This window comes from Streptomyces sp. NBC_01089 (assembly GCF_045162975.1).
GTDB lineage: Bacteria > Actinomycetota > Actinomycetes > Streptomycetales > Streptomycetaceae > Streptomyces.
This window is the reverse complement of record NZ_CP108660.1, coordinates 457,643-515,313: the sequence shown is the minus strand read 5'-3', so window position 1 is coordinate 515,313 and position 57,671 is coordinate 457,643. Positions and strand designations below refer to the sequence as shown.

Sequence of the window (57,671 nt, the reverse complement as noted above, 5' to 3'; positions counted from 1 at the left end):
GGGGTGATGTGCCCCAGCTATCTCGCCACCCGCGAGGAGAAGGACTCCACCCGCGGCCGGGCCCGAGTGCTGCAGGACGTCGTCTCCGGCCGGCTCGGCCCGGACGGCTGGCGCTCCCCGGCGCTGCACGACGCGCTCGACCTCTGTCTGTCCTGCAAGGGCTGCTCGTCGGACTGCCCGACCGGCGTGGACATGGCCGCGTACAAGGCGGAGGCGCTGCACCAGAAATACCGGCGCAGGCCGCGCCCGCGCAGCCACTACGCGCTCGGCTGGCTGCCCCGCTGGGCCCGCCTGGTGCGCGCGCTGCCCGGCCTCACCCGGCTGGCGAACCTGCTGATGCGCTCGCGGGCCCTGCACCCGCTCCTCGTCCGCGCAGCCGGGGTCGACGCGCGCCGCCAACTGCCCGTGTTCGCGCCCGAGACCTTCCGCCACTGGTTCGCCCGCCGCTCCGCGCGGTCCACCGGCGGTACCCCTGCCCCGCGCCACGGTGATGTGGTCCTCTTCGTCGACACGTTCACCGATGCCTTCTCGCCCGGGACCGGCGCCGCGGCCGTCGCCGTCCTGGAGGACGCCGGATACCGCGTGACCGTCACCGAACGCCCCGTCTGCTGCGGGCTGACCTGGATCTCCACCGGTCAACTCGACGGTGCACGGCGGCAGATACGGGCCACCGTGCGGGCGCTCGCGCCACACGTCAGGGCCGGCGCACTGGTCGTCGGCATCGAGCCCTCCTGTACGGCTGTGCTCCGCTCGGACGCGGCGGAACTCCTCGGCGGCGGTACGGGAGACGAGGACGACGCGGACGGCAGGGCCGCCGCCGAGGTCGCCGCTGCCACCCGTACGCTGGCCGAACTGCTCGGCCGGACCCCGGACTGGACCCCGCCCGACCTGACCGGCACCACCGTCGTCGCCCAGCCGCACTGCCACCACCACGCCGTCATGGGCTGGGAGGCGGACGCCGAACTGCTGCGTCAGGCCGGCGCCACGGTCCAACGGCTGGGCGGCTGCTGCGGGCTCGCGGGCAACTTCGGTGTCGAGGAGGGCCACCACGACGTGTCCGTCGCGGTGGCCGGGCAGCAGCTGCTGCCCGCGGTCCGGAAGGCGGCCCCGGAGGACACGGTCCTCGCCGACGGTTTCAGCTGCCGTACCCAGCTCGACAGCCTCACCGACCGCTCAGGCGACCACCTGGCCCAGCTCCTGGAGCGACACCTTCCGTAGGTTCCGTAAGGGCGGGACGCACCGCGCCGCCGCTGCCGTATCCGGGCAGCGGCGGCGCGCGGGTGTCAGGGCTTCCGGCGGTCAGCGGCGATCGCCGCTTGACCCCTTCGTGGTCACTTACGGGAATCCAGCACGGGGGCGGGCTCGGGGCCTGGTTCGGGGCCGGACTCAGGACCGGACCGAGGACCGGACTCAGGGCCGGACTCAGTGCCGGACTCAGGGCCGGACTCAGTGCCGGACTCAGGGCCGCCCGGGGCGGGGGCGCCGGCCGTCCGCGTCCGTACGCGGTCCCGGTAGGCGCGAATCCCGTACGCGCCCAGGACCACCGCGACGGTCAGCAGACTGGCGGCGAAGTCGGAGCGGGTGGACGGCAGGACCGCCATCGCGATGATGACCGCGGCCATCGCGGCGATCGTCAGCCAGCTCAGATACGGGAAGCACCACATCTTCAGCGTGAGCGACCCCGGGTCCTCGCGCTCCAGCCGCCGCCGCAGCCGCACCTGGGAGAGGGCGACCAGGAGATAGACGAAGAGGGCGACCGCGCCGTAGGAGTGGACGATGAAGGAGAACACGGCGTCCGGTGAGACATACGCGATGATCACCGACACATAGCCGAGCACCGTCGCGAGCAGGATCGCGCGCCGGGGCACGCCCCGCTTGCTGAGCTTGGTCAGACCGTGCGGGGCGTCGTTGTTCCTGGTCAGCGCGAACACGATCCGGGAGGCGCTGTAGAGACCGGCGTTGAGGGAGGAGAGCACCGCCACCAGGATCAGTACCCGCATGAGGGTGCCGGCGCCGGAGATCCCGATGTGCTGGAGCGCCGAGACGTACGGGCCCTGCGCCACCGAAGGGTCGTTCCACGGGACGATCGCGATGACCAGGAAGATCGAGCCCACGTAGAACAGCAGGACACGCAGCACGACCGAGCGGGTCGCCTTGGCCACGCTGCGCTGCGGGTTCTTGGACTCGGCCGCGGCCAGCGCGGCGATCTCGGCGCCGGTGAAGAAGCCGACCGCCGGAATGACGGCGGTGAGTACCGCGCCGATGCCGTGCGGGGCGAACCCGTGGTGCTGGGTCAGATTGCTGACGTCGGCGTGGGCGCCGGGCCACAGCCCGAGCACGAAGATCAGGCCGACGACGAGGAATACGGTGATGGCGGCGACCTTGATCGAGGAGAACCAGTACTCGAACTCGCCGAACGAGCGCACCGAGAACATATTGACCCCGGTGAGCAGCACCATCAGACAGAGGCTGACCACCCACAGCGGGACACCGGGCAGCCAGGCATGGATCTGGCTGGCCCCTGCCACCGCTTCGAGAGCGACCACGTTGACCCAGAAGTACCAGTAGAGCCAGCCGATGGTGAAGCCGCCCCAGTTGCCGAGTGCGAGCCTTGCGTACGCGTAGAAGGAGCCGACCGCCGGGCGGGCCACGGCCATTTCGCCCAGCATCCGCATGACGAGGATGACAAGTCCGCCGGCGAGCAGAAACGAGATGATCGCGGCCGGCCCGGTCTCGTCGATCACCACTCCGCTGCCGACGAAGAGTCCTGCTCCGATCACCCCGCCCAGGGCGATCAGGGTCATATGCCGCTGTTTGAGTTCGCTCCGGAGCCCGGCCCCTCCGGACTCTTCGCGTCCGATCTCGCCGGACCCGTTGTTCTCTGCCACGGGGACCCCTTATTTCGGAAAGTGCGTGGAGCTGCCGTCGGGAAATCAGCAGTGCCCGGCATGCTGGCCGAAAAGTGAAGGTGAGAGGAAGATCCAGAACGGGCCCCCGGCCGGGTACCAGAGCCCTGAATTCCGATTCCGTGCCCGTTCCACGGGAATTCCGTCCCCTATCCACACGCTATCCGCACGGCTATGGGAGGGGGAATTCCGGCCACGGAATGGGGAAAGCCTATACGGAGGCACACCGATGCAGCCGGCGCGGGGAGGGAAGCGCTGGAAAGCGCTGTCCCTCCCCGCACCGGCGTACGGCCGCCCCCGGTCAGCCGATGACGCTCTTCTCGACGTCGTCGACCATCGTGTCGACCGCGCTGAGCAGCTCGTCCAGCACCGTCCGGTCGGCCACCAGCGGTGGCGAGATCATCAGCATCGTCGCGCCGCGGTCGTCCGGGCGCAGGATGACCCCGGTCTTCCTGAACGCCTGCGGGAGCACCTCGCGCAGCACCTTCTGCGACTGCTCCGGGCTGAGTTCGCGCCCGGAGTCACGGTCGGCGGTGAACTCGACCGCGTAGAAGAAGCCCATGCCCCGCACGTCCTTGACGACACGGTGGCGCCGCTTGATCTCGTCGAGGCCCGCGCGGAGTTCGGGGCCGAGGCTGCCGACGTTCTCCAGGACCTTCTCGTCCCGCATCGCGGTGATGTTGGCGACCGCCACGGCGGTGGAGACGGGGTGGCCGCCCCAGGTGGCGCCGTGGGTGAACGTACCGCCGGAGGGGGAGTCGTAGAGCCCGCGGACCAGCGGCTCGCGGGCGATCATGCCGCCGAGCGGGGCGTAGCCGGAGGTGGAGCCCTTGGCGAAGGTGATCATGTCGGGGACCACGCCGAAGTAGTCACTGCCGAACCAGTGGCCCAGCCGTCCGAAGGAGCAGATGACCTCGTCGGCGACGAGCAGCACGCCGTAGCGGTCACAGATCCGCCGCAGTTCGCGCCAGTACCCGTCCGGCGGGACCAGTGCGCCGCGCCCGTTCTGCACGGGCTCGGCGAAGACGGCCGCGACGGTCTCGGGGCCCTCCTCCAGGATGGCCGCCTCGATCGCCCGCACACACTCCAGCTCGTCGGCAGGACCGCAGTCGCCGGTGTGGCCAAGGGTGTTGGGCACATGCCGGATGCCGGGCAGCAGCGGCAGGAACGGGTCCCGGATCTTCGGGAGGCCCGTGACGGACAGGGCGCCCAGGGTGACGCCGTGGTACGACATGTTGCGGCTGATGATCTTCGTACGCTCGGTGTGACCCTGGCTGCGGTGGTACTGCCGGGCGAACTTGATGGCCGTCTCGACAGCCTCAGAACCGGAGTTCACGAACCAGGTGACGTCCAGATCGCCCGGGGCCAGCTCCGCTATCAGGCTCGCCGCCTCCACGGCCGGCGGGTGCGCGGCGCCCCAGTTGGTGGAGTAGGCCAGCGTCTCCATCTGCTGGGTGGCGGCCGCGACGATGTCCCCGCGGCTGTGCCCCATGTTCACGCAGAACAGGCCCGCGAGACCGTCGAGGAAACGCCGGCCCTGCTCGTCGTACAGATAGCATCCCTCGCCGCGGACGAAGACAGGCAGTTCGTCGCTCCGCCAGACGTCCTGGCGGGTGAAGTGCTGGCCGAGATGGCGCTGCGCCCTGGCACGGAACGCGGACTCGTTGGTCACGATGGATCTCCCCTCCTGGCCCGGCGGCCGCCGGGCGGGTGGTGTGCGGTGGTGGGCCGGGTGGCCGGTGTACTAGACGAGGGCCTGGGCGGCGTCGACGTACTTCAGGCCGTGCGCCTCGGCCACCGGGCGGTAAGTGACCTGGCCGCCCACGATGTTGATGCCGCGTCCGATGGCCGCGTCCGACTCGGCGGCGGCGGCGATCCCGTTCGCGGCGATGTTCAGGATGTACGGAAGCGTGACATTGGTCAGCGCGTAGGTCGAGGTGTTCGGCACCGCGCCCGGCATGTTGGCGACGCAGTAGAAGACCGAGTCGTGCACCCGGTACACCGGGTCCGCGTGGGTGGTCGCCCGGGAGTCCTCGAAGCAGCCGCCCTGGTCGATGGCGATGTCGACGAGGACCGAACCGGGCTTCATGCGCGAGACCAGCTCGTTGGAGATCAGCCGGGGCGCCCTGGCGCCGGGGACCAGCACCGCGCCGATGACGAGATCGGCGTCCAGCACCGCCGCCTCGACCTCGTACGCGTTGGAGGCGACGGTGGTGATCCGGCCCCCGTACATCCGGTCGGCGGCGCGGAGTTTGTCGATGTTCTTGTCGAGCAGCACCACATCGGCCCACATACCGGTGGCCACCGCCACCGCGTTCATCCCCGACACCCCGGCGCCGATGACGACGACCTTGGCGGGCCGGGTCCCCGATACGCCTCCCATGAGCACACCGCGGCCGCCCGCGGCCCGGGTGAGGTGGTGGGCGCCGGCCTGCGGTGCCAGCCGGCCCGCCACCTCGGACATCGGGAAGAGCAGCGGCAGCGAGCCGTCGACGGCCTGCACCGTCTCGTACGCGACCCCGGTGATCCCGGACTCCAGCATCGCGTCGGTGCACTCCCTGGAGGCCGCCAGATGCAGATAGGTGAAGAGCGTCTGGCCGTCGCGCATGCGGTGGTACTCCTCAGCCACCGGCTCCTTCACCTTCAGTACCAGCCCCGACCCCGCCCAGACCTCGTCGGCGGTCGGCACGATGGTGGCGCCGGCCCGGACATAGTCGTCGTCCGCGATCGACGAGCCGGCGCCCGCGTCCTTCTCGATCTGGACGGTGTGGCCCGCCCGGACCAGCTCATGGACGCCGGGGGGAGTGATGGCCACCCGGTACTCGTGGTTCTTGACCTCGCGCGGAATCCCGATCTTCACGATGATCTCCCCTCGGTGGTGCGGGGCGCTTCCGGCCCGTGCCGGAGCGACGGAGCCGTGCCGGGACAGGCCCGGAAACGGCTGACCCGCAGTACGGACGGGTGCCCCGGCGGGGCACACCGTGCTGAGTGCACCACCAGAGTGACGACCGGCTGGTCCGGACAGAAGCGCCAGATCCGCGCCATCCGACGGGTCCAGTCCCGAAACGCGATCCGGGCAGCCGACCCGGTCCGACCTCTGGAGTAAAGGCTGTTGTACGGCTACGCTCCCCGTCAGCTGGTACCCCCGAGCAGAGCGGAAGCAGCCCGCCGGATGGGGACAGCGGAGTACCGCGCCCGGGGCCCGGCCCCAGGGGCCGCGCGCGGCCCACGTGATCCGCAGGAGGCGCGTATGCCACGTACATTGATCGAGATCGACCGGACGTCGGGGGAGCCGCTCTACCGGCAGATCCGCAAAGCGCTCGAACACGGCATCGCCGTCGGCACCATCGATGCCGAGCGGCGACTGCCGTCGTCACGGGAGCTGGCCCGCGAGCTGAGCCTCTCCCGCAACACGGTCAACGCCGCCTACCAGGAGCTGGTCGCCGAAGGGTTCGTGGAGAGCCGCGAGCGGCAGGGGATCTTCGTCAACCGGGAGATGCGCCCCTACTGCGCCGTGGAGGAGCGCCCGCCCGCCGAGCGGTTCGACTGGGGGGCGCGGCTGCGCGGCCACCCCGAGGACCGGCTCCCGCACATCGAGAAACTGCCCGACTGGGCCGACTACCCGTACCCCTTCCTCGCCGGACAGGTGGACCTGCGGGCCTTCCCCGCCCGGGACTGGTCCAGGGCGCTCAACGAGGCGCTGTACCAGCCGCACGCCCAGTACAGCCTCCAGGACAGCATCGCAGCCGACGACCCGCTGCTCGTCGAGATGCTCTGCCGCCAACTGCTGCCCGCGCGCGGGGTGGAGGCCGCGCCGGACGAGATCCTGGTGACCGTGGGCTCCCAGCAGGGCCTCGACCTGCTGAGCCGGGCCCTGCTGGGAACCGGCTCGACCGTGGCCGTGGAGGACCCCGGCTATCTGGACGCCCGGCACATCTTCGTACGCGCGGGTGCCCGGCTGCTCCCGCTGCCCGTCACCGCCGCCGGGGTGGTCCCGCCGGCCGGTCTGGCCGGGGTCGACCTGCTGCACGTCACGCCGTCCCACCACCACCCGACCAATGTCACGCTGAGCATCGGCCGGCGCAGGGAACTGCTCTCGCTGGTACGGGAGAGCGGCACGGTCATCGTCGAGGACGACTACGACAGCGAATTCCGCTACCAGGGCAGTCCGACGCCCGCGCTGAAGGGGCTGGACACCACCGGCCAGGTCGTCTACCTGGGCACCTTCTCGAAGTTCCTGGCACCAGGGCTGCGCATGGGGTACGTGGTGGCGTCCCGCGAACTCATCAGGGAGCTGCGCGACTTGCGCCGCTACTCCGTACGGCACCCGTCGGGCCACATCCAGCGCGCCCTCGCGCTGCTCATCCAGTCCGGCGAGTACCACCGTGCCGTACGCCGCTACCGCGGCCAGCTGATGCGCAAGTGGGAAGCCGCCACCGCCGCCGTCAACACCCATCTGCCCTGGCACACCACGCCGTCGCCGGGCGGAGTGAGCCTGTGGATGACCGGGCCCCGTGAACTCGACTGCCGCAGACTGGTGGAGCTGGCGCAGCGCCGCGGCGTGCTCATCGAGCGCGGCGACATCTACTTCCTGTCGGGGCAGCCTCCGCTGAACCACTTCCGGATTGGCTTCGCCGCCCCGCAGGTACGCGCGATCGACCCGGGCATCAGCATTCTGGGCGGGCTGGTGGAGAAGATGCTGGCGGCGGCGTGAGGAGCGGCGCCCCCGCGGGGACGGCCGGCGCCGCGGGCCGGTAGCGGCCGGATGTCGCGGTGGCCGCCGCCACCAGGGCCGCGGTTGCCGTCGCCGCGCAGCTGACGACGAACGGCGCGCCGGGACCGTACGCGTCCGCCAGGCGGCCCGCGAAGATCACGCCCACCGACTGTGCCACCAGGACACTGCTCACCAGCATGGCCATCGCCTCACCGATCCGTTCGCGGGCGACGATCCGCTCGGTCAGACCGAACACGGTGATCAGGTGCGGGGCGACAGCCGCGCCGACCAGTGGCACCGCGAGCGCGAGGGACACCATGGAGTCGGCCACCAGCAGCGGCAGCGAGGCCACCAGCAGGGCGCAGGTCGCCAGCCGCAGGCGCAGCGGCAGCCCGATCCTGGCGGGCAGAGCGGCGGTCGCGATCCCCACGAGGGCACTGGCCCCGCCCAGCAGGGCGTAGATGAGCCCCGCCGCGCCGGGGCTGCCGAGGTGGGCGGTCGTCGCCGACACCCCGGCCTGCACCGAGCCGAACAGCAGCCCCTGCATGGACATACTGCACAGCAGCAGGGCCAGCGTCGGCGTCATCAGCGAGCCGGAGCCCCGGCCGCCCGCGGGCGGGCCACTGCCCGCCGGCGCGGACGGATGGACGGCGAACAGGGCGCCGCAGACACCGACGAGCACCGCGGCCAGCACCATGGCGGGCGCCGGTGCCACGAGAGTGGCCAGGACGCCGGTCACCGCGGGACCGAGGGTGAAGGACACCTCGTCCGTGGTGCCGTCGAAGGACAGCGCCGACCCGATGAGCCGTTCCTCGTCCGGGCGGCCCTTGACCATCGACAGCCAGCGGCCACGCGCCAGCGGGCCGACCTGCGGCACGGTCAGCCCCACCACCGCGGCGAAGACGATCTGGAGCGCCACCGGCCGGTCCGTCACGGCCGCCGCCACCAGGGCCAGGATGGCCGTCGCGTTGACCAGTGAGGCGGTCAGGACGACGGTGCGCTGGCCCCGCCGGTCGGCGAGCCGTCCGACGAACGGCCCGCCGGTCGCCTCACCCAGGGCCAGCGCCCCGCTCACCAGGGCGGCGTCCCCGACGCTGCCGGTCTCGGCGCCGACCAGCAGCAGGGTGCCGATCGGGCACATCGCCGCCGGCATCCTGCCGAGGAACGCCACGGCGGGCAGCCAGGGGCCGAGCACCGACAGCAGCTCACGGAACCGCGCAGTCGTCCCGTTCGTCGGCGGCACTCCGGTGTTCCCCTTCCCGATGGCTGTGCCGTGGACGTTACGGATCACGGGCACGCCCCGGCTACCGGCGGTGGTGACAACGGGAACACCCCGACGAGGGCCGCCTCCTGGAGAAACCTCCAATCAGCCGATCAGACCGAGGATCTCCCGGAACACCCCGTTGTCCGGGCCCCGTGAGAGGTCCAGGACGCGGGAACGGCGGTAGTACGGGCTCAGATCGAGGCCCAGCCCCACCCCGTACATCTCGACCGCCCCGGACTGTTCGTACCGCGCCACCACATCCCTGAGATGCCGGTCGAGGAAGCCGGGACCGTTGGCGCGCTGGGTCGCGGTGTCCATCGGGCCACCGTCCGACAGCACGAACAGCAGCCGTCGGCTCCCCGGTTCGCGCTCCGCCGCCGTGCCCTGGGCGCGGCGGGCCGCCCAGGCCACCGCCTCGCCGTCCACGCCCTCGCGGAAGAGGTCCGGTTTCAGCAGGGCCGCGATGTCCCGGCGGGCGGCCCGCCACGGTGTCGCGGCGTCCTTGAACACCAGGTGGCACTGTTCGTTGAGGCGCCCTGGGCGCGGTGGCCGGCCGGCGCGCAGCCAGTCGCGGCGGGCCCGTCCGCCGTTCCAGGCTCCGGTGGTGAAACCCAGGACCTCGCACTCGGCACCGGCCCGGTCCAGGGCCCTGGCGAACACGTCGACCAGCAGGGCGAGCGCTTCGCCGTACTCCTTCATGGAGCCCGAGCAGTCGATCAGGAACGTCACCCGGGCGTCGGTCGCGGGTTCGGTCCGCTCGGCTCTGAACACCCGGCGCTCGGTGGGGGAGCCGATCAGCCGGGCCAGCGCCCGGCCGTCGATGTACCCCTCCTCCTGCGCCCCGTCCCAGCCCCGGGTCACGGGCGAGGCCAGCCGCGCCGTCAACTCCCTGGTGATGCCTGCCATGTTGATGCCCTGCGCGGCGATACGGCGGTCGAGCCGCTCGCGGTAGTCGGTCAGCGCCGCCGGGCGTACCAGGGAGCCCGCCCGCCGCTGCCGGTCGTAGGCCGTGGTGAAGACGCGGTAGCCGCCGCCCTCACCGGTGTCCGGGCCCGCGGGCGCGGCGGCGCCGGCCGGGCCGTCGTCGAACTCCGTCACCAGGGTGAATCCGTTGCGCGCGGGCGGGGTCCGCTCCTCGTCGTCGCGCTCCGGGCGGCCCCGGCGGGCGGCGGCCCGGGCGGACGCGGTCATCTCCGCCACGGCGTGCGCGATCGCCAGGGCGTGCACCGCGAACCTGGCCTGGTCGCCGCGGTCCCTGCGCAGCCCCGCCAGTGGGTGGCCGATCACCGGGGCCAGGGCGCCGCGGGTGGTCTCGATGGCGTCCTCGGTCTCCTCGACGACCGGGCGTCCGGTGATCCTGGCCCGGCACACCTGCGCGACCGTGTGGAGGAGCAGACCGCTCGCCGTCTCGGTCAGCCCCGAGTGGTGGAAGGCCAGCGACCACTGCTCGTGCCGGTGCTGGAGGTTGCGCTCCACCCCCGGCAGGTGCGCGGGCGCCAGCGACTCGGCCCTGAACTGCTCCAGCATCTCGAAGACCAGCCGCGCCGTCCGGTCGTCCGGGCGCAGCCGCCGGTGCAGCTCCTGGTCGGAGTGGGCGAGCCGCAGCGCCAGGCCGTCCGCCGCACCGCGGAAGGAGCCGAAGTCGTCCTGCGCCGAGGGGTAGAGGTGCGGTGCGAACACCGGGAGCGCCTGTTGCCCGCGGTGCGGCCGCCCGCCCTTGAAGTGCAGGTCCCGCACACCGCTGAGGGCGCGGACCGCCGCCCCGCACAGCTCCTGGACACGTTGCCGGTGGCGGACCGCGGCCTGGGTGCCGCCCATGTCAGGCGCCCCGGACCGGCTCGCCTGCGAGCGGTCCGTGCCCCGGCACCCGTCCCGGCTCCTCCGCCTCCCGGCCGAAGCAGCGCTGGAAGTACTCGGCCACGACAGGGCGTTCGTCCTCGTCGCAGCGGTTGAGGAACGACAGCCGGAACGCGGCGGCGCTGTCGCCGAAGATCTCGGTGTTCTCCGCCCAGGTGATGACCGTACGCGGCGACATCAGCGTCGACAGGTCGCCCGCGCGGAACCCGGCCCGCGTCAGCGAGGCGACCGCCACCATCGCGGTCACCAGCTCGCGCCCCGCCTCGTCGGCGAACGCCGGGACCCGCGCCCGTACGATGGCCGCTTCCTCCTCGGCGGGCAGGTAGTTGAGGGCGGCCACGATGTTCCAGCGGTCGATCTGGGCGTGGTTGAGGCGCTGTGCCCCGTGGTAGAGCCCGTTGAGATTGCCCAGGCCCACGGTGTTCGCCGTGGCGAACAGCCGGAACTGCGGGTGCGGGCGCAGCACCGTGTTCTGGTCGAGCAGGGTGAAACGGCCCTCGCGTTCCAGCAGGCGCTGGATGATGAACATGACGTCCGGGCGCCCCGCGTCGTACTCGTCCAGGATCAGGGCGACCGGCCGGCGCAGCGCCCAGGGGATGATCCCCTCCTGGAACGCGGTCACCTGGCGGCCTTCGCGCAGCACCACCGCGTCCTTGCCGACGAGGTCGAGGCGGCTGAGGTGGCCGTCCAGATTGACGCGTACGCAGGGCCAGTTGAGCCGGGCGGCCGCCTGCTCGATATGGGTGGACTTGCCGGTGCCGTGCAGCCCCTGGACCAGGACCCGCCGGTTGTGGGTGAATCCGGCCAGCAGCGCCAGGGTCACATCGGGGTTGAAGCGGTAGGCGGGATCGGTCTCGGGCACGTGCTCGGACGGTTCGGCGAACGCGGGGACCGTGAGCGGCGATTCGATGCCGAAGACGTCCTTCACGGCCAGCGTGATGTCGGGTCCGGGCGCCGGGGGAGCGGGCTCGGCCTCTGCCGCGCCGTCGGTGGGGCCCGCGGTCGCGGTACAGGTCGTCATGGGGGAAATTCCCTTCGTCAGGGGGAGTCGGTGGAGCCTTCCGGCGTTCCCTCCGCCTCGATGCGGCTGATCGCCGCCGCGGCGCGCTGGAGCGCGGGCAGGACCTGCAGGGCCTTGTCCGCGGTGAGCCGTACGGCGGGTGCCTGGACGGCGACGCACATGTTGGAACGGGCGCCCTCGCTCGGTACGAGAACCGCCACGCAGACCAGGCCGGGCAGGAACTCCTCGTCGTCCAGGGAGAATCCGTCGCGGCGCACGCGCCGGAACTCCTCCTCCAGAGCGTCGAGATCGGTCACGGTGTTGGGGGTGCACCGCTTGAGCGGTGCGTGGGCGAGCAGCTTGCGCCGCTGCGCCGGGAGCATCTGGGAGAGGATCATCTTGCCGCTGGCCGAGCAGTGGGCGGGCACCCGGGAACCGGCGGTCAGATAGAAGCGCAGCGGCTCGGGGGTCTCGACCCGGTCGAGATAGACCACCTCGTTGCCCGAGAGCGTGGTGATGTTGCAGCTCTCGCCCAGTTCGTCCACCAGGCTGCGCAGCACCGCGTGGCGTGCGCCGTGGTGGGTGGCGTTGAGCAGCAGGTTCTCGGCGAGCTTGCGCAGCCGCGAGCCCGTGCCGTAGTGCCTGCCGTCGCTCTGGCGGATGAGCAGGCCGGCGCTCTCCAGCTGCTGCAGCATGCGGTGCAGCGTCGGTTTGGGCATACCGGTCTCCTCGACCAGACCCTGGAGCGAGACCAACTGGTCCTTGGAAGCGATCAGTTCGAGCAGCGCGAAGAGCCGCATGGTCGGCGTATCGCCGTTGAGCGCGGCGGGGTCGGATGCGCGTGACAGGTCCACGGTAGCTCCAGGTCGGTCCAAATTCCGGAAACTAGCGTATCAGGTATCGATTTTCGGAACCTACCGTTGACGGAGTGCAATCGGGTCCCTATGGTCCACTCAGATCCTGATTTCAGGAACGCCACGTACCGATTCTTTATGAGATCCGGTGTGCTGAAGGAGTGGAACCATGAGCGAGAACCCCGCGGACACCAGCCGTACTGTCGCGGCAGGCCCGCAGCGGATGACGCCGTCGGAGGCGTTCGTCGAGACGATGGTGGCCAATGACGTCACCGATATCTTCGGCATCATGGGCTCGGCGTTCATGGATGCCATGGACATCTTCGCCCCGGCCGGCATCCGCCTGGTGCCCGTCGTCCACGAGCAGGGCGCCGCCCACATGGCCGACGGATACGCCCGGGTCAGCGGCCGGCACGGGGTCGTCATCGGCCAGAACGGCCCCGGCATCAGCAACTGCGTCACCGCCATCGCCGCCGCGTACTGGGCACACAGCCCGGTCGTCATCGTGACCCCCGAGACCGGCACCATGGGCATGGGCCTGGGCGGCTTCCAGGAGGCCAACCAGCTGCCGATGTTCCAGGAGTTCACCAAGTACCAGGCCCATGTGAACAACCCGAACCGCATGGCCGAGTTCACCGGCCGCGCCTTCGACCGGGCCATGTCGGAGATCGGCCCGACGCAGCTGAACATCCCGCGCGACTACTTCTACGGCGACATCAACACCGAGATCCCGCGGCCGAACCGGCTGGACCGCGGCGCCGGCGGCGAGAAGAGCCTGAACGAGGCCGCCGAACTGCTGGCCACCGCCGAGTTCCCGGTGATCATCTCCGGCGGCGGCGTCGTCATGGCCGACGGCGTCGACCAGTGCAAGGCGCTCGCCGAGCGGCTCGGCGCCCCGGTCGTCAACAGCTATCTGCACAACGACTCGTTCCCGGCGAGCCACCCGCAGTGGTGCGGGCCGCTGGGCTACCAGGGCTCCAAGGCCGCGATGAAGCTGATCGCCAAGGCCGATGTCGTGGTCGCGCTCGGCTCCCGCCTCGGCCCGTTCGGCACCCTGCCCCAGCACGGCATGGACTACTGGCCGAAGAACGCGAAGATCATCCAGATCGACGCCGACCACAAGATGCTCGGCCTGGTCAAGAAGATCACCGTCGGTATCTGCGGCGACGCCAAGGACGCGGCGGCCGCACTCACCGAGCGGCTCGAAGGCCGCACCCTGGACTGCGACGCCACCCGCGAGCAGCGGGCCGCGACCATGAAGGCCGAGCAGGACGCGTGGGAGGAAGAGCTCAGCGCCTGGACCCACGAGAAGGACCCCTTCAGCCTCGACATGATCGCCGAGCAGGAGGAAGAGGAGGGCGACTGGCTGCACCCGCGCGAGGTGCTGCGGGAGCTGGAGCGCGCCATGCCGCCGCGCGTCATGGTCTCCACCGACATCGGCAACATCAACTCCGTCGCCAACAGCTATCTGCGCTTCGAGGAGCCCCGCTCCTTCTTCGCGCCGATGAGCTTCGGCAACTGCGGCTACGCCCTGCCGACCATCATCGGTGCCAAGGCCGCGGCCATGGACCGCCCGGCGATCTCGTACGCGGGGGACGGCGCCTGGGGCATGAGCATGGGCGAGATCATGACCGCCGTACGGCACGACATCCCCGTCACCGCCGTCGTCTTCCACAACCGCCAGTGGGGCGCGGAGAAGAAGAACCAGGTCGACTTCTACAACCGGCGCTTCGTCGCGGGAGAGCTGGAGAACGAGAGCTTCGCCGCGATCGCCGAGGCCATGGGCGCCGACGGCATCGTCGTGGAGAAGCTCTCCGACGTCGGCCCCGCGCTGCAGAAGGCGGTCGACGCCCAGATGAACGAGGGCCGCACCACGGTCATCGAGATCATGTGCACCCGTGAGCTCGGCGACCCGTTCCGCCGCGACGCGCTGTCCAAGCCGGTGCGCTACCTGGAGAAGTACCAGGACTACGTCTGAGTGACCCGGGCCGGCCGCCCCTCGTGCCGGCCGGCCCCCTCCCGCTCGGGCCCGGGACTCCCGTCGGGCCCCCTCGGGCCCGGGACTCCCGTCCGGACGGGAGTCCCGCCCGATCCGGACGAGAACCGCGGACAGCCCCTGAACCGCGGGGGTTCCGGTCCCGGCTGCCCTGCGCGGTCCCGGGGCCCCCGCGACACCGGCCGGGGGCGCCGCGTGCGCCCCTCATGCGCACGGCGCCCCGGCGCCCCCGGCCTCTCCACCACGTCGCTCTTCCGATCCCTCCCGCACCGCCCACGCCAAGGGAACAGCCCCATGCTCATCGATCCGCTCGCCCCGGCGCGGCCCCCGGCAGGACCGGCCGGAGCCGCCGTGCAGCACCTCCTCGACACCTGGTCACAGCGGCTGCGGCCCGCTTCCAGGCGGCCCCGTGTAGCCCTGGCCGAAGGCACCGACCCACGGGCGCTCTGGGCCGCGGCCCACCTCGCCGAACAGCACGCGGTCACCCCGGTCCTGGTCGGCGATCCGGCGCGCATCCGCGCGAGCGCGGCCGAAATCGGTCTGAAACTGCCCGACGACCCCGACCGGCTCGACCTCCTCGACCCCGCGGAGCTGGCCGCCGACGACGAGTGCGCCGCCACCCTGGCCGAAGCGCTGGCCGCCCGGCGCGGCCTCACACCCGACGGGCGGCGCACCCTGGCCGCGGACCCCCTTTACCTCACCGCGACCGCACTGCGCCTGGGACGGATCGACGCATGCGTCGCGGGCAGCAACCGCCCCACCGCCGACGTCCTGCGCGCCGGCCTGTACGTCGTCGGTCTCGCCCCCGGCATCCGCACCCTCTCCAGCAGCTTCCTGATGGTGATGCCCGACGGCCGGCTCCTCGGCTACGGGGACTGCGCGGTCGTCGTCGACCCGACCAGCAGGGAACTCGCCGACATCGCCCTCGCCACCGCCGCCACCCACCGTGCCCTCACCGGCGAGCCGTCCCGGGTGGCGCTGCTGTCCTTCAGTACGAAGGGCAGTGCGTCCCACCCCCAGGTGGACCGGGTGCGCGAGGCCCTGGCCCTGGTCCGCGCCACCGAGCCCGGTCTCGCCGTGGACGGTGAGCTGCAGTACGACGCGGCCGCCGTCCCGGCCATCGGCCGGTCGAAGGCGCCCGCTTCGGAGCTCGCCGGCCAGGCCAACACCTTTGTCTTTCCCGGCCTCGCCGCCGGCAACATCGGCTACAAGATCGCCCAGTGGGCCGGCGGCGCCACCGCGGTCGGCCCGCTGCTCCAGGGCCTCGCGGCGCCGCTGCACGATCTCTCCCGCGGCTGCACCGGGCCCGACATCGCGGCCCTCGCCCTGGCGGCCGCCCTGCAGGCGGACAGCGTCCGCCCTCCCCAAGCACCGGAGGAAGCACCGTGCCCGTGACATCCCCGACCGCGGCCCCCGGCACCGCTCCCCGCGCCGCTCACCGCGCCGGATCCCCCGACGGCATCCGCCTCGCGGTCCTGGACATGGCAGGCACCACGGTCACCGACGCCGGCGCCGTGGAGGACGCCTTCGTCCAGGCCCTGTCCCAGCTGGACGTCCCCGAGGGCGGTGTGGCCCACGACCGCATGATGGAACACGTCCGCGCCACCATGGGCGAGTCCAAGATCTCGGTCTTCCGCCATCTCTTCGGCGACGAGAGCAAGGCGGAGCGGGCCAACGACATCTTCGAGCGCGCCTACGCGGAACTCGTCGCGGCCGGCCGGTGCAAGCCGATCCCGGGCGCCCGCGAGACCATCGAGGCACTCCGCGCGTCCGGAATCGCCGTCGTCCTCAACACCGGCTTCTCGCCCCGCACCAGGGACAGCCTGCTGGCCTCCCTCGGCTGGCTGGACCTCGCCGACGCGGTGCTCTCACCCGCCGACGCGGGCCGCGGCCGCCCGTACCCCGACATGGTGCTCACCGCACTCCTGCGCACCGGGGCGCCCTCCGTCCACCACACGGTGGTCGTCGGCGACACCCCGTACGACATCGAGGCGGGGCTGCGCGCCGGAGCGGGGCTGGTCGTCGCCGTACTGACCGGCGCCCACACCGAACCCCAGCTCCGTGCCGCGGGAGCGCACTACGTCATCGACTCCGTCCGCCGTCTCCCGGACGTCCTGCGCGGCAGCTGAGCCGCGACACCCCACCACCGACCACAAGCCGCCCGGGGCGTGAGCGGCGGCGGTACGGCACGAGCCCGTACCGCCGCCGCCCGCGCCCTACCGGTGTTTGGCCACCCGGAGCAGATGGAGCGCCGGTTCCGGCAGCTCGCGGCCCTTGGGCCAGACCGCGTGCAGGATGCGGTGCAGCCGTACGGAAGGGTCGACCTCGACCTCGACCAGGCGGCCCGACGCCACGTCCTCGCGCACGGCGAGCGCGGAGAGCACAGCGGGGGCCAGACCGCGGGCCGCCGCGCTGCGCAGCGGGGCGGTCGAGCCCAGTTCGAGTACCGGGACGGCGATCCCGTCGTACGGGCGCAGCGCCCGCTCCAGCGTCTCCCGGGTGCCGGAGCCCGCCTCCCGCAGCAGCAGCGGGGTGTCGGCCAGCTCGCGCCCGGTCAGGGCGCTGCGGCGGTGTGTCCAGGGGTGGCCCGGCACCACCACGACGGCGAGCCGGTCCCGCCCCACCGCCGAGCGGTGCAGATCGTCGGGCACCCGCGGGCCCTCGACGAAACCCAGATCGCAGCCCCCTCGGCGCAGCGCCTCGACCACACCCCAGCTGTTGGTCACCGTCAGCCCCACATGCGCGTCCGGCGCGGTGTCCCGCAGGGTGACGAGCCAGCCGGGCATCAGCTCCTCAGCGATGGTCAGACTCGCGGCGACATGCAGCCGGCTGTCCTGCCGCGAGCGCAGCGCCGCCGCGCCCTCGACCAGCGCCGCGGCCTGTTCGAGCACCGCGCGCGCCCAGTCGGTCACCACCGCCCCGGCCGCGGTGAGCCGCGACCCCGCGGTGGAGCGGTCCAGGAGCTGGAGCCCCAGATGGCGTTCCAGCGTCCGCATCCGCGCACTGGCCGACGGCTGGCTGATGAGCATCCGGGCCGCGGCCCTGCCCAGGCTGCCGGTCTCCGCCACGGTGACCAGCAGCTGCAGCGACTGCAGATCGGGCAGCGGCCGCTGCCCGCCGTCCTGGGTCTCGCCGCGCTCGCTCACCTGTGCCCCCTCGTACGGTGCGTCCTCCATGGCAGAACCCTCATAGGAAAACCTTCATAGGGGAACCCTATGGCCTGGGCCCGGATTCGCGTCTACCGGGCCGGACGGATCCGCCACACGCTGGTGATCATGACACTGAGTACGGAACGCACCCAGTCACCGCCCCCCGGTCGACAGCCCGCGAAGCCGTCGTCCGGCGGCAGCGCCTCCGCACCGGGGCCGGTGCGCCGCAACGCTCCCGGCCTCGCGCTCGCCGTCGTCGGACTCGGTCTCGCCGAGGCGGTGCACGCCCTGCTGCCCGCCGTGCCGATGCTGACGGCCGCCGTGGTGCTCGGTGTGGTGGCGGCGCATGTCCCGGGGCTGCATCCGTTCGTACGCGGCCGGGGCCGGGCCGGGCTCTCGACGGCCGGCAAGCGGCTGATGCGGGGCGGGATCGTGCTGCTCGGGCTCAAGCTCAGCATCGGCGATGTCCTCGGCCTCGGCTGGGCGACGGTGACCATGGTGCTCGGTGTGGTCCTCGCGACCTTCTTCGGGACCTGGTGGCTCGGCAGGAAGCTGGGCCTGCCCGGTGACCAGCCGCTGCTGATCGCCACCGGCTACTCGATCTGCGGAGCCTCGGCCATCAGCGCCGTCAGCGGTGCGCTCGGCAAGGACGAGGACGACGAGCAGCTGGCGTCCGACGTGGCCACATCGGTGGCCCTGGTGACGCTGTGCGGGACCCTCGCCATCGCGGTCCTGCCGCTGCTGCACCACCCGCTGGGGCTGGACAACCTGCAGTTCGGCCGGTGGGTCGGCGCCGGTGTCCACGACGTCGGCCAAGTGGTGGCCACCGCGCAGACCGCCGGCCCGACCGCGCTCGCCGAGGCCGTGATGGTCAAGCTGATCCGGGTGGCGATGCTCGCACCGCTCGTGGCCGGGGTCGCGGTGGCCTACCGCAGGCGCCGCGCCCACGAGGCGGCCGGCGGCAAGCAGGCGACGGGCGTCCGCCGCCCGGCCGTGGTGCCCCTCTTCGTGGTCGGCTTCCTGGCGATGACGGCCCTGCGCAGCACCGGCGTGCTGCCCACCGGAGTCCTCGACGCCGCCGACACCGCACAGCAGCTGCTGCTGGCCATGGCGCTCTTCGGCCTCGGCAGCGCCGTCCATCTGCCGTCCCTCGCCCGCTCCGGGGCCAGGACGGCCCTGCTCGGCCTCGCCTCCTGGGTGGTCGTCGCGGGGGTCAGCTACGGGGGCGTCCTGCTCACGACCTGAGCGCACCTGGGCCCGCGTACCCGAGCCCGCGTACTTGAGCGCCCGCACTTCCTTCGCGTACCTGAACCGCGCACCCGAGCCGGCCGCAGCGTCGCGGCCGGTGACGGGAAGTGCCCCGGCGGGGCAGCCACAGTCGGCTGCCCCGCCGGGGCGTTGCGCGTACGGAGGTCTCGCCGGACGTACGAGCCGTCAGGCCCCGCTCCGCTGCTGTTCGGGCAGCGCGGTCGCCGGTGTGTCCGGCAGCTCGGCCGCCAGATGGTCATGGATACCGTCCGGGTCCGTCAGCCGGTTGAGCCGGGCCGGCACATCGAAGCCGACCAGCAGGACGACCAGGACCGTACCGGCGAAGGTCAGTACGGCGAGGGCACGGCCCAGCGGCATCCCCGAAGCCAGATGGGCCCCCAGGACCGGGGCCACCGCACCGCCGAGCGCTCCGACGTTGTACGTGAAACCGAGCGCAGCGGCCCGGCTCCCGGTCGGGAAGTGGCCGCCGATGTAGCGCGGCAGCAGCCCCGAGATACCGAAGCTCAGGGCCTGCAGCACGAACAGCAGCACACCGAGCAGCAGCAGATTGTCGTGCACGGCGAACACCGGGAACACGAAGACCATCGACGCGAGCAGCGTGAACGCGTACGCCTTCTTCGTGCCGATCCAGTCACCGACGAATCCGGCGAGCCAGCAGCCGGCCATGGTGCCGAACCCGGCGAAGAACAGCGCGTCACTGACCTGGCTCGGCGAGTAGCCCAGATCCGTCTTGAGATACGTCGGCAGCAGCGCCTGGATGGGCCAGGTGTACAGGAAGGCGAAGAAGACCGTCACGATCATGGATACATACAGCAGCCAGCTGCGCCGGCCGCCCAGCTGCACCGCGAGGGCGAGGATGCTGAGGCCCGCCAGTACCGAGAGGACGGGGACGAGCCCCGCACCGGTCGGGGTGAAGACCGCGAACAGGGTGACGGTCGCGACCACCACCAGCACCGTGTTGACCGTGGCCAGGCCGGGAGAGGCGAAGAGCGGGCGGAACGGATTGGGCCTGGCCTTGTCCTCCTTGACCGTCTCGCTCCACTCGGGGGCCTCGGGGAGGGCGCGCCGCAGCCACAGCGCGACCACGATCGGCACCAGACCGATGTAGAACATCCAGCGCCAGCCCAGGTTCGGGACGATCCACTTGTACGCCTCGGCGGCCAGCACCGAGCCCACGGAGAAGCCGGAGATCAGGAAGCCGCTCGCCCGGTTGCGCAGCCGCGCCGGCCAGCTCTCCATGGCGTATGTGGCGCTTGCGCTGTACTCCCCGGCCATACCCATGCCGATCGCGAGGCGCGCGACGAACATGCTGGTGTAGTCCCACGACAGACCGCAGGCGAAGGTGCCGAGCGAGTAGAGCAGGATGCTCACGATCATCGACAGCTTGCGCCCGTACCGGTCGCCCAGGGCGCCGAGTACGGCCCCGCCGAGCCAGCGGGTGATGAAAGCGGCGGAGACCAGACTCGCGGCCTGCACCGTGCTCAGATGGAAGTCGTCGCTGATCTCGGTGAGCACCAGGGTGATCACGACGAAGTCGAAGCCGTCCAGGACATAGCCGATCCAGGCGGCGAAGAACGACTTCCACTGGGTGCGGGATACCTCGCGGTACCAGGGGAGCGTGGCTTGGGTGTTGTTGTGCACGGTGCCTCCAGAATGCCGGACGGACTCGGCGTTGAGGCCGTCCGGCAGGCGGTGATGCGCTATCGCTGGGCCAGTTCCGAGACGAACGTGGCGGTCAGGGCGGTGGGAGCGGTGATGGCGGTGCCGACGACGACGCTGTGGGCACCGTGCGTGAGTGCTGCGGCGGCTTCCCGCGGATTACGGATACGGCCTTCGGCGACGACCGGGACGTCCACCGCGGCCGCGAGGGCCGTGACCAGGTCGAGGTCGGGGCCTTCCTGCCGCGGTGAGCCGGGAACATACCCGGAGAGGGTGGTCGACACCAGGTCCGCGCCGTCGGCCGCGGCGGCCACGCCCTCTTCGAGCGTGGAGACGTCGGCCATCACCAGGGCGCCCGCCGCGTGGACCGCCTCGACCAGAGCGGCGAAGGTGCTGCCGTCGGGGCGCGGCCGTGCGGTGGCGTCGGCGGCGACCACATCGGCCCCCGCCGTCACGAGCGCCAGGGCGTGCCGGACGGTCGGCGTGATGTACACGCCGGTGTCGCCGTCCTTCCACAGCCCGATCAGGGGGAGACCGACGGCCTCCCGGATGGCGGCCACCACCTCGGGTTCGTTGGCGCGTACGGCTGCCGCGCCGCCCGCGGCGGCGGCCCTGGCCATCCGTACCAGCGTGCCGGTCTCCCGCATCGGGTCACCGGGAGGGGCCTGGCAGGAGACGATGAGCCGGCCCCGGAGCGCCTGGGCCGGCGCTGCGGAGGGCGAATGGGGCTGCGTGCTGGGCGGTGTGCTCACAGAAGGGCTCCCGGTCGGTGCAGAGGGGCGGTGGTGGTCAGGGCCGCGGCGCCGAGTACGGCGGCGTCGGCGCCGTGGAGCGGCGCCACGGGGCGCAGCCGGCGCAGCGGTGGCATGAGCTCGCCCGTGAAGGCGTCCGTCAGGGCGTCCCAGTAGAGCGGGCCGATCCCCGGTACGCCGCCGCCGACGACGACCCGGTCGGGGCCCAGCACGTTGGCGAGGCCGCCGAGCGCCCGGCCCATCGCCCGCGCGCCGGTGGTGATGGCGCGGACCGCGCTGCCGTCACCCGTGGCGGCCCGCTCGGCGACGGTCTGGAGCCGGTCGGTGGCCCGCCCGGTGAGCCGCTCGTACAGGGCGGTGATCCCGGGTCCCGACGCGATGGCTTCGAGGTGTCCGGAGCCGCCGCAGGTGCAGTCGAGGCCGACAGCCTCGGGGCTCGGCAGATGCCCGATGTGGCCCGCGATGCCCGCGGCGCCGTGCAGCATCCGCCCGTCGCAGGCGAGCGCGCCGCCGACCCCGGTGCCGACCGCCGCGAACAGCAGTGACGCCTGCTCGCCTTCGGTCACGGCGAGTTCGGGCCCCGCGGTCGCGCGTACGTCGTTGTCGCAGGCGACCGGCAGCCCGGTGCGGTCCGCGAGGCGGGGCCCCAGGGCGGTGCCCGCCCATCCGCGGATGGTGTCGGTGGCGCTGGTGACGGTGCCCGAGCGGGGGTCCACCACACCGGCCGCGGCGACACCGACCGCCGTCGCGGCCCGGTCGAAGCCCAGGCCGGCGGCGTCCCGGCCCACGGCGCGGGCGGCGTCGCGCAGCGCGTCGAGCACCGCGTCGGCGCCCTCGGTCGCCGGGGTCGGCAGGGTGTGCCGGGCGAGCACCGCCCCGTCCGGCCCGATCAGGGCGGCGGCGATCTTCGTACCGCCCAGGTCGAGTCCGATGACAGGACCCGCGAGAAGGGGACCGGTGTGCGCCTCCGGGGCCGCCTCCGTCGTCCGTGCCGTCGGTGCCGTCCGGGCCGTCGGTGTCGTCATCGGGACGGGGTCAGTCCGGCCGTGCGCAGCCGCGCGTCGATCAGTGCGACGGATTCGGCGCTGAGCTGGATCTGCGGGAACGCGGTGTCGCCGCACGCGATGACACCGAGGAGCCGCAGGGCGCCCTTGAAGGAGCCGAGCGCCGACGAGCTGCGCCCCATCTCGGCCTCGGGGCCGACGTCCACGATGTCGAAGAGCGAGATGAGCCGCTCCTGCTCCTTGGCGGCCAGCGTCCAGTCACCGGCGCGGGCGGCGTCGTACAGCCGCGCATAGGCCGCGGGGTCGACATTGCCGATCCCGGGTACGACGCCGTCGGCTCCGGCCAGCAGGGCGGCGTCGACGGTGAGTTCGGAGCCGGTGAGGATGCTGAAGCGGGGCACGGGGCCCTGGCTCCGGCCGTCCCGGCCACCGAGCTCGACGATCAGCCGGCGCAGTCCGCCCTCGTCGCCGCTGCTGTCCTTGAGCCCGGCCAGGGTGCCGTCCTCGGCGAGTTCGCGCACCAGGGAGGCGGAGAGCTTGCTGTGGACCGAGACCGGCAGGTCGTACGCGAACAGCGGCAGGTCGACGCTCGCACGGATACGCCGGAAGTGTCCGGCGATCTCCTTGGGGTGGGTGCGCGTGTAGAAGGGCGCCGTGGCGACGAGCGCGTCCGCGCCGAGCCGGGCCGCGGCCCGGGCGTGGGCGATGACCCGGGCGGTGGTGGTGTCGATGACACCGGCGAGCACCGGGACACGGCCGGCGGCCGTGCGGACCACGGTCTCCAGGACCGTCGCGCGCTGGGCGTCGGTGAGGTAGGCGACCTCACTGGTCGACCCCAGGGCGAACAGACCGTGCACGCCTCCGCCGATGAGGTGCTCGACCAGACGGGAGAGCGAGTCGGTGTCGATCTCCCCGTTGGCGTCGAGCGGGGTGCAGACGGGCGGTACGACCCCGCGAAGGGGGGCGGTCAGTGCCATGGCGGTACTCCTGGTGCAGATAAGGGCTGGAGATTCTCTCCACAACATGAGACATCAGATGTCCTATGTCCTGCGGTTAGAATAATCCCCACCCCGTGTGAATCGTCAAAGAGACCCCCGTCACACACCAGGAACCCGGAAAGGAGCCCCCAGTGGTCCGCAGTACGGCGTCCGAGGACGTCCAGGCCGGTATCCGGCGGCTGATACTCGACCGTGGACTGTCCACCGGCAGTCCGCTGCCCACCGAGACCGAGCTGACCGGCATCTTCGGGGTCGGCCGGGTCACGGTCCGGGAGGCGCTCAAGGCGTTGCAGGCCCTGCGTGTCGTGGAGATCCGCCGCGGCTCCGGCACCTTCGTCGGCTCGCTCTCCCTGGCCCCCCTGGTCGAGGGCCTCGCTTTCCGTGCGGCGGTACGCCACCGCAACGGCGAGGCGAGCCTGTACGAACTCATGCGGGTGCGCGAGGCGTTGGAGGCCGGACTGATCGACAGCGTGGCGGCGTCGGTGCCGGACGAGGATCTCGCGGTGCTGCGGGGGATCGTGGCGGAGATGGGGGGCGAAGCGGCGCGGGGGCGTATCGCCCGGAGCACGGACCGCGCCTTCCACCTGGTGCTGTACAGGTCCCTCGGCAACCATCTGCTCAGCGAGGTGCTCGACGCGTTCTGGGCCGCCCTCGACCAGGTGCGCGGCGACACCGGCGACGGACACCAGGACCCGGCCGCCACGCTCGCCCAGCACCGGGAGATCGTCGACGCCATCGCGGCGGGCGACGGCCCGCGGGCCTGCACGGCGATGCGCACACACTTCGACGGCATCAGGGCACGGCTGGAGCCCGGCGCGACGGGGTGAGGGGTGGGGTGTCCTCCAGGACGGCCCGGGTCGGTCAAGGCCCCTCCGCAGGGCCGCGGTTCACCCGGACCGAGTGCGTGCGACACGTCGACCGGTAAAACAAATCCAGTCGCCAGGGCTGCCCCCGTTCGGCAGACTCCACCGGGTGGACCAGGTAGTAAGAATCGCGAACCAGCTGGCCGGTATCGACGGCGTTGTCGCAGTCTGCCTGGGCGGCAGCCGGGCACGCGGCACGCATCGGCCCGACTCGGACTTCGATCTCGGCCTCTACTACCGTCCTCCGCTGGACGTCGCCGCCCTCCAGCTCCTCGCCTCCGAGCTGACCGGTGGCGCAGCCGAGGTGACCGAACCAGGTGGTTGGGGTCCCTGGGTCGACGGCGGTGGCTGGCTGACAGTCGGGGAGACGCACATCGACTGGATCTACCGGGACCTGGACCGCGTGCACCGGATCTGGCAGCAGTGTCAGGCCGGGCACTTCGAAGTGGGCACCCAGCCCGGCCACCCGCTCGGGGTCTACTCTCACGCCTACGCCGGTGAGGTGGCCATGGGATGCGTCCTCACGGACTCCACCGGTGAACTGACCGCCCTGCAGGGGAACATCCGGGCGCGGTACCCGCAGCCGCTGCGCGATTCGCTGATCGCCAACGCGCGATGGGAAGTGCCGTTCACCCTGTCCATCGCCCGCAAAGGTGTGCGGCGGGGCGATGCCTTCTACGTCGCGGGCTGTCTGTTCCGGGTCGTGGGACTTCTCGTACACGCCATCCACGCCCAGGCCGGGCATTGGATCGTCAACGAGAAAGGGGCCGTCGAGGCAGCGGGGCGGCTCCCGACCGCTCCGGCCGACTTCTCCGCGCGCGCCCACGCCCTGTTCGGCACCGTCGGCGCCACACCGGACGAACTCACCACCGCGATCGACGCCGCGGACCGGCTGGCCGCCGATGTCCTGGACGGCCTGCCGTCCTCACCGGGCTGACGGGCCCGAACCGCGACCGGCTCCGCAACGAGCCGGAACAGCCCATCTCTGCGAGGGTGTTCGGCCATGAACAAGGCACAGCCCACCGGGGCGGACAGTGCCGCAGTCGTCTGTCATGCCGCGGGGCTCACGGGAAGAGCGCCACTCCCACCATGATCAAGACGATGATGCCGACGACGATGGCAGCGCCGGCCCAAGGTCCGCGGTGCTTCATCGGCGCCCTCGGACCACCGCCACGAGGCCGGTCCTCCGGTAGCACCGGATGCGCGGGCCTGTCACTGGCGTAGAACTCCTTGTCCTGCAACTCAGTCATCGGAAGTCCTTCCGTAGTGACCTTTGCTGCAATTGTATGTCCGGCTCGCCAGGAATGCGTGAAATATAATGATTCGCTCTTCAGGTGAGGCTCCCACTCCGGTTCGCAGCCTCGCCCTCTCCGGTCGGCCGGCCCCGAGGGCGATGAGGCCGACGGGACTAGATCATTCCGGGGGCGCGGCGTCTATGCTCTCCGGACACCGGGCGCAGCACCGAGAAGCGAAAAGGGCGGTAGAGGATGAGCGAGCGGAACGAGCAGGTCCCGGTTCAGGGCAACCGGGCGAACTCGGCGCGGGTGTACGACTACATCCTGGGCGGCAAGGACCACTACGAGGTGGACCGGGTGGCCGCCGAGGCTTCGCTGCGCGCCTGGCCCGGGCTGCGCACGAGCATGCTGGCCAACCGGGCGACCATGCGGCGGATGGCCCACTGGCTGGCCGCCGAGGCCGGGATACGGCAGTTCCTGGACATCGGTACCGGGATTCCGACGGAGCCCAACCTGCACCAGGTCGTCCAGCGGCAGACCCCGGACGCACGCATCGTCTACGTGGACAACGACCCGATCGTCCTCGCCCACGCGGACGCCCTGATGCGCAGCACCCCCGAGGGGCGGACTTCCTACATCCAGGCGGACATGACCGAGCCGGACACGCTCCTCACGGACCCCGCCCTGTCCGAGACGCTCGACCTCGGCCGGCCGGTGGGCCTGACGGTCATCGCCATGCTGCAGTTCGTGAAGGACGCGCACGGACTCATCGAGACCCTGATGAGGCCGCTGGCGCCGGGCAGCTATCTCGCGATCACCCTCGCCACCGGGGACCTCGCCCCCGAGTCCGCGGCGTTGGCACGTGAGTACACGGAGCGGGGCATCCCCATGTATCTGCGCACCCGCACCGAGGTGGAGGCCCTGTTCGCCGGGCTCGACCTGGTCGACCCGGGCGTGGTGCCGATGACGTCCTGGCGACCCGCGGACGGCGTCGCACCGCCGGAGAACGGGACGAACATGTACGCGGGCGTGGCCCGCAAAGCCTGACCTGCTTGCCTGCCTGCCGCGCCCTGTCACGTCCCGCCATTTCTGTCAGGGCCCGTCACCTCGTGTCGCGTCGTGCCGCGCCCTGTCACGTCCCCGTCCGCCGGTCCCGGCCGGCCCTCCCGATCCCGCAGCCCGATGGAGCCCCCGCATGACCAACCCCCTGCCGGTCACCCTCGATGACATCCGCGATGCCGCCGCACAGATCAGGGGCGTGGCCCACCACACCCCCGTGCTGCGCTCACGCACCCTGGACCGGCTCGTCGGTGCGGAGGTCTTCCTCAAGTGCGAGAACTTCCAGCGGATCGGCGCCTTCAAGTTCCGCGGCGCCTACAACGCGGCCTCCCGGCTGTCGCCCGCGCAGGTGGCCAAGGGCATCGCCGCGTACTCGTCGGGCAACCACGCGCAGGCCGTCGCGCTGGCCGCGAAGGAGCTGGGTACCACCGCGGTGATCCTGATGCCGGAGGACACCCCGCAGTCGAAGCTGGACGCCACCGCAGGCTACGGCGCGGAGATCGTCACGTACGACCGCTACACCGGTGACCGCGTCGCCATCGGTGAGGCGCTGGCCGCCGAGCGCGGCCTCGCGCTCATCCCGCCGTACGAGCACCCGCACATCATCGCCGGACAGGGCACCGCCGCACTCGAACTGCTGGAGGAGACGGGGGAGCTCGACGCGCTGGTGGTGCCGGTCGGCGGCGGCGGACTCATGGCGGGCAGCGCCACAGCGGCCAAGGGGCTGCAGGACCGTATCCGGGTGATCGGCGTCGAACCGGAGGCCGGGGACGACACGAAGCGGTCCCTGGAGGCGGGCCGGCGGGTGTCCATCCCGGTCCCGCGCACCATCGCCGACGGCCAGGCGGCCGACATCCCCGGCGAGCTGACCTTCTCCATCAACGAGCGGCTGGTCGACGGCATCGACCTGGTGAGCGACGACGGGATCAGGGACGCCATGCGGTTCGCGTTCGAACGTCTGAAGATCGTCATCGAGCCGAGCGGAGCCACCGGACTCGCGGCCCTGCTGGCAGGACGCGTCGAGCGGCTCCCGCGGCGCGTCGGAGTGATCATCTCGGGCGGCAACATCGGCGCCCGGCGGTTCGCCGAACTCTGCGGGGGCTGACGGGCCCGGGCTGGGGGAGCCGGCTGCGCCGCCCTTGACGGGAATCACAGGTTTGAGTGGGAGTGCCGCGATTCCGTGTGGGTACGCGAGCGCCGTAAAGGTGCCGACGCACCCACGTAAGGGGGTGCGCTTTCCTATCGACGTACGGTCGGAAGCGCGCCGGACAACGATGTCAGTCAGGTGATTGTGTTCATGGCCGAGACGGCTCATCCCACAGACGCACCCCACCGCGGCGGTAAGGCTGTGGGTATTTCCATTGCCGCCGCGGTGGGCGGTTTTCTTTTCGGCTTCGACTCGTCCGTCATCAATGGCGCGGTCGACGCACTCGGCTCGCATTTCCATCTCGGTTCGTTCCTCTCCGGCTTTGTGGTCTCCATCGCTCTGCTGGGCTGCGCGGTCGGCGCCTGGTACGCGGGGCGGCTGGCGGACAGCTGGGGGCGGCGGCGGGTGATGGTGCTGGGAGCGGTGATGTTCATCATCAGCTCCATCGGGTCGGCCACCGCCTTCTCCGTACCCGACCTCATGGTGTGGCGGGTGGTCGGCGGACTGGCCATCGGTATCGCCTCCGTGATCGCACCGGCGTACATCTCCGAGGTGGCGCCCGCGAAGGGGCGCGGCGCTCTGGGATCCCTGCAGCAGCTGGCGATCACCGTCGGCCAGCTGGTGGTGCTCAGCTCCAACAAGGGCCTGGCCGGGGCCGCGGGCGGCGCCTCGCAGAATCTCTGGTTCGGCATGGCGGCCTGGCGCTGGATGTTCCTGGTCGGTGTCATCCCGGCCCTGGTGTACGGCCTGCTGGCCCTGCTGATCCCGGAATCCCCGCGCTATCTGGTGCTGAAGGGCGAGTACGGCAAGGCGGCCGGAGTGCTGGGGCGGGTGACCGGCGAGAGCGACCCCGAGGGCAAGGTCGCGCAGATCCGGGAGACCCTGGACAAGGAGCACCGCAGTTCGTTCGCCGACATCCGCGGCAAGCGGTTCGGGCTGCACCCGCTGGTCTGGGTCGGCATCATCATGGCCGCGTTCCAGCAGCTGGTCGGTATCAACGCGATCTTCTACTACTCCACCACGCTCTGGAAGTCGGTCGGCTTCAGCGAGTCGAGCTCCTTCACCACCTCGGTGATCACCGCGGGGATCAATGTGGTGATGACCGTGGTCGCCATGCTCTTCGTGGACCGGGTCGGCCGGCGCCGGCTGCTCACCATCGGCTCGATCGGTATGTTCCTGTCGCTGCTGCTCACGGCGGTTGCCTTCTCCCAGCAGCACGGCAGCGGCGACCATGTGTCCCTGCCAGGCCCCTACGGTCCGCTGGCGCTCGTGGGCGCGAACGCCTTCGTGGTCTTCTTCGCCCTGTCGTGGGGCCCGATCCTGTGGATCATGCTGGCGGAGATGTTCCCCAACCGGATGCGCGCCATGGCGCTGGCCATCGGTACCGCGTCGAACTGGATCTTCAATTTCATCGTCACCTTCGCCTTCGAGCCGATGACCCGCCAGGTCGGCCTCTCCTGGCTGTACGGCACGTTCGCCTTCTTCGCTCTCGCCTCGTTCTTCTTCGTACGCGGAAAGGTCCCGGAGACGAAGCAGCGCGAGCTGGAGTCGATGACCGGCGAGACATACCAGCGCCGGACGGCCGGACAGACGCCGTCCGCCCACTGATCGGGTGGTGACGGCCGCTGCCGTCCTGGAGCGCCTTGTCCTGGGCGCGCATCAGGACGGCGGCTGCCTCGGCGCTCCGGCCGTCACAGGCCCTCGTTGCCGCGCAGTTCCTCCACCGCGACACGGGCGGCCGCGCCGATCACGGCGTCGGCCCGCGGCAGGGTGCTGTCGGCGCGGGCAGCCTGGGTGAACACCACGGCGGTGTACGCGCTGCCGTCGGCGAGTTCGACCACACCGGCTTCGTGGCGCATCGATCCGAAGGTGCCGGTCTTGCCCGACACCGTCACGTCGTCGTAGGGGAAGCCGGACGCGAGCCGGTGCGTCCACGGCTGCTTTCCCATGAGGCCGCGCATGAAGGCGCAGCTCTCGGCGGAGGCCGCCCGGCCGGTCCAGATCGCCCGCAGCAGCAGGGCCATGTCCGCGGGTGTGGCCGATGCCTTGGACAGGGGGTCGTAGACGGCCGGTGGCACGGTGGTGTCGTTGTCCGAGATGCGCTCCATCGCCGCGCTCAGCGATTCGGCCCCGGTCTCCGTCACCAACCGCGCGAACGTGGTGGCCACTCCGCCGTGCACGGTGGTGTCCCGCATACCGAGGTCACGGCACACCTCGTCCACCGCCGCCGTTCCGATCCGCCGCAGCACGGCGTCGGCCGCGGTGTTGTCGGAGATGGTCATCATGAGGGCGACCAGGTCCCGAAGCGACATGGACACCGCGTCCCGGAGAACGGAGATACCGGTCGGGCCCGGCATCCGGTCCGAGGGTTCGAGCGTCACCCGCAGGCGTGGGTCGACAGCCCCGGCGTCGGCCAGCCGGCAGAAAGCGACCATCAGCGGCATCTTGTAGACCGAGCCGACAGGGACCGGCTCGTCGGGATCGACCGATACGTGCGCCGCCGGACGCCGCAGCTCGGCCACGTGCAGCCAGCCGCGGACACCCGCGTCGGCGAACATGCCGCGGATGGTGCGCTGTACGCCGCCCCGCCCCGCCCCGTTCATGCCGCCGCCTGCAGGGACAGCGCCTCGACCAGCAACTGCGCCGTCCGCGCGGTCGCTTCGCAGTCCGGGCGCCGCGCGTCCCACACCACCCGCAGCCGCAGGGGGAGGGGCGGGTCGGTCGTCCTGACCCGCTCGACGCCGTCGGCTGTCAGGGTGTCGTCGGCGGTCACCAGCACCGCCTGTCCCGCGGCGACCAGTGCGAGCCCGGCGCGCTCGTCGGACACCACCAGGGTCTCCACCCGGCGCCCGCGGCTGGCCAGGGTGTCGACGAACAGATCGTGCGCCGCCGGGGCTTCGTCCCGCGGACGCACGGCGACGGGCAGCCGCCGGGTGTTCGCACGGGCTCCCGCGGGCGGGCCGGCGGGCGAGAGCGCCCAGGTCGGGAAGAGCACCACACGGTCGGCCGCCAGGCCGTGCAGTACGGCCGGATGCCGGATCACCGCGAGGTCGAGGCGTCCAGCGGCGGTCTCGGAGAGCAGCGTGACGGTCGGCGCCGTCGTCACGGCGATCCGGCTCCGCTCGCCGGCCCGGACCGGTGCGGCCGCCACGGCCGCCGCGACCCGCGCCGGCACCTCGGGCGCAAGGCCCAGCCGGAGCCGGCGGCCGTCGGCCCGCTCGCGCACCCCGGCCTCCCGCAGCTCCGTGAGCGCGGTCAGGGCGCGGCGGGCGTGCGGCAGCAGCAGGGCTCCCTCATCGGTGAGCGTGACGCCCCGGTCGCGGTCGAACAGCCGGACACCGAGCAGGGTTTCCAGCCGGCGCAGCCCCTGGGACAGCGGCGGCTGGGTGATGCCCACACGCAGCGCGGCGGAGCCGAAATGCTCCTCCTCCGCCAGCGCGACAAAGATCTCCAGATGCCGTTCGGTCAGCAACATGCCCTCCGACGTGCGCAGATATCAAGTCCGAATCGACCTGAGCCCGAGAGTGTATTCGACATGGCTCCGGGCCGCCGACTTGACTGTGTGCCGGTGGAACCGGGCCCCGCCACCGCTCCTGCGCGGCCCGGACACCCCTGACCACGCGACGAGGAACGAGGCCATCGTGCAGATCTCCGAAGCTGTTCCGTCCCGCCGGACCGTACTGGCCATCGGCGCCGGCACGGCCCTGGCCGCCCTGGTCCCCACCGCGGGCCGTGCCTATGCCGCACCGCCCGGTGACGGCGGCATCTCCCGGCAGCTGAGGGCGCTGGAGGAGGAGTACTCGGCGCGGCTCGGAGTGTTCGCCCGTGACACGGCCACGGGGGCGACCGTGCAGTACCGCGCCCGCGAACGCTTCCCGATGTGCTCGGTGTTCAAGGTGCTCGCGGCGGGGGCGGTCCTGCGCGACCTCGACCGGCACGGCGAGTATCTGGCCAGGCGCGTCCACTACACCCAGGAACTCGTCGAGAAGTCCGGCTACACCCCGGTCACCGGGAAGCCGGAGAACATCGCAGGCGGCCTGACCGTCGGTCAGCTGTGCGCCGCGGCCGTGAGCGAGAGCGACAACGCCGCGGGGAACCTTCTGCTCAGCAGGCTCGGCGGCCCCACGGCGATCACCCGCTTCTGCCGCTCGGTGGGAGACGCCACGACGAGGCTCGACCGCTGGGAGCCGGAGCTGAACTCGGCCGAGCCGTGGCGGACCACCGACACCACAAGCCCCGGTGCCATCGGGACCACGGTCGCCCGTCTCGTCGTCGGCCGGGTGCTGACGCCGTATCACCGCGAGAAGCTGACCGGCTGGCTGACGGCGAACACCACCGACGGCGAACGCTTCAAAGCCGGCCTGCCCGCCGACTGGATCCTGGCGGACAAGACGGGCGGCGGCGACCAGTACGGCGTCGCCAACGACGTCGGCGTCGTGTGGCCCCCCGGACGCCCGCCGCTGGTGCTGTCGGTCCTCTCCACCAAGTACGACCCGCAGGGCCCGACGGACAACCCGCTGGTGGCCAGGGCCGTCGCACTGGTGACCGACGCACTCACGCCAACCGCGTGACCACAGTGGCTGGTTGAGCGCGGTGGCGGTCCGGGCCCGGTGGCTGCCCGGGTCCGGTCACGCCGTCCTACTCGAACCGCGAGGTGTCGCCCGCCCCGCGGCGTACGATCTCGGGCTCACCGCCGGAGAAGTCGATGACCGTGGTCGGCGCGGTCCCGCAGTCGCCCGAGTCGACCACGGCGTCGAGCACATGGTCGAGCCGCTCCTTGATCTCCCAGCCCTGCGTCATCGGCTCGTCCTCGTCGGGCAGCAGCAGCGTGCTGGAGAGCAGCGGCTCACCCAGCTCGGTGACCAGCGCCTGGGCGACGACATGATCGGGAATCCGGACACCGACCGTCTTCTTCTTCGGGTGCAGCAGCTGACGCGGCACCTCCTTCGTCGCCGGGAGGATGAACGTGTAGCTGCCCGGGGTCGCCGCCTTGATCGCCCGGAACACGTCATTGTCGATGTGGACGAACTGCCCCAGCTGGGCGAAGTCCTGGCACACCAGGGTGAAGTGGTGGCGGTCGTCGAGGTTCCGGATCGAGCGGATCCGGCTGATGCCGTCGCGGTTGCCCAGCTGGCACCCCAGCGCGTAACAGGAGTCCGTCGGATACGCGACGAGCGCACCGGAGCGGAGACTCTCGGCCACCGTGCTGATGGTGCGCCGCTGCGGATTGTCCGGATGCACGTCAAAATACTTCGCCATCCGTCGAGCCTACGCGGTCGGCGGCCCGGGTGACGGCAGCTCGTCGGAGGTGGATTTCCGGCCCCTGGCGTGTCACCCGCCGCTCCGCCCCCACTCTCCTCACCGGACCCGCGGGAGGACTCCTCTCTCACCCATCATCGTCGCTGGACGATAGTGTGTGCCACACAGTAACGTGTCGGTCGTGACTGAATCTGAGTTGCTCGACACGCACCGGCAGGAGCTGCGCCGCGGCTCCGTGGTGCTCGCGAGCCTGCTCGCACTGCGAGAACCGGAGTACGGCTACCGGTTGCTGGACGTACTGGACCGCGCCGGGGTGCCCGTGGCGGCCAACACGCTGTATCCGCTGCTGCGCCGGCTCGAGGGCCAGGGGCTGCTGCTGAGCGAGTGGGACACGAGCCAGGCCAGGCCGCGCAAGATCTACCGCACCACCGGCGAGGGCGTCCTCCTGGCGAAGGCGCTCCAGCACGAGTGGCTGGCGATCGGCACAGCCCTGGCAGGTCTCGACCCGGAAACCACGGAACGGGAAACCACAGAAGGAGAAGAGCGGTGACCGCCACCCTGACCGACCGCTATGTCATGACCGTCGCGCGAGGCGTACCGGAGAAGCAGCGGAGCGACATCGAGCGGGAGCTGCGCGCCTCGATCGGCGACGACATAGACGCCCGCGTCGACCGCGGACAGACCCCGGACGAGGCCGAGTACGCGGCACTGAGCGACCTGGGCAACCCGGCCAGGCTCGCGTCGCGTTACACCCACGGGCCCGTCGCGCTCATCGGCCCCGACTTCTACCCGAGCTACCGGCACGCGCTGCGCGGGCTGGCCGTCACGGTGCTGCCCGCGGTCTATGCGGTGCTCGCGATCGTCTGCCGCGCCCGTGGCGGGAGCGTGTGGGCGACGCTGTTCCGGCCACTTGGGGACACCGTGACCGTGGCGCTCTGGCTCGCCGTGTGTGTGACCGTCCTGTTCGCGGCCGTGGACCGGGCCGTCACCGCCAAGTCCGGTACGGGTGGGGTGCGCACCGGATGGACGCCGGACCTACTGGCGCCCGTCCAGACGCGCCGGGAGACCGGGCGGCGCGATGTGATCGGGGTGGGCGGCAAGGCCGCGCTGGTCATCGCGCTGCTCCTCGTGCAGAGATGGGTCTCCCCGGTGCACGACGGTTCGGGTGCGGCGGTGCCCGTCATCGACCCGGCGCTGTGGGACGTATGGATCCCCTTCTTCCTGACCCTGATCGTGCTCGCCGTCGTACTCCGGGCGGTCGAGGCGCGGCTGCGGCGATGGAGCCCGGTGACCTCGGCGATCGACACGGCTCTCACGCTCGCCGGAGCCCTGCCGCTGGCCTGGCTGTTCTGGCAGGCGCGGGTGCTGAACCACGCGCTCCCCGGCGCCGGCGGGGCGCTCACCACCCACGGCAGCTGGATCTCCTGGGCGGGTGTCCTGTTCGCCGCTGTCGTCATCCTTGCCCGGCTCACGGACATCTGGCGCGGCCGCAGGCCCGCCGATGCCCACCGGCCGTAGCGCGGACCGACCCTCGGCAGGGCAGGCGTGCGCACCGCCGCAGGCAGAAAGCCGCCCTCGGTCTCCCGGTCAGCGGGAGAGCACGGGATCCGGACTCCCCTCCTGTGTTAGGAAGTTACGACCCTGCGCAGTGCACATTCCGCCCAGGGCACGGGCCTCCGAAACGACAGGAGCGACGATGACCGACACCCCCGGCACCCTCGACGACCGCCGGCTGATCACCGAACGGCTCGCCCGCCTCGCCGCGGCGTTCGACACCCGGGACTGGGAGGAAGCCGCCGCCACCTTCACCCCTGAGGCGTCCGGTTACGGGGCGACCGGCGTGGAGAACGTCGTCGCTGTCGTCAGACGCCATCTGGGCGGCTGCGGCCCCTCCCAGCACCTGCTCGGCAACCACCGGGTGACCGTCGACGGCGACCGCGCCAGGTCGCTGACGTACGCGCGCGTCCTCCACCAGGGCGCCGGCCCGATGGCCGACCGGTTCTACGAGTGCTGCGGTGAGTACGACGACCACTGGCGGCGCACGCAGGGCCAGTGGCTGTTGTGCGAGCGCCGGTTCACCGTGACGATCCAGACCGGAGACTTCGGCGTACTGCGTCCGGAACCGGCGCCGGCCTGACCGGTCCTGGGCTGCTCGCCGGAGACCGGCGGCCGCCCCATCGCCGTACGAGATCGCCGTACGAGATCGCCGTACGAGACTGCCTTACGAGTGGAACGGGCCGCCCGGCCGCGGTGGGAGACCGCGGCCGGGCGGCCCGTTCGGTGGCGCAGGAACGCCGGACTCAGCCGGCGGCCTCGGTCGGGGACAGCCGCAGGTCGTCCTGCGGCCGGATGAGATCGTCGTCCGGCTCGTCGAGGCCGCCCTGCGAGGGGGTACGGCCGTGTTTCATGACCAGGGCGACCACCACTCCGATGACGCCCACCAGCGCCGCGTACCCGTAGGCGTGGGTGAGCGCGCTGTCCGCGTACACCACGGCCCGGGTGGCGGGATCGACCGTCAGCACGTGGTCGGACATGACCACGCCGGTGATCGCCGTCGCGATGCCGGCGGACAGCATCGCCGTCATACCGGCGACCGAGTTGCCCATGGCGCTCTGCGAGACCGGCAGGGAGTCCTGGACCAGGTTGGCGTTCGACGAGTGCAGGAAGCCGACGGCACAGCCGCCGGCCAGGCTCACCAGACCTATCTCCCACTGCACGGTGAACAGCCGGGAGCCCAGGAACATGACCAGGACGAACAGCGCGCCGGAGGCGACCAGGACGTTGCGGGCGCCGATCCGCGTGGACAGGTAGCCGCCCAGCGGCCCCAGGATCATGGCGACGATGCCCAACGGGAAGGTCCAGACGGCCAGTTCAGTGGCCGAGAGCCCCGCGCCGTAACTGATGCCCGGGATGCCGACCGGTGTCCTCAGCATGGTGGGGCTGATCAGGGCGTGCGCGTTCATCATGTACGACACGCACACGACGGCCAGGACGGTCGGGCCGAACCTGCGGCCCAGCAGCACGTCGAGCGAGATCAGCGGCGCACTGCAGACGCGCTCCCAGAGCGTGAAACCGACCAGCATGGCCACACCGAGGATCAGCAGCGTCAGGGTGGAACCGGCCGTCCAGCCCCAGCTGCTGCCCTGGGTGATGCCGAGCAGCAGCACACCCGTGCCCGGCCCGAGGAGAAGGGTCCCGATGTAGTCCACGGGACGGTTGGCCCGCACCGGACTCTCCGGGATCACCAGCGCGTAGACCGGCAGCAGCACGACCCCGTAGAGGGCGAGGAACCAGAAGATGCCATGGAACCCGTACTGGTCGATGAGCCAGCCCGCGAGGAAGGGGCCGGCGAGCGCCGCCATGCCGATCCCCGTCACCACGGTCCCCAGGGCTATCGGTACGAACTCACGCGGCATGACGTCGCGCACCAGGCTGTAGGAGAGGGAGACGATGCCGACGAGAAAGCCCTGCATCGCGCGGCCCACCAGCAGGACCGCGAACGAGGACGCGAGCGCGCAGATGACGCTGCCGACGACGAAGACAGCGCCGAGGCAGAGGATGGCCCTCTTCTTGCCCCAGTTGTCCGCCGCCTTGCCCACCAGCGGCAGGACCGTGGCACCGGTGAGACTGACGACGGATGCGGCCCAGGCGATGTGCAGCGTCTTGAAGCCGGCAGCCATGTCCGGCATCGCCGGGTAGACCATGGTGATCTCGAAGGTACCTGCCTCCGAGAGAAGGATGACCAGGACGAGCACGGCTATCGCCCTGCCTCTGGAGACCGTGGTTGAGGTCGGGGTGAGGTTCTCTGCCATCGTGATCCTTTGCCGAGGAGTGCCGACCGGGGGGAGCGGTGCTGGGATGTGTCAATCGCCCTTGCCTGCCGGGGCGCCGGAAGCCCAGGGCGCGGCCTCTTCCAGCTGTGCGGCCAGCGCGAGCAGCAGTCCCTCGCCACCGAGACCGGCGGCGAACTGGACGCCCAGCGGCAGTCCGTCGCCGTCGTGCCCGAAGGGGACGGACATCGCCGGCATGCCGGTGACGTTGTAGACGCTGGTGAACGCGGAGTAGACCGCGGCGTGTTCGTAGATCGTCTCCGGCCGGCGGGTGTCGAGGAGGCCCAGCCGTGCCGTCGGCCGCGCGAGGGTCGGGCTCAGCAGCACGTCGTACTCCGTGAACGCCTCGCCGACCTGCCAGCCGATCTCCTGCACGCGCCGCAGTGCCCGGCTGACGTCGGCGGCGGCGAGCGAGCGGTAGTGCTCGTAGAGCACCCTGGTGAGGGGTTCGAGGTCGTCGTCGGCGAGTGGCCGCCCGAGCTGGTCGAGACGGGCGTCGATCTGTACGACCAGGTCGCTGTTCATCAGGACGCCGGAGGCCGCGCCCACCTCGTCGGGCCGGTAGGGCGCCGTCGCCTCGGTGACCTTGTGGCCGAGGCTCTCGCACAGGCGCGCGGCCTCACGCACGGCCCGGTCCGGCTCGGGGTGCACATCGGGGCCGCCGGGCAGGGCGGTGATCAGTCCGATCCGCAGGCGTCCCGGATCGCGCCGTGCGAGGGCGGAGAAGGAGTCGGCCGCGGTGGGCGCCGCGTAGGCGTCCCCGGGGAGCGGGCCGGCCGCGATGTCGAGGAGGAGCGCGCTGTCGCGCACCGTCGAGGTCACCGCGTGATGGGACGAGACCAGTCCGGACAGCGTGGTGGGCCGGGGCGAGGGGGAGATCCGACCGCGGCTGGGTTTGAGGCCGAACAGCCCGCAGGCCGCCGACGGGATACGGATCGAACCGCCGCCGTCGCTGGCGTGGGCGACCGGAACCATCCCGGCGCTCACGGCCGCGGCCGACCCCCCGCTCGATCCGCCGGGCGAGTGCCGGAGGTCCCACGGGTTGCGGGTGGGCCCTCGGAGCACCGGTTCGGTACTGGCGTTGAGGCCGAATTCGGGGGTGTTGGTGGTGCCGAGTACGACCATGCCGGCACGGCGGTAGCGCGTGACGAGTTCGCTGTCGCGGGTGGCGACGGCATCGGCGAAGAGTCTGCTGCCGCCGGCGGCCGGCAGTCCGGTGACCTCCATGCCGAGGTCCTTGACGAGGACCGGCACTCCGCGCAGCGGGCCGTCGGGCAGCCCGGCGTCCACCTCGGCGAGCGCCTCGTCGAACCGGGTGTGGATGACGGCGTTGAGTTCGCCGTTCAGCTTCTCGATACGGGCGATGGCGGCCTCGACCACGGCCCGGTCGCTCACCTCGCCGTCCACGATCGCGGTCGCCGTCGCGACGGCGTCCCACCTGTCGGCCACTGGCTTCTCCTCACACTCGGACAATCGCGCAGCGGGGGACCGGACCCTGGTGGCGGGCGCAGCTCGCCGCACGGCGCTGCTTCGTTGTGGTCTGCGGTCCGTGGTCCTGTCGCTCCCGTGCCACGGCGCGGGGAACGGGCGGAGAACGGGGCGGAGCTTTGGGGGGTGAGGGGAAGTTACGGCGCGACACGGCCGCCGATGTGACGCGTCCCACTCACCGGGAACTCCGGGGACCCGACGTGGGACCACTGATCCGGCTCATCCGGCTCCGGGCAGCGCGCGGCACCGGGCGCGGTCCGTCGTACGGGGGCGCCCGGTGGCCGGTGAGAGGGCTCGGGGATGCGCGGTGAGGCGGGACGGTCAGCTGTTGAAGCCGGCGTGCACGTGGTCGTGGTGGGTGGCGTCCGAGAAGAACTGGTTCGTCGTCGCTCCGCCCCCGAGCTGCACCGGGCCGCCGACGTTGTACGAGCCTGCCGCCGCCGCGGCGCGCATGAAGGACTCGATCAGGGAGCGGGGCGTCGACGTGGCGACCACCGGGTGCCCGTTGATGCGCCAGACGTCGAAGGCGCGGCCGAGCGGGTGATCGCTGGGCCGGTCGGTGCCGAAGACGTCCAGCGGATGCCCGGACCGCACGACGCTCACATCGATCCGGTAGGTGCCCGCGAGCCGGAGCAGTGCGCTGAGCGCGCTCGGGTGGACGGCGCCGCTGCGGATGTCGGCCGCGGAGGCCGGCGGCAGGCTGATGCGGCGGTCGGCGAGGATTTTGCGGGCCGTGGCGGACAGCGTCGACGAGGCGCGCCCCGGAGCCGCCGGGTGGAGCGCCGTCACCGACCAGCGTGGCCGCGCCTGGCTCAGCCGTACGTCCACCGTCGTACCTCCGGCGGTCACCTTGCCGCCCCCGGTGCGGGTCCACTGCCGGCATACGACCAGGACACTGGCGGAGTCGGCGAGGATGCCGCCGTACTGCGCGTCGATGACCTGGAGGGCGGCCTCGTCCGCGCCGGACAGCAACGGCCCCGCCTGGTCGGCCAGCCGGGCGGGCAGCCCGAGCGCGGTCACCCTGGCCCGGGCCTTCGCCGCACCCTCGCCGCCCGGCCGCCAGGTGCCCAGCGCCTCGATCAGCTGCACGGCGCGCAGCTTCACCGCGGGGTCCACGTCGGCCGCGTTCGGCCGCCAGGCCGTCGTGTGGGGCAGCGTGGCAGCCGACGGCGATGCGGAGGCCGCCGGCGCCGGGGGCTGTGCGCCGCGGGTCGCCGTACCTGAGCAGCCGGACGCGGTGAGTGCGAGCGCCGCCGCGCCGAACAGGACCGAGCGGCGGCCGGCGTCCGCAGGACCGCGCGGACTGTCGGGGGTCCGGGGCATGTGCGGCTCCCAATCTGTTCTGGACGGCGGGCCGGACGCCGTGAGGGCCGGCCCGGGCGGACGTGTACGGACGGGTGCAGATACCCACGGGCGTGTACGAACGGGTACGACGCCTACGGACGTGCGGCCACCGTGCTCCGCAGGCGGCGACCCTAGGACCGCCGCCCGGCCCGCGCCCGCGCCACGCCACCCGGCCGCCCGCAATGCACCCCAACGGCAGGCGACGGCCTCCGCCGGGCGGGGCACCGCCTCCGGGGCCCCGGACCCGCCGCGTGTCGCAACCGCGGTGATCACCCGTTCGGCCGGGCTGCCGCCGGAGCGCTTCGAGAGCTTTGTGTACCAATGTGACCTGCGAGGATCCGGCTGACGGCCTGCCAGGCGGGGAAGCAGGACCATGCTCCTGATGGGTGGTCAGAGAGACGGCTGGTGGTGGCTGCGTTGTGATCGGTCCTGTGCGTACGGACTCGATCGTCTGCGGTGCACAGGTGCTGCATCCGTACGCGCGGAAGGTTGGATCATGCGTTCTATACATGCGCTTCTGGGCACGGCCGCTCTCGGTGCGGCTGTCGTACTGACCGCTCCCTCGGCCCACGCCGCCGTGGTGCAGGCTCCGCAGACCAGTGCGGCCTGTTCGAAGGCCACCTCGGACGCCCAGAAGGCCGAGGCGGATTACCAGGCCGCGCTCAAGGACTACAAGGACCAGACCGCCCAGGGCGGTCACCCGGGCAAGGCCGAGCAGGACAACCTCGACAAGCTCCAGTCGAACGCCAACGCGCTGGCCTCGGACGCCGCCCGCATCTGCCCCGACTCCAAAATGCCGTCGGGCACCATGCGCACCGGCAGCGGCAGCACCAGCCAGGGCGTCAACAGCACGGACGTCGCGCTGGGCGCGGGCCTGCTCGCCGCTGTCGCGGCCGGGTCGCTGCTCCTGCGCCGCCGCGGCGACCGCCAGTCCTGACCAGGGTCCGCCCGCCGGACGCAGCCGCGCCCCCCTGTGCCCCGGGCGCTGTCCCGGGGCACCAGGGGCGTCGGCGCTCCGGCCCGTACGTCAGGCAGGCAAACCGTGGACCCAAACGTCCCCGCCGGCGTCCGTCCGCCACCGACGGAGACCACCGGCACCCTGCGCCGCGGCACCGTCGCGATGCTGGTCACCATGGCGGTCTGTCTCGCGGTCGCGCTGATCAGCAACGGTCTGCTGATACAGAAACCGCCGCCGCAGCCCGGAGCCGCCCAGGGGTTCTCCGCCCCCGGACACCCGTACGCCGGTGACGGGTCGGCCGCGCCCGCGCCCGCGCCGCTGCCGCCCTCCGTACCCGAGCGTGTGCGCATTCCCGCGCTGCGGGTCGACGCCCCGCTGACGCCGCTGGCCCTGGAGCCGAACGGCAGCCTCGCGGCCCCGCCCGACAACGTGCGTAACCTCGCCGGCTGGTACAAGGACGGCACCAGCCCCGGCGCGAAGGGCACAGCCGTCATCGCAGGCCACGTGGACAACCAGCAGGGCCCGGCCGTCTTCTACGGACTGGGCTCGCTGAAGAAGGGCAACACCGTCCGGGTCGTGAGGACCGACGGGGTGACCGCTGTCTTCACCATCGACGCCATCGAGGTGTACACGGCGAAGGACTTTCCCGACCGGAAGGTCTACGGAGCTGCTCCGCGGCCGGAACTGCGCCTCATCACCTGTGGCGGAGGCTTCGACAAGAAGCATCAGCACTACCTCGGCAACGTTGTCGTCTACGCCCATCTCACCGGGACCGGCTGAGGCGACCCCCGCGTCACTTCCGCCAGAACAGATGGTGGGTCACGCCGCTCGGGCTGGGGACGACGTCCAGATGGAACCGGTCGAGCAGCTCGTCGGGCGACTCCCAGAGCCGCAGCCCCGCCCCGAGCTTCAGCGGCGAGACGGCCACATGCAGAGTGTCGACGAGACCGGCGTCGAGGAACTCCCTGATGGTGGTGACTCCGCCGCCGAGCCTGACGTCCTTGCCCTGTGCGGCCTCCCGCGCCTGCTGGAGAACAGCGGCCGGGTCGCCGTCGACGAAGTGGAACGTCGTGTCGGAGAGCGTGATCGAAGGACGCTTGTGGTGGGTCAGGACGAACACCGGGGTGTGGAACGGAGGTTCATCGTCCCACCAGCCCTGCCACTCCAGGTCGGTCCAGGGCCCGCGCTGGGGCCCGAACTTGTTGCGCCCCATGATCTCGGCGCCGATGTTGTGCGCGAAGTCCCGTGTGAGGTAATCGTCCAGGCCGCGGCTCCCACCGGAGTCGGTGCGCATCGGCCAGCTCGCCGTGGCGCCCGCCCAGGAGAACAGCCTCTCGGGCTCGGCAAAGCCGAAGGGCCGCTCCAGGGTCTGGTCCGGACCGGCCGCGATCCCGTCGGCCGAGACGTTGAAGTTCTGGACTCTCAGTAGCTGCGTCACTTCTTCTCCTGTGGTGGTTTCGACAACGCAGGTATGACCGGCCGGGACGGGAAAACTCATCGGTCGCCGGTCAGCGAGGCCAGCCGCCGCGCCTGAGTGCGGGTGTCGCGGGCGACGGCGTCCTCGTCGACGGTGACGAGATGGCTGTCCTCCACGACCGGCTCGCCGTTGACGAGCAACAGCGTAAGCGGGGCCGGAGCGCCCAGCACGAGAGCCGCGACCGGGTCGGCGATGGAGGAGTGCAACAGACCGTCCAGCCTCCACAGCGCGAGATCCGCCAGCTTGCCGGTCTCCACCGAGCCGATCTCGTCCTCCCGGCCCAGTACGCGCGCACCGCCCATGGTGCCCATCCGGAGTGCCTGGCGGACGGTGAGGGCCTTCTCCCGGTGGTCACCGAGACGGTTGATCAGCAGTGCGTTGCGCAGCTCGGCGCCGAGCTGCCCGCATTCGTTGGACGCGGAGCCGTCCACGCCAAGCCCCACCGGTACGCCCGCCGCGAGCAGGTCGGGGACGCGGGCGAGACCGGCGGCGACCCGGGCGTTGGAGGACGGACAGTGCGCGACACCGGTGCCGGTGTCGGCGAAGCGGGCGATGTCGGTGTCGGACATATGGATGCAGTGGGCCATCCACACGTCAGGGCCGAGCCACCCGGTGGACTCCAGCAGCTCGGTCGGCGTCATGCCGTACCGCAGCATGCAGTACTCCTCCTCCTCGCGGGTCTCACTGCCGTGGGTGTGCAGCCGGACGCCCTTGGCACGGGCCAGAGTTGCCGCCGAACGCAGCAGCTCGGACGAGACCGAGAAGGGCGAGCAGGGGGCGACGCCGACGCGGAGCATGGAAGCGGGGGACGGGTCGTGCCAGCGGTCGATCGCCGTCTCGGTGGCGAGCAGCGCCTCTTCCGTGCTCTCCACCGCGAAGTCCGGCGGCAGCCCGCCGTCCGACGCGCCCCGGTCCATGGAGCCGCGGGTGGGCGAGAACCGCAGGCCCATACCGGCGGCGGCACGGATCTCGGCGCCCAGCAGGTCACCGGCCCCGCGGGGAAAGACGTAGTGGTGGTCGGCTGCGGTGGTGACCCCGGACAGCGCCAGGGCCGCCAGGGAGCCCTGCGCCGCGGCGTGCACCATCGGTTCGTCGATCCGGGCCCAGACGGGGTAGAGGCTGACCAGCCAGTCGAAGAGATTGCAGTCCTGCGCGAGGCCGCGGGTGATCCACTGGTAGAAGTGGTGGTGGGTGTTGACAAGGCCGGGAGTCAGCAGATGCCCGTCGCCGTCGATCCGCCGGACGACGTCCGTCAGATCCGTGGGCGCGGGCCCGGGGCCGGCCGACTCGATACGGTGACCGGCGACCACGACATGGCCGTAGGTGTACTCGGTGCCGCTCGCGTCCATGGTGGCGAGGGCGCAGTTCTCGATGACAAGTCGGCCGACCGGCACGGTTGTTCCTCTCTGCTCTGCTTCGGTTCTTCTCTGCTCCGGTGTGCTCCGGTGTGCTTCGGGGCGTTCGCGTACGTGGCTGTTCAGGGGGCGGTCCGCTGTCCGGTGCGCCGTCGCGGGGTGTGGTTGAACAGCAGGTTGAGCGCGAAGGCGCAGACCGCGGTGCAGGTGATGGCGCTGCCGAAGACGATGCGCGCCCCGGCGGGCAGCCGGTCGTAGATGTGCGGTGCGGTGACCGGGACCATCCCGGCGACCAGCGAGATGGCGACGATCAGCAGGTTCGAGGTGCCGTCGAAGTCGACATGGCGCAGGATGCGGATCCCGACCCCGGCCACCATGGCGAACATGACCAGTGCGGCGGCGCCCACCACCGGGTCGGGCAGCGAGGCGACGAGGGAGCCGAGCCGGGGTACGCAGCCGAGCACGATCAGCAGGACCCCGGCGGCGGCCGTGACCCAGCGGCTGCGCACCCGGGTCATCTCGACCAGCCCGAGATTCTCCGCGAAGACCGTGTCGGGGAAGGAGTTCATGACCCCGCCGATCACCCCGGACAGCCCGTCGGCGGCCAGCCCGCGGGCGAGGTCACCGGTGGTCAGGGGCCGGTCGGTCATCTCCGCCACCGCGAGCATGCTCGCGGTCGACTCCGTGAAGATCACCAGCATGACCACACACATCGAGACCACGGCGGCCACCGGGAAGTGCGGCGCCCCGAAGTGGAAGGGCTCCGGCAGCCCGGCCCAGGGGGCCCGGGACACCTCCGAGAAGTCGGTCTGCCCGAGCAGGACCGCGGCGACCGTGCCCGCCACCATCCCCACCAGTACGGCGACTTGGCCGAGGAAGCCACGCGAGATCCGCATCACCGCCACGACCAGCGCGAGCACCCCGCCCGCCAGCAGCAGCCGTACGGGGGCCGCGTAGCCGGGGGCCGACGTGTTGTCCCCGGCCACCATCTGGGTGCCCACCCCCAGCAGGGACAGCCCGATGACGGTGATCACGGTGCCGCCGACCAGCGGCGGGAAGTAGCGCACCAGACGGGCGAACGGCGCCGCGACGAGCATCCCGAACACCCCGCCGGCCAGCATCGCCCCGTAGACCGCCGCCATCCCGTACTGCTGCGCGATGAGGATCATCGGCGCCACGGCGCTGAAGCCCGCACCGGCCACGATCGGCAGCCGCACACCGAGCACCCGGCCCACCCCCACGCTCTGCAGCAGCGTCACCACCCCGGCCACCAGCAGATCCGCGTCGATGAGCAGGGTCACCGTGGCGTGCGGCAGCCGGGTCGCGGCGCCGAACAGCAGGGGGACGGCGATGGATCCGGTGTACATCACCAGCACATGCTGGGCGCCGAGGAGCAGGAGCGCACCCCACGCCGGGCGCTGGTCGACCGGGTGGCGCGGGGGCGGGCAGGCGTCTTCCACAGGGCAGGCGTCTTCCACGGGACGGGACCTCTCCATACCTCTCGGCACTCTCCATGCGCGGTGCGTGCGTCTCCGCAGGCGCGGTTGCTTCTCCGCGCGGCCCGGCGGGGCGGCCCTTCACCCCCGGCCGCTCGCCGGGCGCTCGCCGGCCGTTCGTCGGGCGGGCGAAGGCCGTGCGTTCCCGGGGCCAGGTCAGCGATCGCCGGTGCGGGTGCCGGATTCATCGGCGGCGAGCAGCCGTGCGCTCTCGCGCGCCGCGTCCTCGTGCGGCCGCAGTGCACGCGAGCCCGCGAGTTTGGCCGTGATGTGGTCGCCGATGGTGACCGGCGGGTAGAGCGGGTCGGCGCCCGCGGGAACGCAGCCCGGCAGCGGGCTGATCACGGCGTTGTGGTTGCCGTCGTGGAAGTACGCGGCGGACCTGCGGCGCACCAGCCGCCCCTCGGCGTCGGTCGGCGGCAGCACCCGGTGCAGCGTGGAGCGCCACTGGTCATTGGTCCAACGGGCCAGTGCGTCACCGAGGTTGACCAGCAGCGCGCCTTCGGCGGGCAGTACGTCGTGCCACTGCCCGGTGTCGCCGAGGATCTGGAGCCCGGGCACCCGGTCGGCCCAGAGCACGGTGACGATGCCGTAGTCGGTGTGCGCGCCCATCCCCATCCGGCCCCGGTCGACATGGGTCTCCCCGGCGGGCAGCGCGTAGTTGTTCATCCGCAGTACGTCGACGGAGTGGTCGGTGTACGGGCCGAAGAAGCCCTCGTCGAGGCCCAGCGCGTGAGCGAATACCCCGGTCAGCAGCCGCGCCAGACCTCCGGCGTGCCGGAACCAGGTGTCGACGGCCGCCCGGAAGCCGGGAACACGGCCGGGATCGGGCCAGCGGTTCGCGGCGAAGTGTGTGGCGGGCAGGGCGCCGCCGGTGTGCCCGGCGCCGTCCACGCCGACGTTGAACGCCTCGAAGAGGTCCTCCGGCGAGGTCACGCCCAGGCTGAGGCTGAGTTTCTCCGCACGGGGCGGGGTGTAGCCCCGGTTGATCTCGGGCGGGGCGACCAGGGCGCTCTTCTCCGCCCGGGGGAGGGCGAAGAAGGCGTCCATGGCGTCGGCCAGGTCCCGCCCGGCGGCCGCGGGAATGCCGTGGCCGGTGATCTGCATGAAGCCAACCGTGCGGGCCGCGGCGTCGACGGCCGACGCGAGGGCGGCGCGCACCGACGCGCCGCCCTCCGCCCAGCGCGCGACATCGATGACAGGAACGGTGAAGTCGCCTTGCTGCGGGGGGACTTCGGTCATCGAAGGGCCTCCATCCGTGCGGGCGTGGACAGCGGATCGCTCCACTGACGGTGTGTCACACGGTGACGGAAGCGCGGTGAGCGTGTAAATGCCCGGCTCCGGATTCTGGCCGTCCACCCAAGACGGGCGTGTTCCGGGTCCGCGGACCTTGGTCGAACCTCCAAGGCGGCACTCTTCCGCGGCACTTGGAGCAGATGCGCGGGACGCGTCCTGGCTCCCTCATATTTACCACCCGTGCTGATGATCAGGGCCGCATCTGTGACATCTCATCGGCGTCAGGACCAATCCGGATTCCGGGCACCTTCGAATGAGGTGCAACAGGGGAGCGGGTCGGCCGCTCTCACGCAACGAAGGTGGCTGCCGTGCTCACGTTGATCCTCATCGGGCTGCTGGGCGGGCTCATCACCGCTGTCTCGCCGTGCATCCTCCCGGTGCTCCCCGTCGTCTTCCTCGCCGGCGGCCCCGGCTCCCGGCAGCCGCCCGGTGCGGCGCCCCCGCCGGGCCGACCGAGTGCCGCACAGCAGGACGGCGACGTCCTGCTCGCCGCGTCCGACGCACCACCGGCACCGAAGGCTCCGCGCAACCGGCGCCCGTACGCGGTGGTCGCCGGGCTGGTCATCAGCTTCAGCTTCTTCACCCTGCTGGGCGTCACCCTCATCTCCGCCCTGGGCCTGCCGCAGGACATCCTGCGCTACGTCGGGCTCGCCCTGCTCGTCCTGATCGGCCTCGGGCTGATCTTCCCGGCCGTGGAACGGCTGCTGGAGAAGCCGTTCGCCCGGATCCCGCAGCGCCAGGTCAACAAGGAGGGAAGCGCCCTCGTCCTCGGTCTGGGGCTCGGCCTGCTGTATGTGCCGTGCGCGGGACCGGTGCTCGCCGCGATCACCGTGGCCGGCGCACGCGGCCGGATCAACGCCGACATCGTCGCCCTGACGGTGGCCTTCGCCGTCGGGACCGCGATCCCGCTGCTGATCTTCGCGCTGGCCGGCCGGCGGGTCGCGGAGCGGGTGAGCGCGTTCCGTACGCGGGCCCGCAAGCTGCGGATCGCCGCCGGGGCGCTGATGATCGTCCTCGCGCTGGCGCTCGCGTTCAACGTCACCGACGCCATCCAGCGCGCCCTGCCCGACTACACATCCGCCGCCCAGCAGAAGGTCGAGGACAGCGACGCCGCGCGGCAGAAGCTCTCCGGCCTCTACGACAACAGCAACAAGGAACTCTCCCGCTGCGAGGACGGCGAGGACGCGCTGCGCTCCTGCGGCAAGGCGCCCGCGATCGGCGGCATCGCCAAGTGGCTCAACACGCCCGGCGGACAGCCCGTGGACCTGAAGGCGCTGCACGGCAAGGTCGTCCTGATCGACTTCTGGACGTACTCCTGCATCAACTGCCAGCGCAGCCTGCCGTACATCGAGGCATGGAACAAGACGTACAAGGACAGCGGGCTGCAGGTCATCGGGGTGCACTCACCCGAGTTCGCCTTCGAGAAGAATCCGGCCAACGTGGCGGACCAGGCCAGGAAGCTCGGTGTCACCTATCCCGTCGCCCTCGACAACAAGCTGACCACCTGGGACAACTACCGCAACCGCTTCTGGCCCGCGAAATACCTGATCGACGCCCATGGCACCGTGCGTTACTTCAAGTTCGGCGAGGGCCAGTACGCACAGACCGAGGACCTGATCCGCACCCTGCTCAAGCAGGCCGACCCCGGTGTGCGGCTGCCGCCGAAGACCGGCCGGAGCGATGCGGCGCTGACCGCCGACCGTACACCGGAGACGTACCTCAGCAATCTGCGGATCCACGGCTACACCGGTGACCCGCTGGTCGACGACAAGCCGGCCTCGTACCACCTGGCGTCCCCCATCCCGCTCAACAGGCTCTCCATCGGGGGCACCTGGACCGCGGGCTACGAGCACTTCACCGCCGGGGCCGGTGCCCGGCTCGCCATGACGTACAGGGCGAAGAACGCCAATCTGGTCCTCGCGGGCAACGGACCGGTCAAGGTGCTCGTCGACGGCAAGCTCACCAAGACCCTGCGGGTCCACGGCGCTCCCACGCTCTACAAGCTCGTGGACGGGAAGACCGCCCGCCGGGCCACGGTGGAGATCCGGCCCGCCGCCGGTATCCAGGCGTACTCGTTCACGTTCGGCTAGCCGTGCCGAAGCGCCGAAGCGGTGGACGTCCGTGATCGGCCCTTCGTGGTCAGCCCTTCGGGGTGCCGTAGCGGAGGCCGTCCACCAGCAGGGCGATCATGCGCTGGGTGTGGCCGTCGTTGTCCTCCCCGGCGGGCAGCGTCAGGTTGCCTATGGCGCGCAGCAGGTCCCAGGCGTCGGCGTCGGAGCGGATCTCGCCGGCCTGCGCCGCACGGTCCAGGAGTGCTTCGAGCGCGGGCTCGAAGCGCCGCTGGAAGTAGGGCGGCAGGCTGTCGTACGCCGGGTCGCCCGAGTGCAGGGCGGCGCTCAGCCCGCGCTTGGTGGCGATGAAGCCGGCGAAGCGCTGCAGCCACCGGCTCAGGGCCTCGACCGGTCCGTGCTCGGCTGCGAGCACGGGGGCTGCGGCGGCGCAGGCGTCGACCTCGTTGCGGAAGACGGCGGCGATGAGGTCCGAGCGCTGCGGAAAGTGCCGGTAGAGGGTGCCCGCGCCGACCCCCGCCTTCGCGGTGATCTGCCGGACGGGGGCGTCCACGCCCGATGCGGAGAACACCTCAGCGGCTGCGGTGAGCAGGGCGTCGATGCTGCGCCGCGCGTCGGCGCGCACGGCCTGGCGGGGCTGGTCTCCCGTCGTCGGGACGTCCGTCATGGGGTCTCCTTTTGCCAACCGGAACAACGTTCCGTATCGTGATGGTGGAACGTTGTTCCGCTTCTGCCAGCGTATCGCGCTGCGGCGGAACGCCCCACCCCAGGAGGACCACCATGAAGTACCGCACGCTGGGCCGGACCGGCATCAAGGTCAGCCCCTACTGCCTGGGCGCGATGATGTTCGGGGCCATGGGCAACCCCGACCACGACGACTCGGTCCGCATCATCCACAAGGCGCTGGACGCGGGCATCAACTTCGTCGACACCGCCGACGCCTACGCGCGCGGCGAGTCCGAGGAGATCGTCGGCAAGGCTCTCAAGGGACGCCGCGACAACGTCGTACTGGCCACCAAGGCCCACCTCCCGATGGGGGACGACCCCAACCAGCGGGGCAACTCCCGGCGCTGGCTGGTCCGCGCGCTCGACGACTCGCTGCGCCGGCTGGGGACCGACCACGTCGACCTCTTCCAGGTCCACAGGCCCGACCCGGACACCGACGTGGAGGAGACCCTCTCGGCCCTCACCGACCTGGTGCGCGCGGGCAAGGTCCGGGCCATCGGCGGCTCCACCTTCCCCGCGTCGGACATCGTCGAGGCCCAGTGGGTGGCGGAGCGGCGCGGCCTCCAGCGGTTCCGCACCGAGCAGCCGCCGTACTCGATCCTCAACCGGAGCATCGAGCGTGAGGTGCTGCCCGTCTGCGAGCGGTACGGGATGGGGGCCCTGGTCTGGAGTCCGCTCGCGGGCGGCATGCTCACCGGCCGCTACCGCAAGGGCCGGCAGGCCGACACCCACCGGTCCGGCTTCGGCTTCAAGCACCTGGTCGACGAGCGGCGGCTCGACGTCGTCGAGCAGCTCATCCCGCTCGCAGACGAGGCCGGAATGCCGCTGAGCCATCTGGCGACGGCCTTCGCGGTCTCCCACCCCGGCGTCACATCGGCGATCATCGGCCCCCGCACCATGAACCACCTGGACGACCTGCTCGCAGGCGCCGGGACGGTCCTGAGCGACGAGATCCTCGACCGGATCGACGCCATCGTGCCCCCGGGCACCGACATCGGGACGCTGGACATGGCCTACAACCCGCCGGCCGTCGAACGCGCCGTCCTGCGCCGCCGCCCGGCGGATGAGCGCTCCGCCGCCTGACCGGCCGCCCCGGTACCGGCCTTCCGGTACCGGCCCCGGAACCGGCCCCGGCCCCGGAACCGGCCCCGGAACCGGAACCGGAACCGGCCCCGGAACCGGAGGGCCCGGCCGGCAGTGGCCGGCCGGGCCCGTGGTGCCGGGGGTCAGGCGTCCCCGGCGGCCAGTTCGGCGCGGACCTCGCGGGCGGCGCTCACCAGGTTCTCCAGGGATGCCCGGGTCTCGGGCCAGCCGCGGGTCTTGAGCCCGCAGTCCGGGTTGACCCAGAGCCGTTCGGCCGGGATGGCCTCAAGTCCCTTGCGGAGCAGGGCTGCCGCTTCCTCCGCGCTGGGCACGCGCGGGGAGTGGATGTCGTACACACCGGGCCCCGCCTCGCGCGGGTAGCCGTGCCCGGCGAGTTCGCGGGCGACCTGCATATGGGAGCGGGCCGCTTCGAGGCTGATGACATCCGCGTCGAGGTCGTCGATGGCCTGGACGATGTCGCCGAACTCCGCGTAGCACATGTGCGTGTGGATCTGGGTGCCTGGCCGCACACCGCTGGTCGTGAGCCGGAAGGACTCGGTGGCCCAGTCCAGATACGCGGGCCGGTCGGCGGCGCGCAGCGGCAGCGTCTCCCGCAGCGCCGGCTCGTCGACCTGGATGACCGAAGTCCCTGCGGTTTCGAGGTCGTTGACCTCGTCGCGGAGGGCGAGGGCGACCTGGCGTGCGGTGTCGCCGAGCGGCTGGTCGTCGCGGACGAAGGACCAGGCGAGCATGGTGACGGGGCCGGTGAGCATGCCCTTGACCGGGCGGCCGGTCAGCGACTGGGCGTACGTCGTCCAGCGCACCGTCATCGGCTCCGGCCGGGAGATGTCGCCGGCGAGGATCGGCGGGCGGACATAGCGCGTCCCGTACGACTGGACCCAGCCGTGCTGGGTGGCCAGATAGCCGGTGAGCTGTTCGGCGAAGTACTGCACCATGTCGTTGCGTTCGGGCTCGCCGTGCACCAGGACGTCCAGCCCCGCCTCCTCCTGGAAGGCGATCACCTGCTGGATCTCGGCCCTGACGCGCTCCTCGTAACCGGCACTGCCGATGCGCCCGCTCCGCAGCCCGGCGCGCGCCGTACGCAACTCGGTGGTCTGCGGGAACGAGCCGATCGTGGTGGTCGGCAGGAGCGGCAGCCCCAGGTGGGCGCGCTGGGCTGCGGCCCGCTCGGGGTACGGCTGGGGGCGGTGCGCGTCGGCGTCCTTCACGGCCGCGGCCCTGGCCCGTACGGCGGGGTCGCGGGTGATCGCCGATGCGGCCCGGGAGGCGAGGACGGCGCGGTTGGCGGCCAGCTCGGCCGCGATGGCGCCGGTCCCTTCGGTGAGCCCCTTAGCGAGGGTCGCGATCTCGGCGGTCTTCTGCCGGGCGAAGGCCAGCCAGCGCAGGATCTGCGGGTCGACATCCCGTTCGGCGCTCGCGTCGAGCGGGACGTGCAGCAGCGAGCAGGAGGCGGCGACGTCGACCCGGTCGGCCAGCCCCAGCAGGGTCCCCAGTGTGGCGAGCGACTTCTCCAGGTCGTTGACCCAGATGTTGCGCCCGTCGACCACACCGGCGACCAGCCGCTTGCCGGGCAGCCCGCCGACAGCGGCCAGCGCGTCGACATTGGCCGCGGCCGTACCGGTGAAGTCGAGCGCCAGGCCCTCCACCGGGGCCTTGGCCAGCACAGGCAGGGCGTCACCCAGCCGGTCGAAGTAGGAGGCGACCAGGAGCCTGGGGCGGTCGGTGAGCGAGCCCAGTTCGCGGTACGCGCGTGCGGCGGCGTTCAGATCGGCGGGGGTGCGGTCCTGGACGAGGGCCGGCTCGTCCAGCTGGACCCACTCGGCGCCCGCTGCCCGCAGATCGGCGAGCACCTCGGCGTAGACGGGCAGCAGCCGGTCCAGCAGGGTGAGCGGTTCGAAGTCGGCCGCCACGCCCGGCGCGGGCTTGGCCAGCAGCAGATAGGTGACCGGGCCGACCAGTACCGGGCGGGCGGCGAGCCCGAGCGCCAGCGCCTCCCTGAGCTGCCCGGTCTGCTCTGTGGAGTCGGCGCTGAACACGGTGTCCTGGCCCAGTTCGGGCACCAGATAGTGGTAGTTGGTGTCGAACCACTTGGTCATCTCCAGCGGCGCCACGTCCTGGGTGCCGCGTGCCATCGCGAAGTAACCGTCGAGCGCGTGGGTTTCGACCGCCTTGCGGTGCCGTTCGGGGACAGCGCCGACCATGACGCTGGTGTCCAGGACATGGTCGTAGTACGAGAAATCACCGGTCGGCACCTCCTGGATGCCGGTGTCGGCCAGGCTCTGCCAGTTCGACCGGCGCAGAGCCGCCGCGGTCTCCCGGAGGCCGTCGGCGCTGACGCGGCCCTTCCAGTAGCCCTCGACGGCCTTCTTCAGTTCCCGGTTCGGGCCCTGGCGGGGGTAGCCGTACACGGTGGCCCGTGCTGCCGCGGCTGCGGGCTTCGCTGTCACGGAAATCTCCTTCGCGAGATGACTCCTTGAGATCCCGGGGACGGGACGCGAGCGCGAAGGGATGACGGAACCGGGCGGTCCGCGCGTGCCACCAGGCACGGCTGTCCGCCGGTATACGCGTCGACCCGCCCACGAGGTCACCGGGATGTCCGCACGCGATCGGTCACGTACGGGCAACGGGCAGGTCTTCGGACTTGTGGGCGCGGGCACCCGGAAGGGCATCCACCTACTGGCCGTCGCTTCCCAGACCCGGCCGGGCCCAGTGCGTATGACGGCGGTCGTTCCCACTCACCGCTGCGGGGCAGTCCCGGATTTCCACCGGGTTCCCTCTTACGACGCATCCCGCCTGGCGGACGGGGCGAACCAGTTGCACCCGCCAGCCTAGGCCGAGATGTCTCTCCGTGGAGACATCCGCCCACATCGCGGACCGGTCGTGGACCGCGGCGTGAGACACCGGCCCTCCGGGTCCGGATGGCCTAAATGCCGCTATCCGGTGATCAACCGGGCACATACTGCACAGGCACGGGCCACCCCAGGCCCCCGGCGCCGCGGCCGTGCGGCAGAGCGCGGCCCGCGCCCCGAGAAGGACGGAGCACTCATGATGAAGCGCCTCACCAAGGCCGCGACAGCGGCGGCAGCCGGCCTCCTGCTGCTCGGCACCCTCGCCACCGCCACGGCCACCGCGGCGAGCGGGACGTCCGCGGCGCCCGGCGGTGTGCTGGGTCCCGGCGGCTACAAGGGACTCCGGCTCGGGCAGTCCGAGAGCGACGCGGAGAAGACCGGCCTGCTGGTGAACAAACAGACCACGCCCGGCTGCGACTTCTACCGCCTCGCCGCGAGCGAGGGAAAGCCGAACCTCGGCGGCGGTGTCTTCGTCGAGCCGCACAAGGGCGTGGTGGTGATCACCGGGACGAACCTGATCCGCACCCCCGAAGGGATCACCATGGGCACCGGCCTCGACCGGGTCAAGGCCGCCTACCCCCGGCTCACGAAGGTCGGCGACTACATCTTCGAGACCCCCGTCCCCGGCGGCACCCAGGACGAGCGGTACCGGTTCGCGGTCGACGAGCAGAACCTCGTGGCTGACTTCGCCCTGGAGGCCACGGACCGGGGCACCTGCGACAGCTGAGGACGGAGCGGGGACGGAGCGGGGACGGAGCGGGGGCGGGCGGGGCTCCCGGGTCGCCCTACTTCTTCACTCCGAGCCCCGCCCAGATCGGTGCCGATGCGGCGTCCGGCCCGGCGGCCGGATCGCCGATCTCGGGTACGTCCGTACTGGGCCGCCACGCGTGGGGTGCGACCAGACCCGGATCGATCAGCTCCGTGCCGTCGAAGAAGCGCAGCGTTTCGTCCCGGGTCAGGGGCCGCAGAGCCGTGCCCTCGGTCGCGAAATCGTCCTGCAGGGTGGCCGAACCACCCGCCAGCTCCCGTGCGAACACCGATATCACCAGACAGCTGCCGACGGGCAGGGCGTCCATCAGACGCCGGACGACGGCATGCGGCTCGTCCTTCGGGTCGATCCAGTGCAGCAGCAGGCCCATCGTCAGGGCCACCGGCTGCCCGAGGTCGAGTGTGTCGCGCAGTTCGGCGGAGGCCAGGATCGCCTCCGGATCGGTGAAGTCGGCCTGGATATAGGCGGTACGGCCGACCGTGCTGCTGATATGCAGGGCCCGGGAGTGGGCGAGGACGATCGGATCGTTGTCCGCGTACACCACCCGGGATTCCGGCGCGGTCTCCTGCGCGACCTCGTGCAGATTGGGTGAGGTCGGTATGCCCGTGCCGATGTCGAGGAACTGCCGGATGCCCGCCTCACCGGCGAGATACCGCACGGCGCGCAGGACGAACTCCCTGTTGAGCCGGGCGGCCAGCTGGACCGACGGCATCTTCTCCGCCACGGTCGCGGCCATGGCCCGGTCGGCCGGGTAGTTCGTCTTGCCACCCAGGAAGACGTCGTAGATACGGGCTGGATGGGCCCGGTCGGTACGCAGGTCGATCGGCGCACGCGCGTCGGTGTGGCTCATCCACTCGTCCGGTGACGGCAACGGAATCTCTCCCTCAGGTCTCAACGCTATGGGACGATAGTGAACTTGATCCGCGGTCATGTCCAACACGGGGGTGGTGCGGGCACCACCATGGATCCGGGTCCCAAGCCTCCTGACGCGCGGCGCTGTTCGGAGCAGGCTTTCCCTGTCACCGACGGAAGATCCGGCAGACCGCTGCCGGCCGTCGGCCACGAAGGGGGAGAGCGGGATGGCCAGTCACACGCGGCGGAGGATTCTGCAGGGTGCGGCGCTCACGGCGGCGGGGAGTGTGGTCGGGGGTCTCGGGCTCGGCCCCTGCGTCTCGTCGGCGTCCGCGGCGGACCTGGCGTCCACGGCGGACCCGGCGCCGGGGGAGGGGGCGCGGTCGTTCCCCTTCCTGGAGGGGGCGTTCGCGCCCGTCACCGAGGAACTGACCGAGTACGGCCTCACGGTGACCGGCCGGGTGCCGCGCGACCTGGACGGCCGCTATCTGCGCACCGGACCCAACGCGCTCGGCATCGAGGACCCGCGGGCCCACCACTGGATGCTGGGCGACGGAATGGTCCACGGGGTGCGGCTGCGCGACGGGCGGGCCGAGTGGTACCGCAATCGCTGGGTGCGCTCCTCCCAGGTGGCGAAGAAGCTGGGCGAGAAGTACCGGGGAGAGGTGCCGCCCGACGACTTCGCCGCCAACACGCACGTGATCCCGTACAAGGGACGCATCCTGGCGCTCCAGGAGAGCGGACCGCTGCCGTACGAACTGGACGGCGAGCTGAACACGGTGCGCCCGTACGACTTCCGGTCCACGCTGGAGGGCGCTTTCACCGCGCACACCAAATACGACGCGGCGGCCGACGAGCTGCACGCGGTGGCGTACTACCCGACGTGGGACCACGTCCGGCACATCATGATCGACCGGACCGGCCGGGTGGCGCGGTCCACCAGGATCCCGGTGGCCGGCGCTCCGATGATGCACGACTTCGCGCTCACCGGGACGTATGTGGTGATCGTGGATGTGCCGGTCACCTTCGACGCGGCGGCCGCTGGGGCGGGCGCCGCCGTGCCGTACCGCTGGAACGACAAGCACCCGATGCGGCTTGGCCTGCTGCCCCGTACGGGCGGCGCCACACGGTGGTTCGAGATCGACCCGGTCTACTACTCGCACACCCTGAACGCGTACGACCAGGGCGACACCGTGGTGCTGGAGTTCACCTCGATGCCCGCCCCGTTCTATGCGGCGGGCCGGGGCAACGGCGGGCCCTCCGCGACCGGCACCCCCACGGTCAACCGGTGGACGGTCGATCCGGGCAGCGGCCGGGTGGCCGCCACCCGGCTCGACGACCGCCCGCAGGAGTTCCCCCGGATCAACGAATCGCTGGTGTCCCGCAGGCACCGCTTCGCCTACACCGCCAGTGCCGCCGAGATGTGGGTCGCGTACGAGACGGTCGACGGGGTACCGCCGGACGACACATTCACCAACTGCCTGGTGAAACACGACATGCTGCGCGGCAGCACACAGGTGCACCGCTTCCCGAGGGGCGCCGCCGTCAGTGAGCCGGTCTTCGTGGCGCGCCGGGGCGCACGGGACGAGGACGACGGGTACGTCCTGGCCTATGTGAACGACCCGGAGCGCGGAGCGACCGACCTGGTGATCCTCTCCGCGCAGGACTTCACCGGGCACCCGCAGGCCCGTATCCAGCTGCCGGGCCGGGTGCCGCTCGGTTTCCACGGCAGCTGGGTGGCGGACGCCTGAGGACCGCCCCGCTCACAGGTCGCCGAACCGCAGATCCGCCACCGTGGCAAGGAAGTTGCGCACCGAGGGAGTGTCCTGCCGGTCCGCGCGGCACACGGCGGAGACCGTGGAATACGCAAGAGGGTCGGTCAACGGTACGTACCGCAGGGCGGGGAGCCGCAGGACCCGCAGGCAGTCGGGAACGATGGTGACGCCCGTGTTGGCGGCGACAAGCCCCAGCAGGGTCGGGAACTGCACCGCCTCCTGGGCGGTTTCGAGCCGCAGTCCTGCGTGATGGCACAGCGCGGCGATGTGGTCGTACAACCGTGACACCTGGTGCCGGGGGAAGGTGAGGAAGGGTTCCCCCGCCAGGTCGGCCAGCTCCACGGAGCCGCGGCCGGCCAGCCGGTGGGACTCGTGCACGGCGACGACGAGCCGCTCGCGGTGGATGCGCCGGACGACAAGACCGTCCGCCGCGTCCATCTCGCGGGCGATTCCCACGTCGAGGCGGCCCTCGCCGATCGACTCCAGCTGCGCGTCGGTCGTGGCCTCGGCCAGCTCCAGGTGCAGACCCGGCCAGGACCGCTGCATCGCCAGCACACTGCGCGGCACGATGCTCAGCGCGGCCGAGCTGACGAAGCCGATCCGCAGCAGGCCGATGTCGCCGTGCGCGGCATGCCCGACGGCGGACAGCGCGTGATCGGCCTCGGCCAGCACCCGGCGCCCCTGAGCCAGCAGCACCCGGCCCGCTTCGGTCAGCTCGACGCTGCGCGTGGTCCGCCGGAACAGAGGCGTCCGCAGTTCCTTCTCGAACTTGCTGATCTGCTGGCTCAGCGCGGGCTGGGCGATGTGCAGCCGCTCGGCGGCACGGCGGAAGTTCATTTCCGTTGCGACGGCAATGAAGTACCGGAGTTGACGGAGCTCCATGCGATTGATACTTGCAGCATATCAATGCAAAGGCAATAGATACTTCTCTCGTGTCCGGTGACTGCTTAACGTTTGAGGCGAAGCCGCTGTCGAACACCGAGGAGCTCCGCCGTGCCGGACATTCCGAACACCCCTGACCGCCCGACGACGCTGCGGCATCTCGTCGCGGGAGAGTGGGTGGACGGCGAGGGGGCCGAGGCACACAGCACCGACCCCGCGCACCCGGACCGGGCCGTCGCCGTCTACCGGACGGCAGGCAAGACGCTCCTGGACCAGGCGGTCACCGCCGCGCAGGCGGCGCAGCCCGACTGGTCGGCGCAGGGGCTGATCCAGCGCGGCCTGGTCCTGCGCCGGGCGGCCGCGCTGCTCGCGGACCGGGCCGAGGAGATCGCGCTGCTGATGACGCGCGAGGAGGG

Annotated in this window: 49 protein-coding genes and 1 riboswitch (2 of these 50 running past the window's edge); of the genes, 22 read left to right on the top strand and 27 right to left on the bottom strand. The window is 71.6% G+C overall.

The window, feature by feature from the left end:
- Positions 1–1,218, top strand: the 3' end of a protein-coding gene (locus OG510_RS02290; RefSeq protein ID WP_406134948.1) for an FAD-binding and (Fe-S)-binding domain-containing protein. It extends 1,686 nt beyond the left edge of the window; only the last 1,218 of its 2,904 coding nucleotides appear in the window; its start codon lies off the left edge, out of view; its stop codon occupies positions 1,216–1,218.
- A 113-nt stretch (positions 1,219–1,331) separates the two neighbouring features.
- Here the strand turns inward: OG510_RS02290 and OG510_RS02285 are convergent, their stop codons facing one another.
- From OG510_RS02285 to ald, 3 genes are all read right to left on the bottom strand, one after another.
- Positions 1,332–2,804: an amino acid permease gene (locus tag OG510_RS02285; RefSeq protein ID WP_406142278.1), complete on the bottom strand. Its 1,473-nt coding sequence runs from the start codon at positions 2,802–2,804 to the stop codon at positions 1,332–1,334.
- Between the two features lie 403 nt (positions 2,805–3,207).
- Positions 3,208–4,578: an aspartate aminotransferase family protein gene (locus tag OG510_RS02280; RefSeq protein WP_406134947.1), complete on the bottom strand. Its 1,371-nt coding sequence runs from the start codon at positions 4,576–4,578 to the stop codon at positions 3,208–3,210.
- 72 nt (positions 4,579–4,650) lie between these two features.
- Positions 4,651–5,766, bottom strand: a complete 1,116-nt coding sequence (ald, locus tag OG510_RS02275) for an alanine dehydrogenase (RefSeq protein ID WP_406134945.1) — start codon at positions 5,764–5,766, stop codon at positions 4,651–4,653.
- A 390-nt stretch (positions 5,767–6,156) separates the two neighbouring features.
- Here ald and OG510_RS02270 point away from each other — a divergent pair, with 390 nt between their 5' ends.
- On the top strand, positions 6,157–7,620 hold the full coding sequence (locus OG510_RS02270; RefSeq protein ID WP_406134944.1) for a PLP-dependent aminotransferase family protein: 1,464 nt from the start codon (positions 6,157–6,159) through the stop codon (positions 7,618–7,620).
- Here OG510_RS02270 and OG510_RS02265 read toward each other — a convergent pair.
- From OG510_RS02265 to OG510_RS02250, 4 genes are all read right to left on the bottom strand, one after another.
- Positions 7,574–8,911: an MFS transporter gene (locus OG510_RS02265; RefSeq protein WP_406134943.1), complete on the bottom strand. Its 1,338-nt coding sequence runs from the start codon at positions 8,909–8,911 to the stop codon at positions 7,574–7,576. The genes OG510_RS02270 and OG510_RS02265 overlap by 47 nt on opposite strands.
- A 75-nt stretch (positions 8,912–8,986) precedes the next feature.
- Positions 8,987–10,702, bottom strand: coding sequence for a cobalt chelatase (locus tag OG510_RS02260; protein WP_406134942.1), 1,716 nt, complete (start codon positions 10,700–10,702; stop codon positions 8,987–8,989).
- 1 nt (position 10,703) lies between these two features.
- Positions 10,704–11,762, bottom strand: coding sequence for an AAA family ATPase (locus tag OG510_RS02255; protein ID WP_406134940.1), 1,059 nt, complete (start codon positions 11,760–11,762; stop codon positions 10,704–10,706).
- Positions 11,763–11,779: 17 nt separating this feature from the next.
- Positions 11,780–12,595, bottom strand: coding sequence for an IclR family transcriptional regulator (locus OG510_RS02250; protein WP_343235302.1), 816 nt, complete (start codon positions 12,593–12,595; stop codon positions 11,780–11,782).
- A 169-nt stretch (positions 12,596–12,764) separates the two neighbouring features.
- On the opposite strand from OG510_RS02250, the gene xsc reads away from it, so the two are divergent.
- From xsc to OG510_RS02235, 3 genes are all read left to right on the top strand, one after another.
- A complete protein-coding gene (gene xsc, locus OG510_RS02245) occupies positions 12,765–14,573 on the top strand; it encodes a sulfoacetaldehyde acetyltransferase (protein ID WP_164267666.1) in 1,809 nt (602 codons plus the stop codon).
- A gap of 312 nt (positions 14,574–14,885) precedes the next feature.
- Positions 14,886–15,986 carry a phosphotransacetylase gene (locus tag OG510_RS02240; protein ID WP_406134939.1) on the top strand — a complete coding sequence of 367 codons (1,101 nt, stop codon included), beginning with the start codon at positions 14,886–14,888 and terminating at the stop codon, positions 15,984–15,986.
- Positions 15,983–16,720 (top strand): phosphonatase-like hydrolase, encoded by a 738-nt coding sequence (locus OG510_RS02235; RefSeq protein ID WP_406134938.1) that lies wholly within the window; start codon positions 15,983–15,985, stop codon positions 16,718–16,720. Before OG510_RS02240 ends, OG510_RS02235 begins: the two co-directional genes overlap by 4 nt.
- 87 nt (positions 16,721–16,807) lie before the next feature.
- On the opposite strand, the gene OG510_RS02230 is transcribed toward OG510_RS02235, so the two are convergent.
- Positions 16,808–17,767: a LysR substrate-binding domain-containing protein gene (locus OG510_RS02230; RefSeq protein ID WP_406134937.1), complete on the bottom strand. Its 960-nt coding sequence runs from the start codon at positions 17,765–17,767 to the stop codon at positions 16,808–16,810.
- A 99-nt stretch (positions 17,768–17,866) separates the two neighbouring features.
- Here OG510_RS02230 and OG510_RS02225 point away from each other — a divergent pair, with 99 nt between their 5' ends.
- The gene (locus OG510_RS02225; RefSeq protein WP_406134936.1) at positions 17,867–18,985 is read left to right on the top strand and encodes a YeiH family protein; all 1,119 of its coding nucleotides are present in this window, start codon (positions 17,867–17,869) and stop codon (positions 18,983–18,985) included.
- Positions 18,986–19,174: 189 nt separating this feature from the next.
- Here OG510_RS02225 and OG510_RS02220 read toward each other — a convergent pair whose 3' ends face one another.
- The 4 genes from OG510_RS02220 to OG510_RS02205 are packed head-to-tail and all read right to left on the bottom strand — an operon-like array spanning position 19,175 to position 23,401.
- Entirely contained in the window at positions 19,175–20,650 is a 1,476-nt protein-coding gene (locus OG510_RS02220) for a sialate:H+ symport family MFS transporter (protein WP_406134935.1), read from the bottom strand.
- 59 nt (positions 20,651–20,709) lie between these two features.
- The gene (locus OG510_RS02215; RefSeq protein WP_406134934.1) at positions 20,710–21,420 is read right to left on the bottom strand and encodes an N-acetylmannosamine-6-phosphate 2-epimerase; all 711 of its coding nucleotides are present in this window, start codon (positions 21,418–21,420) and stop codon (positions 20,710–20,712) included.
- A complete protein-coding gene (locus tag OG510_RS02210) occupies positions 21,417–22,445 on the bottom strand; it encodes an ROK family protein (RefSeq protein ID WP_406134933.1) in 1,029 nt (342 codons plus the stop codon). The genes OG510_RS02215 and OG510_RS02210 overlap by 4 nt, the downstream gene beginning before the upstream one ends.
- Positions 22,442–23,401, bottom strand: coding sequence for a dihydrodipicolinate synthase family protein (locus tag OG510_RS02205; RefSeq protein WP_406134932.1), 960 nt, complete (start codon positions 23,399–23,401; stop codon positions 22,442–22,444). The genes OG510_RS02210 and OG510_RS02205 overlap by 4 nt, the downstream gene beginning before the upstream one ends.
- 152 nt (positions 23,402–23,553) lie before the next feature.
- On the opposite strand from OG510_RS02205, the gene OG510_RS02200 reads away from it, so the two are divergent.
- Both OG510_RS02200 and OG510_RS02195 read left to right on the top strand, forming a co-directional pair.
- On the top strand, positions 23,554–24,249 hold the full coding sequence (locus OG510_RS02200; protein ID WP_406134931.1) for a FadR/GntR family transcriptional regulator: 696 nt from the start codon (positions 23,554–23,556) through the stop codon (positions 24,247–24,249).
- 145 nt (positions 24,250–24,394) lie between these two features.
- Positions 24,395–25,222 carry a nucleotidyltransferase domain-containing protein gene (locus OG510_RS02195; RefSeq protein ID WP_406134930.1) on the top strand — a complete coding sequence of 276 codons (828 nt, stop codon included), beginning with the start codon at positions 24,395–24,397 and terminating at the stop codon, positions 25,220–25,222.
- Positions 25,223–25,349: 127 nt separating this feature from the next.
- Here the strand turns inward: OG510_RS02195 and OG510_RS02190 are convergent, their stop codons facing one another.
- On the bottom strand, positions 25,350–25,535 hold the full coding sequence (locus tag OG510_RS02190; protein ID WP_164267165.1) for a hypothetical protein: 186 nt from the start codon (positions 25,533–25,535) through the stop codon (positions 25,350–25,352).
- Positions 25,536–25,772: 237 nt separating this feature from the next.
- On the opposite strand from OG510_RS02190, the gene OG510_RS02185 reads away from it, so the two are divergent.
- The 3 genes from OG510_RS02185 (at position 25,773) to OG510_RS02175 (ending at position 29,334) form a co-directional block, all read left to right on the top strand.
- Positions 25,773–26,567, top strand: a complete 795-nt coding sequence (locus OG510_RS02185) for an SAM-dependent methyltransferase (RefSeq protein ID WP_406134929.1) — start codon at positions 25,773–25,775, stop codon at positions 26,565–26,567.
- Between the two features lie 148 nt (positions 26,568–26,715).
- Complete coding sequence (locus tag OG510_RS02180) at positions 26,716–27,684, top strand: pyridoxal-phosphate dependent enzyme (protein ID WP_406134928.1); 969 nt, start codon at positions 26,716–26,718, stop codon at positions 27,682–27,684.
- Positions 27,685–27,876: 192 nt separating this feature from the next.
- Complete coding sequence (locus OG510_RS02175) at positions 27,877–29,334, top strand: sugar porter family MFS transporter (protein ID WP_406134927.1); 1,458 nt, start codon at positions 27,877–27,879, stop codon at positions 29,332–29,334.
- Positions 29,335–29,417: 83 nt separating this feature from the next.
- Here OG510_RS02175 and OG510_RS02170 read toward each other — a convergent pair whose 3' ends face one another.
- Both OG510_RS02170 and OG510_RS02165 read right to left on the bottom strand, forming a co-directional pair.
- Positions 29,418–30,329: a serine hydrolase gene (locus OG510_RS02170; protein WP_406134926.1), complete on the bottom strand. Its 912-nt coding sequence runs from the start codon at positions 30,327–30,329 to the stop codon at positions 29,418–29,420.
- Positions 30,326–31,201, bottom strand: coding sequence for a LysR family transcriptional regulator (locus OG510_RS02165; protein WP_406134925.1), 876 nt, complete (start codon positions 31,199–31,201; stop codon positions 30,326–30,328). The genes OG510_RS02170 and OG510_RS02165 overlap by 4 nt, the downstream gene beginning before the upstream one ends.
- A 166-nt stretch (positions 31,202–31,367) precedes the next feature.
- On the opposite strand from OG510_RS02165, the gene bla reads away from it, so the two are divergent.
- Complete coding sequence (gene bla, locus OG510_RS02160; RefSeq protein ID WP_406134924.1) at positions 31,368–32,297, top strand: class A beta-lactamase; 930 nt, start codon at positions 31,368–31,370, stop codon at positions 32,295–32,297.
- A gap of 67 nt (positions 32,298–32,364) precedes the next feature.
- On the opposite strand, the gene OG510_RS02155 is transcribed toward bla, so the two are convergent.
- The gene (locus OG510_RS02155; protein ID WP_164267230.1) at positions 32,365–32,985 is read right to left on the bottom strand and encodes an L-threonylcarbamoyladenylate synthase; all 621 of its coding nucleotides are present in this window, start codon (positions 32,983–32,985) and stop codon (positions 32,365–32,367) included.
- Positions 32,986–33,166: 181 nt separating this feature from the next.
- Between OG510_RS02155 and OG510_RS02150 the strand changes: the two genes are divergently transcribed.
- The 3 genes from OG510_RS02150 (at position 33,167) to OG510_RS02140 (ending at position 35,122) form a co-directional block, all read left to right on the top strand.
- The gene (locus OG510_RS02150) at positions 33,167–33,535 is read left to right on the top strand and encodes a PadR family transcriptional regulator (RefSeq protein WP_406134923.1); all 369 of its coding nucleotides are present in this window, start codon (positions 33,167–33,169) and stop codon (positions 33,533–33,535) included.
- Positions 33,532–34,503, top strand: coding sequence for a permease prefix domain 1-containing protein (locus OG510_RS02145; RefSeq protein ID WP_406134921.1), 972 nt, complete (start codon positions 33,532–33,534; stop codon positions 34,501–34,503). The genes OG510_RS02150 and OG510_RS02145 overlap by 4 nt, the downstream gene beginning before the upstream one ends.
- Positions 34,504–34,681: 178 nt before the next feature.
- Positions 34,682–35,122, top strand: coding sequence for a nuclear transport factor 2 family protein (locus OG510_RS02140; protein WP_406134920.1), 441 nt, complete (start codon positions 34,682–34,684; stop codon positions 35,120–35,122).
- 163 nt (positions 35,123–35,285) lie between these two features.
- Here OG510_RS02140 and OG510_RS02135 read toward each other — a convergent pair whose 3' ends face one another.
- From OG510_RS02135 to OG510_RS02125, 3 genes are all read right to left on the bottom strand, one after another.
- A complete protein-coding gene (locus OG510_RS02135; RefSeq protein WP_406134919.1) occupies positions 35,286–36,797 on the bottom strand; it encodes an MFS transporter in 1,512 nt (503 codons plus the stop codon).
- A 51-nt stretch (positions 36,798–36,848) separates the two neighbouring features.
- Positions 36,849–38,264 (bottom strand): amidase, encoded by a 1,416-nt coding sequence (locus OG510_RS02130; RefSeq protein WP_406134918.1) that lies wholly within the window; start codon positions 38,262–38,264, stop codon positions 36,849–36,851.
- A gap of 360 nt (positions 38,265–38,624) precedes the next feature.
- Entirely contained in the window at positions 38,625–39,626 is a 1,002-nt protein-coding gene (locus OG510_RS02125; protein ID WP_406134917.1) for a hypothetical protein, read from the bottom strand.
- Positions 39,627–40,143: 517 nt separating this feature from the next.
- Here OG510_RS02125 and OG510_RS02120 point away from each other — a divergent pair.
- Positions 40,144–40,584, top strand: coding sequence for a hypothetical protein (locus tag OG510_RS02120; RefSeq protein WP_164259875.1), 441 nt, complete (start codon positions 40,144–40,146; stop codon positions 40,582–40,584).
- Positions 40,585–40,779: 195 nt separating this feature from the next.
- Positions 40,780–41,385 carry a class F sortase gene (locus tag OG510_RS02115; RefSeq protein ID WP_406142277.1) on the top strand — a complete coding sequence of 202 codons (606 nt, stop codon included), beginning with the start codon at positions 40,780–40,782 and terminating at the stop codon, positions 41,383–41,385.
- Positions 41,386–41,398: 13 nt separating this feature from the next.
- Here the strand turns inward: OG510_RS02115 and OG510_RS02110 are convergent, their stop codons facing one another.
- From OG510_RS02110 to OG510_RS02095, 4 genes are all read right to left on the bottom strand, one after another.
- Entirely contained in the window at positions 41,399–42,043 is a 645-nt protein-coding gene (locus OG510_RS02110; protein ID WP_406134916.1) for a dihydrofolate reductase family protein, read from the bottom strand.
- A 56-nt stretch (positions 42,044–42,099) separates the two neighbouring features.
- Positions 42,100–43,431, bottom strand: coding sequence for an 8-oxoguanine deaminase (locus OG510_RS02105; RefSeq protein ID WP_406142276.1), 1,332 nt, complete (start codon positions 43,429–43,431; stop codon positions 42,100–42,102).
- 128 nt (positions 43,432–43,559) lie between these two features.
- Positions 43,560–44,897 (bottom strand): nucleobase:cation symporter-2 family protein, encoded by a 1,338-nt coding sequence (locus OG510_RS02100; protein ID WP_406134915.1) that lies wholly within the window; start codon positions 44,895–44,897, stop codon positions 43,560–43,562.
- 192 nt (positions 44,898–45,089) lie between these two features.
- A complete protein-coding gene (locus OG510_RS02095) occupies positions 45,090–46,175 on the bottom strand; it encodes an isopenicillin N synthase family dioxygenase (protein ID WP_406134914.1) in 1,086 nt (361 codons plus the stop codon).
- Positions 46,176–46,537: 362 nt separating this feature from the next.
- Here OG510_RS02095 and OG510_RS02090 point away from each other — a divergent pair, with 362 nt between their 5' ends.
- A complete protein-coding gene (locus OG510_RS02090) occupies positions 46,538–48,319 on the top strand; it encodes a cytochrome c biogenesis protein CcdA (protein WP_406134913.1) in 1,782 nt (593 codons plus the stop codon).
- 49 nt (positions 48,320–48,368) lie between these two features.
- Here the strand turns inward: OG510_RS02090 and OG510_RS02085 are convergent, their stop codons facing one another.
- Positions 48,369–48,965 carry a TetR/AcrR family transcriptional regulator gene (locus OG510_RS02085; RefSeq protein WP_406134912.1) on the bottom strand — a complete coding sequence of 199 codons (597 nt, stop codon included), beginning with the start codon at positions 48,963–48,965 and terminating at the stop codon, positions 48,369–48,371.
- Positions 48,966–49,078: 113 nt separating this feature from the next.
- Between OG510_RS02085 and OG510_RS02080 the strand changes: the two genes are divergently transcribed.
- Positions 49,079–50,107, top strand: coding sequence for an aldo/keto reductase (locus OG510_RS02080; protein WP_406134911.1), 1,029 nt, complete (start codon positions 49,079–49,081; stop codon positions 50,105–50,107).
- Positions 50,108–50,250: 143 nt separating this feature from the next.
- Here OG510_RS02080 and metE read toward each other — a convergent pair whose 3' ends face one another.
- Entirely contained in the window at positions 50,251–52,575 is a 2,325-nt protein-coding gene (gene metE / locus OG510_RS02075; protein WP_406134910.1) for a 5-methyltetrahydropteroyltriglutamate--homocysteine S-methyltransferase, read from the bottom strand.
- A gap of 161 nt (positions 52,576–52,736) precedes the next feature.
- Positions 52,737–52,958, bottom strand: a riboswitch (cobalamin riboswitch).
- A 215-nt stretch (positions 52,959–53,173) separates the two neighbouring features.
- On the opposite strand from metE, the gene OG510_RS02070 reads away from it, so the two are divergent.
- Positions 53,174–53,704: a hypothetical protein gene (locus tag OG510_RS02070; protein WP_406134909.1), complete on the top strand. Its 531-nt coding sequence runs from the start codon at positions 53,174–53,176 to the stop codon at positions 53,702–53,704.
- Between the two features lie 58 nt (positions 53,705–53,762).
- Here OG510_RS02070 and OG510_RS02065 read toward each other — a convergent pair whose 3' ends face one another.
- Positions 53,763–54,596, bottom strand: coding sequence for an SAM-dependent methyltransferase (locus tag OG510_RS02065; protein ID WP_406134908.1), 834 nt, complete (start codon positions 54,594–54,596; stop codon positions 53,763–53,765).
- Between the two features lie 229 nt (positions 54,597–54,825).
- Here OG510_RS02065 and OG510_RS02060 point away from each other — a divergent pair, with 229 nt between their 5' ends.
- Complete coding sequence (locus OG510_RS02060; protein WP_406134906.1) at positions 54,826–56,349, top strand: carotenoid oxygenase family protein; 1,524 nt, start codon at positions 54,826–54,828, stop codon at positions 56,347–56,349.
- Positions 56,350–56,361: 12 nt separating this feature from the next.
- Here OG510_RS02060 and OG510_RS02055 read toward each other — a convergent pair whose 3' ends face one another.
- Entirely contained in the window at positions 56,362–57,255 is an 894-nt protein-coding gene (locus tag OG510_RS02055; RefSeq protein WP_406134905.1) for a LysR family transcriptional regulator, read from the bottom strand.
- Positions 57,256–57,366: 111 nt separating this feature from the next.
- On the opposite strand from OG510_RS02055, the gene OG510_RS02050 reads away from it, so the two are divergent.
- On the top strand, positions 57,367–57,671 hold the start of the coding sequence (locus OG510_RS02050; protein WP_406134904.1) for an aldehyde dehydrogenase family protein. The gene runs 1,225 nt beyond the window's last position; 305 of the gene's 1,530 nt are visible here — the first part of the coding sequence; the start codon lies at positions 57,367–57,369; its stop codon lies off the right edge, out of view.

Bases quoted from the DNA above. Each gene is read 5' to 3' on its own strand.
- OG510_RS02055 (WP_406134905.1), bottom strand. From the start codon at position 57,255: ATGGAGCTCCGTCAACTCCGGTACTTCATTGCCGTCGCAACGGAAATG.
- OG510_RS02065 (WP_406134908.1), bottom strand. From the start codon at position 54,596: ATGAGCCACACCGACGCGCGTGCGCCGATCGACCTGCGTACCGACCGG.
- OG510_RS02115 (WP_406142277.1), top strand. From the start codon at position 40,780: ATGGCGGTCTGTCTCGCGGTCGCGCTGATCAGCAACGGTCTGCTGATA.
- OG510_RS02085 (WP_406134912.1), bottom strand. From the start codon at position 48,965: ATGACGGACGTCCCGACGACGGGAGACCAGCCCCGCCAGGCCGTGCGC.
- OG510_RS02165 (WP_406134925.1), bottom strand. From the start codon at position 31,201: ATGTTGCTGACCGAACGGCATCTGGAGATCTTTGTCGCGCTGGCGGAG.
- OG510_RS02260 (WP_406134942.1), bottom strand. From the start codon at position 10,702: ATGGGCGGCACCCAGGCCGCGGTCCGCCACCGGCAACGTGTCCAGGAG.
- xsc (WP_164267666.1), top strand. From the start codon at position 12,765: ATGAGCGAGAACCCCGCGGACACCAGCCGTACTGTCGCGGCAGGCCCG.
- OG510_RS02125 (WP_406134917.1), bottom strand. From the start codon at position 39,626: ATGCCCCGGACCCCCGACAGTCCGCGCGGTCCTGCGGACGCCGGCCGC.
- OG510_RS02060 (WP_406134906.1), top strand. From the start codon at position 54,826: ATGGCCAGTCACACGCGGCGGAGGATTCTGCAGGGTGCGGCGCTCACG.
- OG510_RS02255 (WP_406134940.1), bottom strand. From the start codon at position 11,762: ATGACGACCTGTACCGCGACCGCGGGCCCCACCGACGGCGCGGCAGAG.
- OG510_RS02175 (WP_406134927.1), top strand. From the start codon at position 27,877: ATGGCCGAGACGGCTCATCCCACAGACGCACCCCACCGCGGCGGTAAG.
- OG510_RS02095 (WP_406134914.1), bottom strand. From the start codon at position 46,175: ATGACCGAAGTCCCCCCGCAGCAAGGCGACTTCACCGTTCCTGTCATC.
- OG510_RS02190 (WP_164267165.1), bottom strand. From the start codon at position 25,535: ATGACTGAGTTGCAGGACAAGGAGTTCTACGCCAGTGACAGGCCCGCG.
- OG510_RS02105 (WP_406142276.1), bottom strand. From the start codon at position 43,431: ATGGACGCGAGCGGCACCGAGTACACCTACGGCCATGTCGTGGTCGCC.
- OG510_RS02070 (WP_406134909.1), top strand. From the start codon at position 53,174: ATGATGAAGCGCCTCACCAAGGCCGCGACAGCGGCGGCAGCCGGCCTC.
- OG510_RS02140 (WP_406134920.1), top strand. From the start codon at position 34,682: ATGACCGACACCCCCGGCACCCTCGACGACCGCCGGCTGATCACCGAA.
- OG510_RS02180 (WP_406134928.1), top strand. From the start codon at position 26,716: ATGACCAACCCCCTGCCGGTCACCCTCGATGACATCCGCGATGCCGCC.
- OG510_RS02155 (WP_164267230.1), bottom strand. From the start codon at position 32,985: ATGGCGAAGTATTTTGACGTGCATCCGGACAATCCGCAGCGGCGCACC.
- OG510_RS02185 (WP_406134929.1), top strand. From the start codon at position 25,773: ATGAGCGAGCGGAACGAGCAGGTCCCGGTTCAGGGCAACCGGGCGAAC.
- OG510_RS02210 (WP_406134933.1), bottom strand. From the start codon at position 22,445: ATGACGACACCGACGGCCCGGACGGCACCGACGGCACGGACGACGGAG.
- OG510_RS02205 (WP_406134932.1), bottom strand. From the start codon at position 23,401: ATGGCACTGACCGCCCCCCTTCGCGGGGTCGTACCGCCCGTCTGCACC.
- OG510_RS02170 (WP_406134926.1), bottom strand. From the start codon at position 30,329: ATGAACGGGGCGGGGCGGGGCGGCGTACAGCGCACCATCCGCGGCATG.
- OG510_RS02080 (WP_406134911.1), top strand. From the start codon at position 49,079: ATGAAGTACCGCACGCTGGGCCGGACCGGCATCAAGGTCAGCCCCTAC.
- OG510_RS02285 (WP_406142278.1), bottom strand. From the start codon at position 2,804: ATGACCCTGATCGCCCTGGGCGGGGTGATCGGAGCAGGACTCTTCGTC.
- OG510_RS02225 (WP_406134936.1), top strand. From the start codon at position 17,867: ATGACACTGAGTACGGAACGCACCCAGTCACCGCCCCCCGGTCGACAG.
- OG510_RS02270 (WP_406134944.1), top strand. From the start codon at position 6,157: ATGCCACGTACATTGATCGAGATCGACCGGACGTCGGGGGAGCCGCTC.
- OG510_RS02135 (WP_406134919.1), bottom strand. From the start codon at position 36,797: ATGGCAGAGAACCTCACCCCGACCTCAACCACGGTCTCCAGAGGCAGG.
- OG510_RS02240 (WP_406134939.1), top strand. From the start codon at position 14,886: ATGCTCATCGATCCGCTCGCCCCGGCGCGGCCCCCGGCAGGACCGGCC.
- OG510_RS02120 (WP_164259875.1), top strand. From the start codon at position 40,144: ATGCGTTCTATACATGCGCTTCTGGGCACGGCCGCTCTCGGTGCGGCT.
- OG510_RS02230 (WP_406134937.1), bottom strand. From the start codon at position 17,767: ATGGAGGACGCACCGTACGAGGGGGCACAGGTGAGCGAGCGCGGCGAG.